The organism is Chitinivorax sp. PXF-14 (genome assembly GCF_040812015.1).
Lineage (GTDB): Bacteria > Pseudomonadota > Gammaproteobacteria > Burkholderiales > SCOH01 > JBFNXJ01.
The window spans coordinates 55,248-112,201 of record NZ_JBFNXJ010000010.1; the positions used below are offsets into that span (position 1 = coordinate 55,248).

General features: G+C 64.9%; 49 protein-coding genes (1 of these 49 only partly in view). 33 read left to right on the top strand and 16 right to left on the bottom strand.

What is annotated here, in order from left to right; genetic code table 11:
- A protein-coding gene (locus tag ABWL39_RS13055) for a prolyl oligopeptidase family protein (RefSeq protein ID WP_367791725.1) crosses the window boundary here: on the top strand, nt 1–1,731 show its 3' portion. 339 nt of this gene lie to the left of the window's left edge; the window shows 1,731 of its 2,070 coding nt (coding positions 340–2,070); its start codon lies beyond the left edge, outside the window; its stop codon occupies nt 1,729–1,731.
- Nucleotides 1,732–1,895: 164 nt separating this feature from the next.
- Complete coding sequence (locus ABWL39_RS13060) at nt 1,896–2,909, top strand: acyltransferase family protein (RefSeq protein WP_367791728.1); 1,014 nt, start codon at nt 1,896–1,898, stop codon at nt 2,907–2,909.
- Nucleotides 2,910–3,287: 378 nt separating this feature from the next.
- Here the strand turns inward: ABWL39_RS13060 and pgi are convergent, their stop codons facing one another.
- From pgi to zwf, 5 genes are all read right to left on the bottom strand, one after another.
- A complete protein-coding gene (gene pgi / locus ABWL39_RS13065; RefSeq protein WP_367791730.1) occupies nt 3,288–4,934 on the bottom strand; it encodes a glucose-6-phosphate isomerase in 1,647 nt (548 codons plus the stop codon).
- Between the two features lie 178 nt (nt 4,935–5,112).
- Nucleotides 5,113–5,955 (bottom strand): transcriptional regulator HexR, encoded by an 843-nt coding sequence (gene hexR / locus ABWL39_RS13070; protein ID WP_367791733.1) that lies wholly within the window; start codon nt 5,953–5,955, stop codon nt 5,113–5,115.
- A gap of 118 nt (nt 5,956–6,073) precedes the next feature.
- Nucleotides 6,074–7,051, bottom strand: a complete 978-nt coding sequence (locus ABWL39_RS13075) for a glucokinase (RefSeq protein ID WP_367791736.1) — start codon at nt 7,049–7,051, stop codon at nt 6,074–6,076.
- Nucleotides 7,032–7,721 (bottom strand): 6-phosphogluconolactonase, encoded by a 690-nt coding sequence (pgl, locus tag ABWL39_RS13080; RefSeq protein WP_367792064.1) that lies wholly within the window; start codon nt 7,719–7,721, stop codon nt 7,032–7,034. Before pgl ends, ABWL39_RS13075 begins: the two co-directional genes overlap by 20 nt.
- Before the next feature lie 2 nt (nt 7,722–7,723).
- Complete coding sequence (gene zwf, locus ABWL39_RS13085) at nt 7,724–9,157, bottom strand: glucose-6-phosphate dehydrogenase (RefSeq protein WP_367791739.1); 1,434 nt, start codon at nt 9,155–9,157, stop codon at nt 7,724–7,726.
- A 348-nt stretch (nt 9,158–9,505) separates the two neighbouring features.
- Between zwf and edd the strand changes: the two genes are divergently transcribed.
- The 12 genes from edd (at nt 9,506) to malE (ABWL39_RS13145) (ending at nt 24,817) form a co-directional block, all read left to right on the top strand.
- Nucleotides 9,506–11,326, top strand: coding sequence for a phosphogluconate dehydratase (gene edd / locus ABWL39_RS13090; RefSeq protein WP_367791742.1), 1,821 nt, complete (start codon nt 9,506–9,508; stop codon nt 11,324–11,326).
- A gap of 69 nt (nt 11,327–11,395) precedes the next feature.
- Nucleotides 11,396–12,025 carry a bifunctional 4-hydroxy-2-oxoglutarate aldolase/2-dehydro-3-deoxy-phosphogluconate aldolase gene (locus ABWL39_RS13095; protein WP_367791745.1) on the top strand — a complete coding sequence of 210 codons (630 nt, stop codon included), beginning with the start codon at nt 11,396–11,398 and terminating at the stop codon, nt 12,023–12,025.
- 171 nt (nt 12,026–12,196) lie between these two features.
- On the top strand, nt 12,197–13,468 hold the full coding sequence (locus ABWL39_RS13100) for a maltoporin (RefSeq protein WP_367791748.1): 1,272 nt from the start codon (nt 12,197–12,199) through the stop codon (nt 13,466–13,468).
- Nucleotides 13,469–13,631: 163 nt separating this feature from the next.
- The gene (locus tag ABWL39_RS13105; RefSeq protein WP_367791751.1) at nt 13,632–15,254 is read left to right on the top strand and encodes an alpha-glucosidase family protein; all 1,623 of its coding nucleotides are present in this window, start codon (nt 13,632–13,634) and stop codon (nt 15,252–15,254) included.
- A gap of 23 nt (nt 15,255–15,277) precedes the next feature.
- Nucleotides 15,278–16,399, top strand: a complete 1,122-nt coding sequence (locus ABWL39_RS13110; RefSeq protein WP_367791754.1) for an ABC transporter ATP-binding protein — start codon at nt 15,278–15,280, stop codon at nt 16,397–16,399.
- 108 nt (nt 16,400–16,507) lie between these two features.
- Nucleotides 16,508–17,710 (top strand): maltose/maltodextrin ABC transporter substrate-binding protein MalE, encoded by a 1,203-nt coding sequence (gene malE / locus ABWL39_RS13115; RefSeq protein ID WP_367791757.1) that lies wholly within the window; start codon nt 16,508–16,510, stop codon nt 17,708–17,710.
- Between the two features lie 202 nt (nt 17,711–17,912).
- Nucleotides 17,913–19,445, top strand: a complete 1,533-nt coding sequence (gene malF / locus ABWL39_RS13120) for a maltose ABC transporter permease MalF (protein WP_367791760.1) — start codon at nt 17,913–17,915, stop codon at nt 19,443–19,445.
- A gap of 176 nt (nt 19,446–19,621) precedes the next feature.
- Complete coding sequence (gene malG / locus ABWL39_RS13125) at nt 19,622–20,512, top strand: maltose ABC transporter permease MalG (RefSeq protein ID WP_367791763.1); 891 nt, start codon at nt 19,622–19,624, stop codon at nt 20,510–20,512.
- 77 nt (nt 20,513–20,589) lie between these two features.
- Nucleotides 20,590–21,033 (top strand): pullulanase-associated domain-containing protein, encoded by a 444-nt coding sequence (locus ABWL39_RS13130; protein WP_367791766.1) that lies wholly within the window; start codon nt 20,590–20,592, stop codon nt 21,031–21,033.
- Between the two features lie 66 nt (nt 21,034–21,099).
- Entirely contained in the window at nt 21,100–21,978 is an 879-nt protein-coding gene (locus ABWL39_RS13135; protein WP_367792067.1) for an aldo/keto reductase family oxidoreductase, read from the top strand.
- A 214-nt stretch (nt 21,979–22,192) separates the two neighbouring features.
- The gene (gene gap / locus ABWL39_RS13140) at nt 22,193–23,239 is read left to right on the top strand and encodes a type I glyceraldehyde-3-phosphate dehydrogenase (protein WP_367791769.1); all 1,047 of its coding nucleotides are present in this window, start codon (nt 22,193–22,195) and stop codon (nt 23,237–23,239) included.
- Nucleotides 23,240–23,602: 363 nt separating this feature from the next.
- Complete coding sequence (gene malE, locus ABWL39_RS13145) at nt 23,603–24,817, top strand: maltose/maltodextrin ABC transporter substrate-binding protein MalE (RefSeq protein ID WP_367791772.1); 1,215 nt, start codon at nt 23,603–23,605, stop codon at nt 24,815–24,817.
- A gap of 78 nt (nt 24,818–24,895) precedes the next feature.
- Here malE (ABWL39_RS13145) and ABWL39_RS13150 read toward each other — a convergent pair whose 3' ends face one another.
- Nucleotides 24,896–27,391 carry an ATP-binding protein gene (locus tag ABWL39_RS13150; RefSeq protein WP_367791775.1) on the bottom strand — a complete coding sequence of 832 codons (2,496 nt, stop codon included), beginning with the start codon at nt 27,389–27,391 and terminating at the stop codon, nt 24,896–24,898.
- A gap of 137 nt (nt 27,392–27,528) precedes the next feature.
- Here ABWL39_RS13150 and purE point away from each other — a divergent pair, with 137 nt between their 5' ends.
- The 9 genes from purE to ABWL39_RS13195 all read left to right on the top strand — a co-directional run bounded on the left by purE (nt 27,529) and on the right by ABWL39_RS13195 (nt 38,417).
- Nucleotides 27,529–28,017: a 5-(carboxyamino)imidazole ribonucleotide mutase gene (purE, locus tag ABWL39_RS13155; RefSeq protein ID WP_367791778.1), complete on the top strand. Its 489-nt coding sequence runs from the start codon at nt 27,529–27,531 to the stop codon at nt 28,015–28,017.
- Nucleotides 28,018–28,027: 10 nt separating this feature from the next.
- Nucleotides 28,028–29,164, top strand: coding sequence for a 5-(carboxyamino)imidazole ribonucleotide synthase (locus ABWL39_RS13160; RefSeq protein ID WP_367791781.1), 1,137 nt, complete (start codon nt 28,028–28,030; stop codon nt 29,162–29,164).
- Nucleotides 29,165–29,263: 99 nt separating this feature from the next.
- Nucleotides 29,264–30,142 (top strand): phosphoribosylaminoimidazolesuccinocarboxamide synthase, encoded by an 879-nt coding sequence (locus ABWL39_RS13165; protein WP_367791784.1) that lies wholly within the window; start codon nt 29,264–29,266, stop codon nt 30,140–30,142.
- A gap of 246 nt (nt 30,143–30,388) precedes the next feature.
- On the top strand, nt 30,389–31,711 hold the full coding sequence (gene argA / locus ABWL39_RS13170) for an amino-acid N-acetyltransferase (RefSeq protein ID WP_367791787.1): 1,323 nt from the start codon (nt 30,389–30,391) through the stop codon (nt 31,709–31,711).
- A gap of 8 nt (nt 31,712–31,719) precedes the next feature.
- A complete protein-coding gene (locus ABWL39_RS13175) occupies nt 31,720–32,556 on the top strand; it encodes a phosphate/phosphite/phosphonate ABC transporter substrate-binding protein (protein WP_367791790.1) in 837 nt (278 codons plus the stop codon).
- A 1-nt stretch (nt 32,557) separates the two neighbouring features.
- Nucleotides 32,558–35,395, top strand: a complete 2,838-nt coding sequence (locus tag ABWL39_RS13180) for an EAL domain-containing protein (RefSeq protein ID WP_367791793.1) — start codon at nt 32,558–32,560, stop codon at nt 35,393–35,395.
- A gap of 103 nt (nt 35,396–35,498) precedes the next feature.
- Nucleotides 35,499–35,771 (top strand): oxidative damage protection protein, encoded by a 273-nt coding sequence (locus ABWL39_RS13185; RefSeq protein WP_367791796.1) that lies wholly within the window; start codon nt 35,499–35,501, stop codon nt 35,769–35,771.
- A gap of 56 nt (nt 35,772–35,827) precedes the next feature.
- Nucleotides 35,828–37,906, top strand: coding sequence for a polyphosphate kinase 1 (ppk1, locus tag ABWL39_RS13190; protein ID WP_367791799.1), 2,079 nt, complete (start codon nt 35,828–35,830; stop codon nt 37,904–37,906).
- Between the two features lie 52 nt (nt 37,907–37,958).
- Nucleotides 37,959–38,417, top strand: a complete 459-nt coding sequence (locus tag ABWL39_RS13195) for a histidine phosphatase family protein (protein WP_367791802.1) — start codon at nt 37,959–37,961, stop codon at nt 38,415–38,417.
- Between the two features lie 10 nt (nt 38,418–38,427).
- On the opposite strand, the gene ABWL39_RS13200 is transcribed toward ABWL39_RS13195, so the two are convergent.
- A complete protein-coding gene (locus ABWL39_RS13200) occupies nt 38,428–38,820 on the bottom strand; it encodes a YkgJ family cysteine cluster protein (RefSeq protein ID WP_367791805.1) in 393 nt (130 codons plus the stop codon).
- Between the two features lie 148 nt (nt 38,821–38,968).
- On the opposite strand from ABWL39_RS13200, the gene ABWL39_RS13205 reads away from it, so the two are divergent.
- The 3 genes from ABWL39_RS13205 to ABWL39_RS13215 all read left to right on the top strand — a co-directional run bounded on the left by ABWL39_RS13205 (nt 38,969) and on the right by ABWL39_RS13215 (nt 40,898).
- Nucleotides 38,969–39,853: a pseudouridine synthase gene (locus ABWL39_RS13205; protein ID WP_367791808.1), complete on the top strand. Its 885-nt coding sequence runs from the start codon at nt 38,969–38,971 to the stop codon at nt 39,851–39,853.
- Nucleotides 39,854–39,897: 44 nt separating this feature from the next.
- Entirely contained in the window at nt 39,898–40,407 is a 510-nt protein-coding gene (locus tag ABWL39_RS13210; protein WP_367791811.1) for a M48 family metallopeptidase, read from the top strand.
- An 83-nt stretch (nt 40,408–40,490) separates the two neighbouring features.
- Nucleotides 40,491–40,898, top strand: a complete 408-nt coding sequence (locus ABWL39_RS13215; RefSeq protein ID WP_367791814.1) for a hypothetical protein — start codon at nt 40,491–40,493, stop codon at nt 40,896–40,898.
- On the opposite strand, the gene ABWL39_RS13220 is transcribed toward ABWL39_RS13215, so the two are convergent.
- Both ABWL39_RS13220 and ABWL39_RS13225 read right to left on the bottom strand, forming a co-directional pair.
- Nucleotides 40,884–41,597 carry a hypothetical protein gene (locus tag ABWL39_RS13220; RefSeq protein ID WP_367791817.1) on the bottom strand — a complete coding sequence of 238 codons (714 nt, stop codon included), beginning with the start codon at nt 41,595–41,597 and terminating at the stop codon, nt 40,884–40,886. The two genes, ABWL39_RS13215 and ABWL39_RS13220, sit on opposite strands and share 15 nt — an antisense overlap.
- Nucleotides 41,598–41,731: 134 nt before the next feature.
- Nucleotides 41,732–42,469, bottom strand: a complete 738-nt coding sequence (locus tag ABWL39_RS13225) for a substrate-binding periplasmic protein (RefSeq protein WP_367791820.1) — start codon at nt 42,467–42,469, stop codon at nt 41,732–41,734.
- A gap of 204 nt (nt 42,470–42,673) precedes the next feature.
- On the opposite strand from ABWL39_RS13225, the gene ABWL39_RS13230 reads away from it, so the two are divergent.
- Complete coding sequence (locus ABWL39_RS13230; RefSeq protein ID WP_367792070.1) at nt 42,674–44,254, top strand: histidine-type phosphatase; 1,581 nt, start codon at nt 42,674–42,676, stop codon at nt 44,252–44,254.
- A gap of 105 nt (nt 44,255–44,359) precedes the next feature.
- Here the strand turns inward: ABWL39_RS13230 and ABWL39_RS13235 are convergent, their stop codons facing one another.
- From ABWL39_RS13235 to polA, 4 genes are all read right to left on the bottom strand, one after another.
- Nucleotides 44,360–45,082 carry a substrate-binding periplasmic protein gene (locus ABWL39_RS13235; protein WP_367791823.1) on the bottom strand — a complete coding sequence of 241 codons (723 nt, stop codon included), beginning with the start codon at nt 45,080–45,082 and terminating at the stop codon, nt 44,360–44,362.
- Nucleotides 45,083–45,340: 258 nt separating this feature from the next.
- Nucleotides 45,341–46,129: a class I SAM-dependent methyltransferase gene (locus ABWL39_RS13240; RefSeq protein ID WP_367791826.1), complete on the bottom strand. Its 789-nt coding sequence runs from the start codon at nt 46,127–46,129 to the stop codon at nt 45,341–45,343.
- Between the two features lie 30 nt (nt 46,130–46,159).
- Complete coding sequence (locus ABWL39_RS13245) at nt 46,160–46,567, bottom strand: SRPBCC family protein (RefSeq protein WP_367791829.1); 408 nt, start codon at nt 46,565–46,567, stop codon at nt 46,160–46,162.
- Between the two features lie 226 nt (nt 46,568–46,793).
- Entirely contained in the window at nt 46,794–49,535 is a 2,742-nt protein-coding gene (gene polA, locus ABWL39_RS13250; protein ID WP_367791832.1) for a DNA polymerase I, read from the bottom strand.
- A gap of 15 nt (nt 49,536–49,550) precedes the next feature.
- On the opposite strand from polA, the gene ABWL39_RS13255 reads away from it, so the two are divergent.
- From ABWL39_RS13255 to ABWL39_RS13275, 5 genes are read left to right on the top strand one after another with little or no spacing between them, the layout of a single operon-like run.
- Complete coding sequence (locus ABWL39_RS13255; RefSeq protein WP_367791835.1) at nt 49,551–50,279, top strand: TIGR00730 family Rossman fold protein; 729 nt, start codon at nt 49,551–49,553, stop codon at nt 50,277–50,279.
- A 33-nt stretch (nt 50,280–50,312) separates the two neighbouring features.
- Nucleotides 50,313–50,654 carry a DUF2782 domain-containing protein gene (locus tag ABWL39_RS13260; RefSeq protein ID WP_367791838.1) on the top strand — a complete coding sequence of 114 codons (342 nt, stop codon included), beginning with the start codon at nt 50,313–50,315 and terminating at the stop codon, nt 50,652–50,654.
- A gap of 15 nt (nt 50,655–50,669) precedes the next feature.
- Nucleotides 50,670–51,614 (top strand): homoserine kinase, encoded by a 945-nt coding sequence (locus ABWL39_RS13265; protein ID WP_367791841.1) that lies wholly within the window; start codon nt 50,670–50,672, stop codon nt 51,612–51,614.
- Nucleotides 51,605–52,177, top strand: a complete 573-nt coding sequence (locus ABWL39_RS13270) for a sigma-70 family RNA polymerase sigma factor (RefSeq protein ID WP_367791844.1) — start codon at nt 51,605–51,607, stop codon at nt 52,175–52,177. Before ABWL39_RS13265 ends, ABWL39_RS13270 begins: the two co-directional genes overlap by 10 nt.
- Nucleotides 52,178–52,195: 18 nt before the next feature.
- The gene (locus ABWL39_RS13275; RefSeq protein ID WP_367791847.1) at nt 52,196–52,396 is read left to right on the top strand and encodes a zf-HC2 domain-containing protein; all 201 of its coding nucleotides are present in this window, start codon (nt 52,196–52,198) and stop codon (nt 52,394–52,396) included.
- Between the two features lie 18 nt (nt 52,397–52,414).
- On the opposite strand, the gene ABWL39_RS13280 is transcribed toward ABWL39_RS13275, so the two are convergent.
- The 3 genes from ABWL39_RS13280 to ABWL39_RS13290 all read right to left on the bottom strand — a co-directional run bounded on the left by ABWL39_RS13280 (nt 52,415) and on the right by ABWL39_RS13290 (nt 55,641).
- The gene (locus ABWL39_RS13280) at nt 52,415–53,128 is read right to left on the bottom strand and encodes a substrate-binding periplasmic protein (RefSeq protein ID WP_367791850.1); all 714 of its coding nucleotides are present in this window, start codon (nt 53,126–53,128) and stop codon (nt 52,415–52,417) included.
- 69 nt (nt 53,129–53,197) lie between these two features.
- Nucleotides 53,198–54,157, bottom strand: coding sequence for an alpha/beta hydrolase (locus ABWL39_RS13285; RefSeq protein WP_367791854.1), 960 nt, complete (start codon nt 54,155–54,157; stop codon nt 53,198–53,200).
- Between the two features lie 2 nt (nt 54,158–54,159).
- Nucleotides 54,160–55,641 carry a flavin-containing monooxygenase gene (locus ABWL39_RS13290; protein WP_367791857.1) on the bottom strand — a complete coding sequence of 494 codons (1,482 nt, stop codon included), beginning with the start codon at nt 55,639–55,641 and terminating at the stop codon, nt 54,160–54,162.
- 141 nt (nt 55,642–55,782) lie between these two features.
- Between ABWL39_RS13290 and ABWL39_RS13295 the strand changes: the two genes are divergently transcribed.
- A complete protein-coding gene (locus ABWL39_RS13295) occupies nt 55,783–56,817 on the top strand; it encodes an AraC family transcriptional regulator (RefSeq protein WP_367791860.1) in 1,035 nt (344 codons plus the stop codon).
- Nucleotides 56,818–56,954: the final 137 nt, after the last annotated feature.

Genomic DNA, 56,954 nt, shown 5'->3' on the forward strand with positions numbered 1-56,954 from the left:
ATGCTCGATCTCGACGCGCTGGCCCATGCCGAGCAGGAAAACTGGGTGTGGCATGGCGTGAAATGCCTGCCGCCGGTGGGGGAGCGCTGCTTGATCGCGTTGTCGCGCGGCGGGGCCGATGCCCAGGTGACGCGCGAATTCGACACGGTTGCCAAGGCGTTTGTCGAGGGCGGCTTCTACCTGCCCGAGGCCAAGGGCGAGGCGAGCTGGATCGACCGCGACCACGTCTTCGTGGCGACCGACTTCGGCCCCGGCAGCCTGACCCGCAGCGGCTATCCGCGCAGCGTGCGGCTATGGCCGCGGAGCACCACGCTGGACGAGGCCAAGACGGTATACGACGGCCAGCCGGAAGACATGGCCGTGCAGGCGGCCAAGGATTTCACGCCGGGCTTCGAGCGTGAATTCGTCATCCGCGCGATGAGCTTCTACAGCGACGAGAGCTATCTGCGCGATGGCCAGGGCCGGCTGCACAAGATAGACAAACCCGACGATGCCAAGGTCTACGCTGTGCGTGACCAGATCCTGCTCGAGCTGCGCTCGGACTGGCAGGCCGGTGGCAAGGCCTACCCGCAGGGTGCGCTGATCGCCATGGATTTCGCGCGCTACCTGCAAGGTGAGCGCGATTTCGAGCTGCTGTACACGCCGGGGCCGCGCAAGTCGCTCGATGGTTTTGCCGTCACCCGTTCCCACGTGCTGATCAACGAGCTCGACAATGTGCGCAACCGCGTCTACGAGCTGACGCGCCAGGACGGACGATGGCAGCGCCGGGCGGTCGACCTGCCGGCATTCGGCACCATCGGCATCAGTGCGGTCGACCCGGTCGAGTCCGACGACTATTTCGTCACGCTGACCGATTTCACCACGCCGACCTCGCTCTACCTGGGCCATGCCGGGCGCGACGAGCGCGAGCTGCTGAAGCAGCTGCCGCCCTTCTTCGATGCCTCGGCGATCCGCGTCGAGCAGCATGAGGCGACGTCGCGCGACGGCACGCGGGTGCCCTACTTCGTCGTGATGCACAAGGATACCCGGCTCGATGGCCGCAACCCGACGCTGCTCTACGGCTATGGTGGCTTCGAGATCTCGATGCAGCCGAGCTACAGCGGCGCAATCGGCAATGGCTGGCTGGCGCAGGGCGGCGTCTATGTGCTGGCGAATATCCGCGGTGGCGGCGAGTTTGGCCCCGCTTGGCATCAGGCGGCGCTGAAAGCGGCGCGCCAGCACGCGTTCGACGATTTTATCGCGGTCGGCGAGGACCTCATCGCGAGCAAGCTGACGAGCCCCGCCCACCTCGGCATCATGGGCGGCAGCAATGGCGGCCTGCTGGTCGGCGCCGTCATGGTGCAGCGGCCCGAGCTGTTCCGTGCGGTGGTGTGCCAGGTGCCGCTGCTCGACATGCAGCGCTATCACAAGCTGCTCGCCGGGGCCTCGTGGATGGGCGAATACGGCGACCCGGACAAGCCCGAGGAATGGGCTTTCCTGTCGGCCTACTCGCCATATCACAACGTCAAGCCTGGGGTGAAATACCCGCGCACGCTGTTCGTGACCTCGACGCGAGACGACCGCGTGCACCCGGCCCACGCGCGCAAGATGGTGGCGCGCATGCAGGCGCAGGGCCACGACGTGCTGTACTTCGAGAACACCGAAGGCGGGCATGCCGGCGCGGCCAACAACGAGCAGCAGGCAAAGATGTCCGCACTCACCTATACCTTCCTGCTCAACGAGCTGCGCTGAGCGCCGCAGGGGCCGTGGCTGCACAGTCTACGCTAGCTGTGAAGGAACGTAACTTATTCTTCTGTAAGAATATTCACGTATCAGAATAATATATTGAATGACGTAGTGCTGGAAGATGTGCTGTCTTTTGGGTGATCATGTGGCTGTCTTTTCGGAGCTCCATCGTGCAGCCCTCCTCTCCCCAGCAACGTATCGACTACCTTGACGGCTGGCGCGGGCTGGCCATCTGTACACTGCTGGTCGGCCATTTCCTGCCTGTGCCGGGCATCAACCTGGGCTCGGTCGGGGTCAACCTGTTCTTCGTGCTGTCCGGCCACCTGATGGCGCGCATCCTGTTCCTGCAGCAGATGCCGCTTGGCCTGTTCTACCGGCGGCGCATCGCGCGCATCTTCCCGGCCAGTTACCTGTTTCTCGCCATCGTGCTGGCGCTCTACCTGCCGCATGCCAACCCCGCCCATTATTGGGATATCGCGGCGGCCTTCGGCTTCGTCTACAACTACATGCCGGTGCATGGCTATGCCGACAGTGGCCTGCCGATCGGCCACCTGTGGTCGCTGTGTGTCGAGGAGCACAGCTACATCCTGCTGTCACTGGTGGCACTGGCGGTGCGGCCACGGCAGACGAACCCGGTTCGCTATCTGGCCGGGTTGCTGGTGCTCAATGTCGGCTTCATGGTGTGCTATGCCAAGGGCCTGGGCTGGCGTGACATCGAGGTGTACATCCGCTCGGAATGCGCGTCGTTCTCGATTCTCGTCTCGGCGCTGTTTACGCTGCTCGCGGCGCGTGGGCAGTTGCCGCGCCTGCCGGCACTGGCCGGGCCGCTGGCGATTGGTGCCGGCATTGTGCTGCACTGGTGGTCGGTACCGGCGCTGGCGAGCCATACCGTCGGCATCGGCCTGATCGCGCTCGGTTTCAACCTGCTGCCACAGGCTCCAGCCTGGGTTCGCACCGTGCTGAGGCTGCGCGGCCTGCGCTGGATGGGGCTGGTGTCGTTCTCGGTCTACCTGTGGCAGCAGCCGTTCTACCACAGCCACCTGCCGGCCTGGCTCGGCCTGCCGCTCGCGGTGCTGGCCGGTGCGGCATCGTTCTACCTGTTCGAAAATCCGCTGCGCGAGTTGCTCAACCGGCGCTGGGGCAAGCCCGCCGCGCTGGTGCTGCTGGAGGGAGCCGCGCGCTGAGCGGCTGAGGTGGCGGCTCGGTGGGCGGCAGATTGGCCATGGCCGCGGCTTGGGCGCTTGTGGGGGCCAAGTCTGTGGCTTGCACCGGGTAAGCGCTCACTGGATTGGCCGGGGGCACGTCTCAGCTGTCCGCCTGTGCCAAACCTGCGGTTTGTCTCAGATAAGAACCAGCTGGGCTTGCCTGCGGCAAATCTCAGCCGTCCACCTGGGTCAAACCTGCGGCTTGCCCCAGATAAGAACTAGCTGGATTTGCCTGTGGCAAATCTCAGCTGTTCTAAACAAAAAGGCGGATGAGGAGTCCGCACCCTCATCCGCCGTGAAATACCCTATCGCCTGCTGACAGCCGCGTGTTGCCTGCTGTCTGTCGGGCAGTCCGGGTCAGGACTTCGCTCGCTGCTTGAAATAGTTGATCAACCTGTTGGTCGAACTATCGTGCTGTTGGGCAGGTAGCGGGGTCATAAGTTCCTTCTGGATCGTCTGCGCGAGCTGCTTGCCCAGCTCGACACCCCACTGGTCGAAGCTGTTGATGCCCCAGATCACGCCCTGGGTGAAGATCTTGTGCTCGTACAACGCGATCAGCGCACCCACCGTCTGCGGGTCGAGGTGATGCAGCAGCAGCGTGTTGGACGGGCGGTTGCCCTCGAAGATCTTGTGCGGCAGCAGTTTCTCGGCTTTGTCGCCCTCGATGCCCTGCGCCAGCAGCTCGGTGCGCACTTCGGCCTCGGTCTTGCCGCGCATGAAGGCCTCGGCCTGCGCGAAGAAGTTGGCGAGCAGGATCTGGTGGTGGTCGGGCAGCGTGCTCGGGTTCTCGATCGAGGCGATGAAGTCGATCGGCGTGATGCGCGTGCCCTGGTGCAGCATCTGGAAGTAGGCGTGCTGGCCATTGATGCCGGTTTCGCCCCAGATCACGCCGCTGGTCTGGTAATCGACGCGCGTGCCATCGAGCCGCACCGATTTGCCGTTCGACTCCATCTCCAGCTGCTGCATATAGGCCGGCAGCCGGTGCAGCGACTGGTTGTAGGGGGCGATCACCTGCGACGCGGCACCGTAGAAATTGGTGTACCAGATGCCGAGCAGCGCCAGGATGACGGGCATGTTCCGCTCCAGCGGCGCATTGCGGAAGTGCTGGTCCATCATGTGCGCGCCGCTCAGGAGGTGGCCGAAATGTTCCTTGCCGAGATAGAGCGCGATTGGCAGGCCGATGGCCGACCACAGCGAATAGCGGCCGCCCACCCAGTTCCAGAATTCGAACATATTGTTGATGTCGATGCCGAACTCGGCCACGGCCTTGGTATTGGTCGACACCGCCACGAAATGCTTGGGAATCGCCGATTCGTCGCGCGACGAGCGCAGGAACCAGTTGCGCGCGCTGTGCGCGTTGGTCAGCGTCTCGGAGGTGGTGAAGGTCTTCGACTCGATCACGAACAGCGTGGTCGCCGTGTGGCAGCGTCGCAGCACGTCGGCGATCTGCGCGCCGTCCACGTTCGACACGAAGTGCATGTTGAGGCGCGGGTGGCCGAAGGGCTTGAGTGCCTCGCACACCATCAGCGGGCCCAGGTCCGAGCCGCCGATGCCGATGTTGACGATGTCGGTGATCGGCTGGCCGGTGTAGCCTAGCCACTCGCCGGTGCGCACGCGGTCACAGAAATGGCCGATGCGCGCCAGCACGGCATTGACGCCCGGCATCACATCCTCGCCGTCGACATACACCGGCGTGTTGGCGCGGTTGCGCAGCGCGGTGTGCAGCACGGCACGGTTCTCGGTGGCGTTGATCTTCTCGCCCGAGAACATCGCGGCGATGCGCTGCGGCACGTTTTCCTGCTTGGCGAGGTTGATCAGCAGCTTGAGCGTTTGATCGGTGACGCGGTTTTTCGAGTAGTCGAGCAGGATGTCGCAGACTTCGATCGACATGCGCTCGGCGCGGCCGGGGTCGTGCTGGAACAGCTCGCGCAGGTGCAGCGCCCGGGTCTGCTCGAAATGGGCCTGCAGCGCTTGCCAGGCGGGGGATTGGGTCAGGCTTGACATGGTCACTTCCTAAATCGTTCACAAGGTCGAATCGCTCACGCCGGGCGCAATGCGGCCTCGGCCCGAGCGAGCGGCTTTCTGTCACCCATTCTTCTGTACCGCGCTTGGCCGGGCGCGCGAGTCTGTGCCGCGTCGCGCCGGTTGCAGGCCACATCGGGCGGAGCCGGCCCGGCGGCGGCTATTCGTAGCCGCGCACCCGTTTTTCCTTGAGGATGCGCTTCACCTGTTCGAGCTGGCGGATCAGCTCCGGGCCGCGCCGCAGCGACACCCCGACGGCCAGCGCATCGATGATGGTGAGATGCACGATACGCGCCACCATCGGCGTGTAGACGTCCGGGTCCTCCGGCGTATCGGCATACAGCGAGACATTGCAGTACTGCGCCAGCGGCGCGTTGGAACGCGTGATGCCGACCACCTTGGCGCCCACCTCGCGCGCGATCTGCACGCTGCGGATCAGGTCCGCCGTACGGCCGGTGTTGGAGATCGCCACCACCGCGTCGCCCGGCTGCAGCATCGTCGCTGCCATGCCGTGGATGTGCGGGTCGGAGTACGACACGGTCGGCACACCCAGGCGGAAGAACTTGTGCTGCGCGTCGGCCGCGATGATGCCGGAGTTGCCGAGGCCGTAGAACTCGATCTTGTTTGCGCTCGCGAGGATGCCGATCGCCTGCTGCAGCGAGTCGGGGTTCATCTCGTTGCGCGCGCGCAGCAGGCTCGATACGCTGTTGTCGAAAACCTTGGCGATCAGGTCGTGCGGGCTGTCGGCCGAGGTCACCGACTGGTGCACATAGGGCACGCCGGACACTAGGCTCTTGGTCAGCCGCAGCTTGAAATCCTGCAGGCCGTTGCAGTCCAGGCTGCGGCAAAAGCGGATCACGGTCGGCTGGCTGACGCCCGCCTGCTCGGCGATGGTGGCGATCGGCGCGCTCGCAACCATATTGGGTTGCGCGAGCACCAGATCAGCCACCTTCCGTTCTGACTTGGACAGGCTGTCCAGCACTTCCTGAATCTTGTTCAGCATCTAATCGCCTTTGTGGGTGAAAGCGGTTGCGGAGCTTAATCTTGTCTTGTGGACTCGGAAAGTCCTGGTTCCGGTTTACGTTGCGGTGATGCCTTGCGGCCGGGCGCCTGACCGGCACTCAGCCGAGTGCCGCCAGTGCCCGCCCGGCGCCGCTCAGCGCGGGGTAGCGGGCCTGGATGACATAGGTCGGAATGCCGCGCAGATAGGCCTCGAAGCGGCCCTTCTGTTCGAAACGGGTACGGAACGGTGAGCTCGTGAAGTAGTCGCCGAGCTTGGGCACGATGCCGCCGCCGATGTAGACGCCGCCGCGCGCGCCGAGTGTCAGCGCCAGGTCTGCCGCAACCGTGCCGAGCATCGCGCAGAAGGTGGCCAGCGTCTCGCCGGAGATGGCGCAGCTGCCGGCGATCGCCTTCTCGGTGATCTGCGCCGGTGTCAGCGCCTCCGCAACGACATCGTGCAGGGTCGCGATCGCTCGGTACAGCGTCGGCAGGCCGACGCCGGACAGCACGCGCTCGGCCGACACGTGCGGGAAATCGCGGCGGATGATGGACAGGATCGCCGCCTCGCGGTCGTTGAACGCCGCCATGGTGACATGGCCGCCCTCGCCTTCGAGCGGCGTGTAGCCGCCCGGATAGGGGATCATGCCCGACACGCCGAGGCCGGTGCCGGCGCCGAGCAGCGCCAGCGGTGCGCGCTCGACCGCGAGGCCGCCGCCGACCTGCACCAGGTCTTCCTTCGACAGCACCGGCAGCGACAGCGCCAGCGCGGTGAAATCATTGATGACCTGCAGTTTCTCCAGGCCCAGCCTGGTGCGCAGCGCCTCGATCGAGAATGACCAGTGATGGTTGGTCATCTTCACGAAGTCGCCGGTGATCGGGTTGGCGATGCCGAACGCCGCCCAGCGGGGGCGCGGCAGCTCGTTCTGCGCGAGATAGGCCTCGATCGCCTCGTAGGGCGACGGGTAATCGGCGCAGGGCAGCGTGCGCACGTGCTCGAACGTGTCGCCGGGCACGAGCTGCAGCGCGAAGCGGGCATTGGTGCCACCGATGTCGCCGAGCAGGCGCGGGTAGGTGGCGTCAGGCTGACCAGTAGACATTGAGCGGGACCTTGTCTTGTTGAATCGTGGCGCGGATCGGCATGGCCTCGACCGCGCCGCCGGTACGGGCTTCCGCCAGTACCTTGCGTTTGTTGTCGCCAGTGATATGCAGGAACAGATGGCGGGCGGCGAGTATCGTCGGGGCGGTCAGCGAGATGCGAGCGTGCGGCGCGTGCTTAGGGTTGACCGCGCAGACGAGCTCGGTCGAGCTCAGGCCATGGGCCAGCTCGTCGGCGCCGGGGAATAGCGAGGCCGTGTGGCCGTCGTCGCCCATGCCGAGCACGATGGCGTCGAACGGCTGCGGCAGTGCCGCCAGCGCGGCGCGGGCCTCGGCGAGGCCGGCCTCGGGCGTGGCCGCGGCGTTCACCATCGGGATGAAGTGCGCCGCCGCGACCGGGCCCTGCAACAGGCCGGCGCGCACCAGCCGCTCATTGCTGTCGGCATGGTCGTTGGGGACCCAGCGGTCGTCGACCAGCGTGATCCATACCGACTCCCACGGCAGCGGCAATGCCGCCAGCGCCTTGAAGAAGCCCTGTGGCGTGCGCCCGCCGGACAAGGCCAGGCTGGCCTGACCGCGTAGCGCGACGGCGTCGCGGATGAGGGTGGCGATGCGCGAGGCCAGCGCGGTGTCGAGTTCGGCCGGCTGGTCGAACAGGTGTTCGGTCAGCATGTTCATGCTTCCTCGTGCCAGGACAGGCCGTCACGCGACAGCAGCGCGCTCGATGCGGCCGGGCCCCAGGTGCCGGCGGTATAGGTCTTGGGCTTGTCGGTGCTTTGCTCCCAGGCCTCGATGATGGGCTCGACCCAGCGCCAGGCGGCCTCCTGCTCGTCGCGGCGGACGAACAGCGTGAGCCGGCCGCGCACGGCATCCATCAGCAGCCGCTCGTAGGCTTCGAGACGGCGTGTCTTGAAGCTCTCTTCGAAATCGAGGTTGAGATTGACCTGGCCCAGGTTCATCGCATCGCCCGGTTGCTTGGCCAGCAGGTAGAGCTTCATCGATTCTTCGGGCTGCATGCGGATCACCAGCCGGTTCAGACCCTGGCCTGCGGGCAGGCCGAAGATCGAGTGCGGCACGTCGCGGAAGTTGATGACGATTTCCGCCAGCTTCTCCTGCATGCGCTTGCCGGTGCGCAGGAAGAACGGTACGCCGGCCCAGCGCCAGGTATCGATCTCGGCCTTGATGGCGACGAAGGTTTCGGTGCCGCTGCTGGCCGGGATACCTTTCTCGTCGAGATAGCCCGGCACCGGCTGGCCACCCGAGGCGCCGGCGCGGTATTGGCCGCGCACGGTCTTGGTGGCGACGTCGTTGGGCGTGAACGGCTTGAGCGCGCGCAGCACCTTGAGCTTCTCGTCGCGCACCGCGTTGGAATCGATGCTCGACGGCGGCTCCATGGCCACGATGCAGAGCAGTTGCAGCAGGTGGTTCTGCACCATGTCGCGCAGCGCGCCGGTCTTGTCGTAGAACTCGCCGCGCGCCTCGACGCCGAGCTGCTCGGCCACGGTGATCTGCACGTCGCGCACCCATTCGCGGCGCCACAGCGGCTCGAACAGCGCATTGCCGAAGCGCAGCGCCAGCAGGTTCTGCACCGCTTCCTTGCCGAGATAATGATCGATACGGTAGATCTGCTGTTCGCCGAAATACTTGCCGACCGCGTCGTTGATCTGCTGCGACGATTCGAGGTCGTGGCCGAGCGGCTTTTCGAGCACCACGCGCGAATTCGGCGTGACCAGCCCGGCGTTGGACAGGTTCTCGCAGGTGATCGTGAACAGGCTGGGCGCGGTGGACAGGTAATAGACGCGCACGCGGCCGGCGTGCTCGTCTAGCAGGCGCGCCAGATCGGCGAAATGGGCCGCGTTTTGGGCATCCACGCGCTGGTAGGCCAGGCGCCGGGCGAAGCCGGCCCACACCTTCTGGTCGAAATCGGCGCCGAGATATTCGGCGCAGTGCTTCTCGGCCGTCGCCACATATTCCTCGCGCGTCACATCGGTGCGTGCCACGCCGACGATGCGGGCGTCGTCGGCCATCTGTCCGTCGCGATGCTGGTGATACAGCGCTGGCAGCAGCTTGCGCATGACCAGATCCCCGGTACCCCCGAATAAAACCATGTCGAAACTCAGTTGCGCTGTCACAGCCAATCCTTTCGATGTCAGCGGCGGGCGGCGGGGCATGTGGGGGCCCGTAATCCCGTAGTCATTGATGCTGTAATATTACTACCGAAAATACGCAAAAAGCAAAGGTAGTGCTCTAAATTTCGTAGTATTGATACATGCCGGCATGAAGTGCGAAAAATAAAATCAAGATAAATCAATATAGTACAAAATTGCTATCCGGAAGAAGGCGTGGATTTGTAACAAAAGTAAAAATAGAGCTTGCATTTAGTTTGTAGCAAAACTACTATGTGTTGGAGCGGGCTGTAAGCCTGGTGAAATAAACGAATAGCAGGACAATCGCGCATGTTGAACCCGAGAGTTGCCGAAATCACCGCACGCATCCAGGCCCGCAGCGCCAGTCTGCGCGCGGACTATCTGCGGCGTGTCGAGGCCGCTGGCCGTGCCGGGCCACTGCGCGGCCATCTGTCGTGCACCAACCTGGCGCACGGCTTTGCTGCCGCCCCGTCGGGCGACAAGATCATGTTGCGCGAAGTACGCCGCGCCAACCTGGGCATCGTCTCCGCCTACAACGACATGCTGTCCGCGCATCAGCCGCTGGAAGCGTTCCCCGCCTGGATCAAGGAAGCCGCGCGCGAAGCCGGCGTCACCGCCCAGTTCGCCGGCGGCGTGCCGGCGATGTGCGACGGCGTCACCCAGGGGCAGCCGGGCATGGAGCTGTCGCTGTTCTCGCGCGACGTGATTGCGATGGCGACGGCCGTGGCGCTGTCTCACAATATGTTCGATGCCGCGCTCTACCTCGGCGTGTGCGACAAGATCGTGCCGGGCCTGCTGATCGGCGCGCTGGCCTTCGGCCACCTGCCTGCCGTGTTCGTGCCGGCCGGGCCGATGACCTCGGGCCTGTCGAACGACGAGAAGGCGCGCATCCGCCAGCTGCACGCGGCCGGCCAGCTGTCGCGCGAAGACCTGCTCGAGGCCGAATCCAAGGCCTACCACGGCCCCGGCACCTGTACCTTCTACGGCACCGCCAACTCGAACCAGATGATGATGGAGGTGATGGGCCTGCACCTGCCCGGCGCCGCCTTTGTCACCCCGAATACCCCGCTGCGCGAAGCGCTGACCCGTGAAGCCGCGCATCGCGGCGCCAAGCTGACCGCGCTCGGCGACAGCTATGTGCCGGTGGCCGCCATCGTCAACGAAAAGGCCATCGTCAACGCCATCGTCGGCCTGCTGGCGACCGGCGGATCGACCAACCACACCATTCACCTGATCGCGATCGCCCGGACAGCCGGCATCGTCATCGACTGGACCGATTTCGACGAGCTCTCGGCCGTGGTGCCGCTGCTGGCGCGCATCTATCCGAACGGCAAGGCCGACGTGAACCATTTCCACGCCGCCGGCGGCATGGGTTTCCTGGTCCGCGAGTTGCTCGATGCCGGCTTGCTCCATGAAGACGTCGAGACCGTGATGGGGCATGGGCTGCGCCGCTACACGCAGGAGCCCCGCCTGATCGAGGGCGAGCTTGCCTGGCTCGATGCGCCGGCCGCGAGCCTCGACCGCGACGTGCTGCGTCCGGCCAGCGATGCATTCTCGCCCGATGGCGGCCTGCGCCTGTTGTCCGGCAACCTGGGGCGCTCGGTGATCAAGGTTTCCGCCGTCAAGCCCGAGAACCGTGTGGTACGCGCGCCGGCCGTAGTGTTCGACGGCCAGGACGAGCTGATCGCCGCCTACAAGCGTGGCGAGCTCGAAAAGGACTTCGTCGCCGTGATCCGCTTCCAGGGCCCGCGCGCCAACGGCATGCCGGAACTGCACAAGCTCACGCCGACGCTCGCCAACCTGCAAGACAAGGGCTTCAAGGTCGCGCTGGTGACCGATGGCCGCATGTCCGGCGCCTCGGGCAAGGTGCCCGCGGCCATCCACATCACCCCGGAAGTGCTGGTGGGCGGCCCGCTCGGCCGCGTGCAGAGCGGCGACATGATCCTGCTCGATGCCGAAACCGGCGTGCTGCGCGTCGAAGTCGACGAGGCGGAATGGCAGGCCCGCGAAGGCGTCACGGCCGACCTGGGCGGCAACGAATTCGGCATGGGGCGCGAACTGTTCGGTGCCTTCCGCCATCTTGCCACCGGCGCCGAGCACGGCGCCATGAGCTTCGGCATGGACCGCTAACGCGCGGCTGCGCACGAATTATCAAGTGATGATCTGCTCGATCACGTATTTATTGGGATTGCTGTGAACATGGATATTCTGGACATCATGCGCGCCTCGCCGGTCATGCCGGTGATCGTCGTCGACAAGGTTGAACAAGCGGTACCGCTTGCCCAGGCGCTGGTCGCCGGCGGCATCCGGGTGCTGGAAGTCACCTTGCGCACCCCGGCTGCGCTGGACGCGATCCGCGCCATGGTCGAGGCGGTGCCCGATGCGATCGTCGGCGCCGGCACGGTTACCCATCCTGCCGAGCTCGAGGCTGCCGTGAACGCCGGCGTGCGCTTCGTGGTGAGCCCAGGACTGACCGACAGCCTGGTGGCGGCCGGCAAGGCATCGCCGGTGCCGCTGCTGCCGGGCGTGATGACACCATCGGACGTGATGCGTGCACGCGACGCGGGTTTCCGTCGGCTCAAGCTGTTTCCCGCACAACAGGCTGGCGGCATCGGCATGTTGAAGGCACTCGGCGGTCCGTTCGCTGATGTGATGTTCTGCCCGACCGGCGGCATTTCGCTGGAAACGGCGCCCGATTTTCTGGCCCTGCCCAATGTGGCGTGCGTAGGCGGTTCATGGCTGACGCCGAAAGCGCTGCTCGACAAGCAAGACTGGGCGGCCATCACCGGCCTCGCGCGGCAGGCTGCCGCGCTGGGCCAGCCACAATAAGAAGAACGATAACCGCGATCCGCGAGAAAGGAGACGCTCCCACCGGGAAGGAGAGGACGCAAAAAAGTGAAGGAAAACGGCAGGGGCGCTAATAAAAAAATCAATGTTCCGTTTTTCTGGATGGCCGACACCACAAACAACGGCCGTCTATTTATCACTTCGGAGGGTGACATGATTCAACGATTCAAACTCGCTACAACGGTTGCTGCTGTGGCAGCTGCGCTGGTAGCTCAGGCTGCTTCGGCGGCACCTGTGGATTTCCATGGCTACATGCGCTCGGGTGTCGGTTCGTCCAACAAGGATGGCAAGCAGACCTGCTTCCAGCTGCCTGGCGCGTATGCCAAATACCGCCTGGGCAACGAATGCGAAACCTACGGTGAACTCGGCTTCGACGTGGATGCCTGGAAGGCGGCATCCGGCGATGGCTACATGAAGCTGCACGTCATGGAAGCCTATGTTGCCAACCAGAATCGTGACTGGGAAGGCACCAAGGACAACACCGCCGATTTCGCGCTGCGCCAGGCCTGGGCAGAAGCGGGCGGCTGGGGCCAGGGCATGCTGGCGACGGCCAAGCTGTGGGCCGGCAAGCGCTTTTATCAACGCCACGACGTCCATATCAATGACTTCTACTACTGGGACAACAGCGGCCCCGGTGCAGGTATCGAAGACATCGACCTTGGCTTCGGCAAGCTCAGCTATGCCTACCGCCGCAATGCCGCACAGAGCGGTGCCGCCGTACCAAGCGCGCCCGCCCAATGGCAGGTGCCGGATGATGGCAAGACCATCACCAGCAACGATATCCGCCTGAGCGGCGTCGGCGTGAACCCTGGCGGCAGCCTCGAATTCGGCGTGGACATCAAGTCGCAGAATAACCGCGACGGCGTGGCACACGGCGACAACGGCTTCATTGCTACGGTAGAACACACCCAGAACGGTTTCCTGGGCGGCTTCAACAAGCTCGCACTGCAATACGGCAAGGGCCCGGGCAGCAACCTGGTCGCGGCCTACCCTGACTTCGACGCCAAGAGCGACAAGAAGTCGTGGCGCGCCGTCGAGCAGTTCGTGTTCGAGTCCGGCAACTGGAACGGCATGGGCACCATGGTCTATCAAGACCAGAAAGACAACTACACTTGGTTCTCCGCCGGTGTACGCCCTGTCTACCACTTTAACGACATGTTCAGCCTGGCGACTGAAGTCGGCTACGACCAAGTGAAGCCTGACGGCGGCAGCAAGCGCAATCTGTGGAAGATGACGATTGCGCCGCAAATTTCGGCTGGCAAGAGCTTCTGGGCTCGCCCGACCCTGCGCATGTTCTACACCTACGCCAAGTGGAACGACGAAGCGCGTGACCAGTGGGGCGGTGTAGCCGGCGGTACCGGCGGTGTCTTCGGCAACGCCACCAGCGGCAGCACCTACGGTGCACAAGTCGAAGCCTGGTGGTAAGCCAGACTTAGCCGTCAAGCAGTTTCCTTCTTAAGCTCCTCCCAGAGGGTTGGCGGGGGCGGGTAACGATCTCCGCCCGCTCCCCGCTTTTTTTCCCCAGCGTGCAATGCACTGGGCCCGACTCTGGCATACCGGTCCCAATGGATTGCATGAAGGTTTTTCGATGAACGTTACATCCCAAAATTGGTGGCGCGGCGGCGTGATCTACCAGATCTACCCGCGCAGTTTTGCCGACAGCAACAACGACGGCATCGGCGATTTGCCCGGCATCATCGGCAAGCTGCCCTACATTGCCTCGCTCGGCGTCGATGCCATCTGGATCTCGCCATTCTTCAAGTCGCCGATGAAGGATTTCGGCTACGACGTATCCGACTATTGCGATGTCGACCCGATGTTCGGTTCGCTCGCCGATTTCGATCGCCTGGTCGCCCGCGCCCACGAGCTCGGCCTCAAGGTGGTGATCGACCAGGTGCTGTCGCATTGCGCTGACCAGCACCCGTGGTTCAAGGAAAGCCGCGCCAGCCGCGACAATCCGAAGGCCGACTGGTATGTGTGGGTGGACGCGAAAGCCGATGGCACGCCGCCCACCAACTGGCTCAGCGTGTTCGGCGGCTCGTCCTGGCAGTGGGATTCACGGCGCAAGCAGTATTACCTGCACAACTTTCTCGTCAGCCAGCCGGACCTGAACTTCCACAATCCGGCAGTGCAGGACGCGATGCTCGACAGCATCCGCTTCTGGCTCGAGCGCGGCGTCGACGGCTTCCGCTTCGACGCGTGCAACTTCCATTTCCACGACAAGCAGCTGCGCGACAACCCGCCGGCCGCCAGCCGTGACACGACGACGGTGTCGGCCGACAACCCCTACGGCTACCAGCGCCATCTGTACGACAAGACCCAGCCCGAAAACCTGGCCTTCCTCAAGCGCGTGCGCGCACTGCTCGACCAGTATGGCGCGGCCAGCGTGGGCGAGGTCGGCGACGACGATTCGCTGTCCGTCATGGCCGCCTATACGGCCGGTGGCGACAAGCTGCACATGGCTTACAGCTTCAATCTGCTGACGCCCGAGTTTTCCGCGGCCCATATCCGCGACCAGGTCGAACAGCTCGAAGCCAAGATCGGCGATGGCTGGGGCTGCTGGTCGATCGGCAATCATGACGTGGCGCGCGTGATGACGCGCTGGGGCAAGGGCGAGACTTCGCCCGAGCTGGCCAAGGTGCTGCTGGCGGTGGAGTGCAGCCTGCGCGGCAGCGTGTGCCTGTACCAGGGCGAAGAGCTGGCGCTGACTGAGGCTGACATCCCGTTCGAGCTGCTGCAGGACCCCTACGGCATTACTTTCTGGCCCGAATTCAAGGGGCGCGATGGTTGCCGCACGCCGATGCCGTGGCAGCACGCTGCCGCGCATGGCGGCTTCAGCACCGTCCAGCCCTGGCTGCCGGTGCCGGCCGAGCATCTGGCGCGTGCCGCCGACGTGCAGGAGTTCGACATGAAGTCCGTGCTCAATTTCTTCCGTGCCTTCCTGCGCTGGCGCAAGACCCAGCCGGCGTTGATCGAGGGCGACATCCGTTTCGTCGATGCCCAGCCCGAGGTGCTCGCGTTCGAGCGCGAGCTCGGTGGGCATACCGTGTTCGCCTGCTTCAACCTGTCGGCGGCGCCGCAGCGCCTGCGCGTGCCGGCGGGTTGCGAAGCCGCACCGATAGCGGGCCATGGCTTCGCCAGCCAGATCGAAAACGGGGAAATCGCATTGCCGGCCCACTCGGCGTTTTACGCAACACTCAAGCGCGCGTGAGCCGCGCCACAAGGTAGACAAACATGGCTGAAGTCATACTAAAAGGTATCCGCAAATCCTACGGCGACATCGAGACGCTGCACGGCATCGATCTCGACATCAAGGACGGTGAATTCGTCGTCTTCGTCGGCCCCTCGGGCTGTGGCAAGTCCACGCTGCTGCGCACCATCGCCGGCCTGGAGGACATCACCGCGGGCGAGCTGTTCATCGACGGCACCGTGTGCAACGATATCCCGCCGGCCAAGCGCGGTATTGCCATGGTGTTCCAGAGCTATGCGCTGTACCCGCACATGAGCGTGGCCGAGAACATGGCGTTCGGCCTCAAGCTGGCCGGCGTCAGCAAGAGCGAGATGCAGGAGGCGGTGCAGCGTGCCGCCAGGATCCTGCAGATCGAGCATCTGCTCGAACGCAAGCCCAAGGCGCTGTCCGGCGGCCAGCGTCAGCGCGTGGCGATCGGCCGCGCCATCGTGCGCAAGCCCAATGTATTCCTGTTCGACGAGCCCCTGTCCAACCTCGACGCGGCGCTGCGCGTGCAGATGCGCATCGAGATCGCCAAGTTGCACCGCGAGCTGGCGACCACCATGATCTACGTGACGCATGACCAGGTCGAGGCGATGACGCTGGCCGACCGCATCGTGGTGCTGAGCGCCGGCAAGGTGGAACAGGTCGGCCACCCGATCGAGCTCTACAACCACCCGGTCAACCTGTTCGTGGCCGGCTTCATCGGCTCGCCCAAGATGAACTTCCTGCCCGGCGAGCTGATCAGCGCGACGCCCGGCACGGCCCGCGTCAAGCTCGAAAACGGCGACGTGGTGCAGGCCGAGGTCGATGCCTCGCACCTGGCGATCGGCAGCCGCGTGACCTTCGGCGTGCGCCCGGAGCACGTGCTGGCGGACGGCCCGCTCGGCGACAACGTGCTGCACGGTACGCTGCAGGTGGCCGAGCACCTGGGCGACGTGACCTATCTGTACATCGATGTCGAGGGCGGGGCCGAGCACATGATCGTGCGCGCCGGCGCCGACAACAAGGCGCGGCGCGGCGAAGCCATCATCGTCGGCCTGCCGGCGCAGCACTGCTACCTGTTCGATGAGCAGGGCGTGGCGTGCAAGCGCGTCGGCGCGGTCGTCTCGCCGCAACTGGCTTGAAGTAATCCCGGCCCGGCAAGTCACCTGGGCCTGTGCATGGCTGAAATTGGCAGTACCCGTGACAACACCAACCCCGTCAGGGGAATAACACGATAGAAGGAGATGTAAATGTCCTCAGCAGGTGACAAGATGAAGTTCGTGGCGGCCGCCGCCGCCGTAGCCGTGGCGGGCGCCTTCGCGCTGCCCGCGCAGGCTGCCGATGCCGGCAAGCTGTTGGTCTGGATCAACGGCGACAAGTGCTATAACGGCCTGTCCAAGGTCGGCGAGGAATTCACCAAGAAGACCGGCATTCCGGTCACCGTGGAGCACCCGGAAGACGCGCCGGGCAAGTTCCAGCAGGCTGCCGCGGCCGGCAAGGGCCCGGACATCTGGATCTGGCCGCACGATCGCATCGGCGAGTGGATCCAGTCCGGCCTGCTGGTGCCGTTGACCCCGTCGAAGAAGGTGCAGAGCGAGATCGACCCGCTGGCCTGGAAGGCCTTCACGGTTGCCGGCAAGGTCTATGGCTACCCGATGTCGCTCGAAGCGGTGTCGCTGGTCTACAACAAGGACCTGGTCAAGACCCCGCCCAAGAGCTTCGACGACGTGCTCAAGCTCGACAAGGAACTGCAGAAGCAGGGCAAGCACGCCATGCTGTGGGACTACACCAACACCTATTTCACCTGGCCGCTGCTGGCTGCGGGTGGCGGCTACGCCTTCAAGCAGAACGCGGATGGCACCTACGATGCCAACGATAGCGGCGTGAACAACGCGGGCTCGGTCAAGGGCGTCGAAGCCATCATGAAGCTGATCAGCAGTGGCGCAATGCCCAAGGGCGCAGCCTATGCTGATATGGAAGCCGGCATGAACCAGGGCAAGGTCGCGATGATGATCAACGGCCCGTGGTCGTGGGACAACCTGAAGAAGTCGAAGATCAACTTCGGCGTGGCTCCGATCCCGACCGTCAACGGCAAGAAGGCCGCGCCGTTCGTGGGCGTGCTGGGCGCCATGATCAACCGCGCCTCGCCGAACAAGGATCTGGCAGTCGAGTTCCTCGAGAACAACATGCTGACCGTGAATGGCCTCAAGACGTGTAACGCCGATGTGCCGCTGGGCACCCCGGCCAACAAGGCGCTGTTCAACGAGCTGAAGACCGACCCGAACATCCAGGCAACCATGGCATCGGCCCAGGCTGGCGCTCCGATGCCGAACAACCCGGAAATGGGCCGCTTCTGGTCGTCGATGGCCTCCGCGCTGCAGAACATCACCCAGGGCCGCGAAGGCGCGAAGGATGGTCTGGACAAGGCGGCCAAGCGCATCCTGAACAAGTAAGCGTCGTACCTGAGCAGCCAGGCCCACGGGCCGCGCCGCTCAGCGGGCACCCTCCGGTGCCCTATCTCCTGGTTGAGTTTCCGCCCGGGTTCCTCCGGCCCGGGCGGCTTTTGGAGTCGGTATGCGCTTGCAGGATATTCCCCCCGGCCAGCAGGGTGAGCTGGAGAGGCCGCAAGGCCCTAGTTTTGGTGGTGTGACAGGCATGAAAGTCAGGTCTTACAGTAAATGGCTGGTACGCGGCGGCTTGCTTGCGCTGCTGTTGGCATCGCTCTACGCCGTGGTGATGGTCTACAGTGCGGGCCAGCCGATGCTGGCGCTGAGCGTGCTGGCGGCGATCGGCGCGGCCGTGTTCGTCTATTCCTCGCCCAGGATGTATGCCTACCGCTACCTGTTCCCGGGTATCGCGGCGGCCATCGTGTTCGTGCTGCTGCCGCTGGTGTATACCGTGGCCATCGGCTTTACCAATTACAGCTCGAAGAACCTGCTGTCCTTCGAGCGTGCAACGCAATACCTGCTCGACGAGACCTACAAGGCCGAGGGCGAGAGCTATGCCTTCTCCCTGCATGCCGACGGCAATGCCTACCGCATCCGTCTCGAAGACAGCCAGAAGGGCAACGTCTTCGTGACCGAAGCGCTGGCGCTGAAGAAGGCCGAGCCGCTGACGATCCCCGCGATTCCGTTCGATACCGCCAGGGTGGTGCTCGGCGAGCCCGTCCAGCTGCGCGAGCTGATCAAGCTGCAGGGCGCGCTCAAGGCGGTCTCGGTGACCTTCCCCGATGGCCGTGGCGCGTCGATGTCCGGCCTGCGCGAGTTCTCGCCTGTGCACAAGCTGTATGAAAAACAGGCCGACGGCTCGCTCAGGAACCAGGAAAGCGGCACCGTGCTCAAGCCCAATTTCAAGACCGGCTTCTACGAAGCGGCCGACGGCACGCAGCAACAGCCCGGCTTCAAGGTCGGCATCGGCGGCGCCAACTTCGTCCACATCTTCACCGACCCGGCCTTCCAGGAGCCGTTCATCCGCATCTTCCTGTGGACGGTGGCGTTCTCCGCGCTGACGGTGCTGTTCGCGCTGACGGTCGGCATCGTGCTGGCCGTGGTGCTGAACTGGGAGGCGTTGCGCTTCCGCATGGTTTACCGCACGCTGCTGTTCCTGCCCTACGCGGTGCCGGGCTTCATCTCGATCCTGGTGTTCAAGGGCCTGTTCAACCAGAGCTTCGGCGAGATCAACCTGATTCTCGACGCGCTGTTCGGCGTCAAGCCGGCGTGGTTCTCCGACCCGTTCCTGGCCAAGGTGATGATCCTGATCGTCAATACCTGGCTCGGCTACCCGTACATGATGGTGCTGTGCATGGGCCTGATCAAGGCGATCCCGGCCGATCTGTACGAAGCCTCGGCGATTGCCGGCGCCGGGCCGCTGACCAACTTCTTCAAGATCACGCTGCCGCTGATCATCAAGCCGCTGACGCCGCTGCTGATCTCGAGCTTCGCCTTCAACTTCAACAACTTCGTGCTGATCAGCCTGTTGACGGCCGGCCGGCCGGACTTTCTCGATACCAAGGTGCCGGCAGGCACCACCGATCTGCTGGTGTCCTACACCTACCGCATCGCGTTCGAGGATTCGGGCCAGAACTTCGGCCTGGCGGCGGCGATCTCGACCGTGATCTTCGTGATCGTGGCGATCCTGTCGCTGGTCAACCTGCGGCTGACCAAGGTAAATCAGGCCGAGCCGCGATAGGCCAATCCAGGCCGGGCCGTGCCCGGCAGAGAGCAACAGACTTCGATTGCGGCGGTGTCATGCCGGCGTGCGAGTCGCCGGCTGTGGGGTGATGCCGTCGCGATCGAAGACCCGGGCCGCGAGCCCAACCGATTGTCACCGCTCGATAGACCGGGCGGTTCTTGTGAGGAGCCATCATGGCCGTAGTTCTCGATAAATCGCATCGCTGGCGCGTGCTGGCTGCCCATGTGGGGGTGATCGCCTTCATCGCGCTGATCATGTTCCCGTTCCTGATGATCCTGTCGATCAGCCTGCGTCCGGGCAACTTTGCCACCGGCAGCATTATCCCCGAGACCATCAGCTTCGAGCACTGGAAGCTGGCACTCGGCATGTCCTACCAGAACGCTGACGGCCTGCTGATCGAGCCGCCCTTCCCGGTGCTGCGCTGGCTGTGGAACTCGATCAAGGTCGCCACCATCTCGGCGTCGGTGATCCTGCTGCTGTCGACCACCAGCGCCTACGCCTTCGCGCGCATGAAGTTCCGCTTCAAGCAGCAGACGATGACCGCGCTGATGCTGATGCAGATGTTCCCGGCGGTGCTGGCGCTGGTGGCGATCTACGCCATCTTCGACCAGATCGGCACCTATGTGCCCTGGCTCGGTATCGACAGCCACGGCTCGCTGGTGCTCGCCTACGCTGGCGGCATCGCCATGCATATCTGGACCATCAAGGGTTACTACGACACGATCCCGGTCGAGATCGAGGAGGCGGCCAAGGTGGACGGCGCCACGCCGTGGCAGGCCTTCCGCTACGTGCTGCTGCCGATGGCGCTGCCCATCCTGATGGTGGTGTTCCTGCTCGCCTTCATCGGCTCGATCATCGAATACCCGGTCGCCTCGGTGCTCCTGCACGAGGAAAAGAATCTCACGCTGGCCGTCGGCTCCAAGCTTTTCCTCTACCCACAGAAGTATATGTGGGGCGATTTCGCCGCCGCCGCCATCCTGTCTGGCCTGCCGATCACCGTGGTGTTCCTGATCGCGCAGAAATGGATGATCGCCGGGCTCACCTCGGGCGGCGTGAAGGGCTGATCGCTAGTTATCCGGCAAGGGCAATAACCACAATAACAATAAGAACATCGATATCGACCATCCTGAGGAGTGATGAAATGCTGAGCAAACGTAACTTCGTGAAACTGATCCTGGGCGCGGTATTGGCGTCGAACGCGGCATTCGGCCTGGCGGCGGACCTGCCGGACGACAGCGTGGCGATCCACTACCACCGTCCCGACGGCAAGTACCAGGATTGGGGCGTCCACCTGTGGCGCCGGGCCGGTGGCTCGCCCGACCTGCCGCTGGAAGGCATCAGCTGGGGCTCGCCGATGATGCCGAGCGGCGAGGACGACTTCGGCGTGTTCTGGCAGCGCAAGGTGGCCGAGTTCGGCAAGGATGGCAGGGTCTACTACATCATCCACAAGGGCGAGCGCAAGGACCAGCTCGGCCGCGACATGGACTTCGACCCGAAGAAGGCGCGCGAGGTGTGGGTGGTGTCCGGTGACAAGAACATCTACTTCTCCAAGGAAGAGGCCCTCAAGGCCATTCCCAAGCAGTAAGCACGGATGGCCGCCCCGCCGGGGCGGCCCGGTTGGAACGACTCTGGCGGCAAGGTTGGTGGTGGCATGGAGCAGCAGTTTTCCCGATTGATCCTTGGTTCGTGGCGCGTACGCGATTGGGGCCGCACACCGGCAGAGCTCGCCGATTTCTTCAGCGCCTGCGCCGATCTCGGGCTGACCAGCATCGATTTTGCCGACATCTATGGCGACTACGAAGCCGAAGCCGCCTGTGGCGCGGCCTTTGCACTGCGGCCCGGCTTGCGTCGGCGCCTGCGCTTCATCGGCAAGTGTGGCATCAAGCTGACCTCGGCCAAGCACCCGGAGCGCAGGCTCAACCATTACGACACGCGGCGCGGCCATCTGATCGCCGCCGCCGAGCAGACCCTGATCAATCTCGGTACCGATCATCTCGATACCCTGTTGATCCATCGCCCCGATCCGCTCATGGATGCCGACGAGGTGGCCGAAGCCTTCACCGTACTGCAGCGTGCGGGCAAGGTGCGCAGTTTCGGGGTGTCGAACTTCACGCCGTCGCGGCTCAAACTGCTGCAGTCGCGGCTACCGTTCCGGCTGGTCGCCAACCAGGTCGAGGTGTCGCTGCTGCATGTCGAGACGCTCTACGACGGCACGCTGGACCAGTGCCAGCGCCTCGGCATCGTGCCGCAGGCCTGGTCGCCGCTCGGTGGCGGCGCGCTGTTCGACGATAGCCCGGCCCGTGCGCCCTTGCGCGCGATGCTGGCGCAGATCGGCGAAGAACTCGGTGGCGCGACGCCGGCCCAGGTGGCGCTGGCCTGGCTGCTTGCCCACCCGGCCCGCATCCACCCGATCATCGGCAGCGGCAAGCTCGACAGCATGCGCCAGGCGGCGCGCGCGCTGGATCTGCGGCTGGATCGCGAACAATGGTTCCTGCTGCTGCGCGCGGCAGTCGGCCATGATGTGCCCTAGCGCAGGAAACCGAAGCGAGCCGCGAGGCTCGAATGAAGTACAGGATTGGACTCGCCGGGCCGCAACGCCACGGCAGGTCGACAGGATTGCTCTCGCCCCCCACGGAGCGATGTGAGCCGCAACAAGCGGCAATGTAGAGCCCATCTCAGCAGGATGCACAGGCTGTTTCCTGCTGAGATGGGCGCTAAACCCAAATATGCAGGAGCAAAAATTCATGACGATCCGTTTGGCAATCAACGGCTATGGCCGCATCGGCCGCAATACGCTGCGCGCGCTGTATGAAGCGAAGCGTAACAACGAACTGCAGATCGTCGCCGTCAACACGCTCGGCGATACCAACATCAATGCGCACCTGACGCAGTTCGACAGCGTGCACGGCCCGTTCAACGCCGAGGTGAAGGTCGACGGCAGCGACATCCTGGTCAACGGCGACCGTATCCACTTCCTGTCCGAGCGCGATCCGGCCAAGCTGCCCTGGGGCGCCATGCATGTCGACGTGGTGCTCGAATGCACCGGCCTGTTCACCAGCAAGCACACCGCTTCGGCGCACCTGGTGGCCGGCGCGAAGAAGGTGGTGATCTCGGCGCCTGGCGGCACCGACGTCGATGCCACCGTGGTCTACGGCGTCAACCATCAAACGCTGAAGCCCGAGCACACGGTGATCTCCAACGCCTCGTGCACCACCAACTGTCTGGCGCCCGTGGCCAAGGCGCTCAACGACAAGCTGGGCATCGTTTCCGGCTTGATGACGACGATCCACTCCTACACCAACGATCAGGTGCTGACCGACGTCTACCACAGCGACCTGCGCCGCGCCCGCTCGGCCACGCAGTCGATGATCCCGACCAAGACCGGCGCCGCCTCGGCCCTGGGGCTGGTGCTACCGGAGCTCGCCGGCAGGCTCGACGGCATGGCGGTGCGCGTACCGACGATCAATGTGTCGCTGGTCGACCTGGTGTTCCAGGCTTCGCGCCCGACCACCAAGGAAGAGGTCAACGCCATCGTGCAGGAAGCCGCCGCGGGCGCGCTCAAGGACGTGCTCAAGGTGAACACGCTGCCGCTGGTGTCGGTCGATTTCAACCACAACGCCGCCTCCAGCATCTTCGACGCGACCCAGACCAAGGTCGTCAACGGCACCCAGGTCAAGATCATGGCCTGGTACGACAACGAATGGGGCTATTCGAACCGCATGCTCGATGCCGCCAAGGCGTTGATGACCGCCTCGCATCAGGGTCACACCAGTAGCGCCGTGACCGCGTGAGGCCGAGGCCGCCGCCGGGCAAGCCTGCCGGCGGCCTTGAGAGGGCCGTCTGGTGTGCCGGCGGGCGGTGCTGCCAGCATGTGCCCGTTTTCTTGCCGCATGGGCCCCGCCATGCGCCGCGAAGACGGGCAACCCATTCCGGCCCACCACCTGGCTCGCGCCGGGTGTCCAAGCCCTGCGTCTGAGCGGCAGCAGGCAAGCAGTATTAAGACAAGCAATATAAGAAATGACCATGGCCTGTGAGCCACGGACAGAAGGCGCCGGCATTGGCTGGCCCGGCGGCGGTGCTCACCCTCGCATGGCTCACCGTATGGCGGCGTATGCCCCCGTCAGGGGAACCAAAGAGTGAGGGTGACAATACCAATGAAAACCGTAGCAAACGGTCGCGTCCGGCTCCTGGCCGGCGCAATGTGTTGTGTGCTGGCGCAAGGCGCGCAGGCCTGGGACAACGGCAAGCTGCTGATCTGGATCAACGGCGACAAGGGCTACCGTGGCCTGCAGAAGGTCGGCGACGATTTCACCAGGAAAACCGGCATCCCGGTCAAGGTCGAACATCCGGACGACGCCACCGGCAAGTTCACGCAGTTCGGCGGCACCAAACAGGGCCCCGATATCTGGATCTGGCCGCATGACCGGCTCGGCGAATGGGTCGGCAAGGGCTTGCTGTCTCCGGTGAAGGTGCCCGACAGCCTGCGCGACAGCGTGGTCAGCGTCGGCTGGGAGGCATTCGCGGTCGATGGCAAGACCTGGGGCTACCCCATCGCGGTCGAGGCCATCAGCCTGATCTACAACAAGGACCTGCTGCCCAACCCGCCCAAGAGCTTCGAAGAGCTGCCCGAGCTCGACAAGAAGCTCAAGGCCCGCGGTATCCGCGCCATCGGCTGGGAATACACCAGCCCTTACTTCTCATGGCCCTTGCTGGCCGCCAACGGTGGCTTCATCTTCCCGCGCGACATCAACGGCAACTACCTGTCGGGTGAGACCGGGGTCAACAAGCCGGGGGCGATTGCCGGCCTGGAAGTGTTGGCCAGCCTGGTCGACAAGGGTGTGCTTCCGGCCAACGGCATGCCCTACGCCGATGCCGAGCGCGCCATGCAGGACGGCAAGCAGGCCATGTTCATCTCCGGCCCCTGGGCCTGGGATGGGCTGCGCGACGCCAAGGTCAACTTTGGCATTGCCCCGCTGCCGACGGTGAAGGGCAAGCCGGCCAGGCCCTTCGTCGGTGTGCTGGGGGCGATGGTCGCCGCCCACAGCCCGAACCAGAAGGCCGCGACCCAGTTCATCGAGGGCTTTCTCGAACAGCCCGCCGGCCTGCGCAAGATGAACGAAGACGTGCCGATCGGCGTGCCCGCCCACAAGGCATTCTTTGGCGAGCTGTACAACGACGCCAATATCCGCGCCTCGATGGAGGCGGTCAGCGCGGGCAAGCCGATGCCGCACAATCCCGAGATGAACCGCTTCTGGGGCGCGATGGCGATGGCCCTGCAGCAGACGACGACCGACGCACCCGATCGCAAGAAGCCCAAGGAGGCGCTCGATCTGGTCGCCAAGGCCGTGGTCGGCAAGGACAAGCGCTGAGCCTGCCCCTGCAGCAGACCAGACAAAGGCCCTCAGCGGGCCTTTGTCTGGTCCTGCGGGTTTGACCCCGTGCCGGCATCAACCGGCGGCCGCACCGACGGCCTGGGTGTCGTCGCCGAGCGGTAGCCAGAAGGTGATGGTGGTGCCGCCACCGACCCGGTGCTCCGCATGGATCTCGCCTCCGTGCCCGCGCACTATCTCGCGGCAGATCGGCAAGCCCAGGCCGGTGCCGCCGACTTCGCGCGCCGTCAGGCTGCTCTGCACGAACTTGTCGAAAATGCTCTCCAGCTCGCCCGCGGGAATGCCGATGCCGCGGTCCATCACCTTGACCACGAGGCGCGGCGATGGCGTGGCGTGGACCGTCAGCTCGATCTCGATGCTGGAGTGTTCGCCGCTGAACTTGATGGCATTGGACAGCAGATTGCGCAGCACCTGGCCGATGCGCAGGGAGTCGAAAGGGAAGCTCAGGTCGAAATCGGCCGGCTCGACCCGCACCTGCAACGCCTTGCTGCCGACCAGCTCGTCGAGCTCGGCGATGGTCTGGTCGATCACCGGACGTATCGGCTGCAGCGCCACGGTGTAGGCCATCTTGCCCGATTCGAGGCGGGCGATGTCGAGCAGATCGTTGACCAGCGCCAGCATGCGTTCGCCCGAGTCGCTGATGTTGGTGAAGTAGCGCTGCAGCTTGTCGGGCGGCACCTGCCCGGATTTTTCCAGGCCCAGCCGTGCGAAGCTCAGGATGGCATGCATGGGTGTGCGCAGCTCATGCGACATATTGGAGAGGAACTGCGTCTTGGCCTGATTCGCCGCATCGGCCCGGTCGCGGGCGGCGGTCAGGTCGGCGGTCTGCGCCGCGACGCGCTGTTCGAGGTTGTCGCGCGCCTGGCGCAGCTCGATCTCCGCCACCTTGCGCTCGGTTACGTCACGCGCCAGCCACACCACCGCATCGCGCTCGTTCGGCAAGGACAGACGGGCAATGCGCCCCTCGAACCAGCGCGGCTGCTCATTGATGTTCAAAGGGTATTCGTAGATCTGCGTCTGGCCGGTGTCGAGGCAACGCTCGACGATGCGCATCACCTCGCCCGCCAGGTCAGCCGGGAGGATATCGCGGACATACTTGCCGCGCGGTGTCGGGTGATAGAACAGCGTCGGGTTGCCGGTCGCCTCGAGAATCTGGCCGTGCCGGTCGACCACGAAGAAGGCGTCGGGCATCGCCTGGCTGATCGCATGCAGGCGCGCCTCGTTGGCCTTGGCGATCTGCACCTGTTCGGCCAGGTCCTGGGCCGAGCGCAGCAGCTGGCGGTCGCGCTCGCCGAGCGACTGGGCCATGGCCGAGAACGAGTGCCCCAAGCGGCCGACCTCGTCGGGATTGGGGGTCTCGATGCGCACGTTCCAGTCGCCGGAGCGGATGCGCTCGGTTGCGCTGATCAGGCTCTGCAGCGGTTGGGCCACATGGCGGCGCAGCACCAGGTTGAGCAGGATCAGCTCGATCAGCAGCGACAGGGCCCCCAGGCCGAGCACGAAGGACGCGTTGTCGAACGCCAGCTTGCGCAGCAGCGACTTCGGGTAGACGGTCACGAAATACCAGTTCGGGCCACGAATCTGGCTGATGCCGAGAAAGGCACTGCCATCGGCCGATTCGGTGATGGCGGGGACTTGCGCGGTCTTCAGCACCGAGCTGACGATGGCGCTGAGCGCGGGCTCGTTGAGCTTGTCGACGCTGAGATTGCCGCCAGCCTTCTGGATCTGCGCGGTCAGGCGCGGGTGGGCGATCAGCTGGCCATCCTGGCGCAGGATGATGTTGTAGGTGCCCGCCAGCTGCTGGTTGGCCGTGCGCTTGACCAGGTCGTCGATCACGATGTCGTGCCCGGACGAGATCACCCAGCGGCCACGCAAGTCCCCGGGCGTGACGTGCGACACCATCCACTTCTTGGCACCTTCGTCGAAATACACGCTGGTCCAGAATGGCTTGCGCTCGGGATTCTTTTTCTTGGTCGAGCGCCACACCGTCTCGTAGGTGTAGATATCGGTGTCGCGCTTGGCCTCCATGCTCCAGTCGACGAAGGGCGCGAAGTTGACCGACAGCTGTTCCGGCATGTTCATGAAGCTGTCGAGGAAGCGGTTGGTGGTCAGCATGCCCCACTCCGACAGCAGGTGGTAGGCCGTGACCAGGCGCCGGCGCAGATCCGGCGTGATCTCGACATCGTGGCGTACGAAAATCGTGGCCTTGGTGTGGAAGTCGTTGATATCCGGGCGTACGCGCCACAGGCCATCGGGGTAGCGGCTGAAAATCGCGTCGAATTCGGCTTTCGGATCGCTGTCGTCAAGCAGGATCAGGCGCTTCATGAACTCGTCGGTGAGCATCCTGGTCTGCGTCTCGGCCAGCAGGAACTGCTCGCTCTCGCCGCGCCCGCGGGCATCGACGTAATCGCGCAGGCCGTTGAGCAGGCTGCCCTGTAGTGCATCGTAGAGGTGCCAATAGGTCAGCACCGTGGCGACCACGATGACGATGGCGATGCGTATCCCCATGCGGGAGAGGGTGCGCGTGGCAAGCGAGGTCTGGGCAAAGGGCATGTCGATGGCCGTGAGGGAATCCTCCTTGGTTATATATGATGAATCCCGCGCCCGGCAACGTCGCTCGGCAAAGACATGTCGCAGGCTGGCGGAGTGCGCTAAAATTACAAACTTTTCACTCGCTTATGAGCAGCAAGATGATTCAAGTCGGCATCGTGATGGGCAGCAACAGCGACTGGGAAGTAATGCAGAACGCTGCCAAGGTACTCAAGGAATTCGGCGTCGAGTTCGAGGCGCGCGTCGTTTCGGCCCACCGCACCCCCGATCTGCTGTACCAGTACGCAGAAACCGCGCAGGATCGCGGCATCAAGGCGATCATCGCCGGTGCCGGTGGTGCGGCTCACCTGCCGGGCATGCTGGCGGCCAAGACCATCGTGCCGGTGCTCGGTGTGCCGGTACCGTCCAAATACCTCAAGGGACAGGATTCGCTGTACTCCATCGTGCAGATGCCCAAGGGCATTCCGGTCGCCACCTTTGCGATCGGCGAGGCCGGTGCGGCCAACGCAGCGCTGTTCGCCGTGGCGCAGCTGGCCACCCAGGACGCACGGCTGCGCCTGGCGCTGGAGGCATTCCGCGAGAAGCAGAAACAGACCGTGCTGGCGATGACCCTGCCCGACATCGAGTAAGGAGCGAGTGATGACCCCCCATATTCTTCCCAATGCGATGCTCGGCATCCTTGGCGGCGGCCAGTTGGGCCGCATGTTCACCATGGCCGCGCGCGCCATGGGCTACCGCGTCACCGTGCTCGATCCGGACCCGGACAGCCCGGCCGGCGGCCTGGCCGACGTGCATATCTGTTCCAAATACGACGACCCGGGCGCGTTGCAGATGCTGGTCGATACCTGTGCCGCCGTGACCACCGAATTCGAGAACGTGCCGGCTGAGAGCATGCGCTTCCTGCAGGCACGCATGCCGGTGTCGCCGAAAGCCGAATGCGTGTCGATCGCGCAGGACCGCATCAAGGAAAAGCGCTACATCAGCGGTGCCGGCCTGTCGGTCGCGCCCTTCCTCGCCATCGAGCGGGCTGCAGACCTGGAGCAGGCGCTGTCCGGCCACCTGCCCGGCATCCTGAAGATTGCCCGCCTGGGGTATGACGGCAAGGGCCAGGTCCGCGTCAAGACGGCCGAGGAGGCCAAACAGGCATTTGCGCAGATGGGCAGCCGCCCCTGCGTGCTGGAAAAGATGCTGAACCTCAAGACCGAGGTCTCGGTCATTGTCACACGCACCTCGGCAGACGAAGTCACCACCTTCCCGGTCGCCGAAAACCAGCATGAATCGGGCATTCTCGACATCAGCATCGTGCCGGCGCGCGTGCCCGAGCCGATCGCCGCCCGTGCTCGCGAGATGGCGCTCACGCTGGCGCAGGCACTCGACTATGTCGGCGTGCTGGCGGTCGAATTCTTCGTGCTTGACGACGATAGCCTGCTGATCAACGAGATCGCGCCACGCCCGCACAACAGCGGCCACTACACGATCTCGGCCTGTGCGACGAGCCAGTTCGAGCAGCAGGTGCGCGCGATGTGCGGCCTGCCGCCCGGCGACACGCGCCTGTTGAGCCCGGTCGCGATGGTGAATCTGCTCGGAGACATCTGGCGCGACGACGAGCCGGCCTGGGACAAGCTGCTGTCCGAGCCGGCGGTGAAGCTGCACCTCTACGGCAAGAAAGAGGCGCGCATCGGCCGCAAGATGGGGCATTTCGACGTGCTTGCCGCCGATGCCGACAGCGCCTACAAGCTGGCGGCCGAACTGAAGCAGATGCTGAAGGGCGCCTGAGCGCAGTCAATTGCCATGCCGTGCCCGGCTTTGTGACCACCATGGCGCGCCCGCCGCTATCGCAGCGGGCGCGCGCAAGAACCTGACCAAGGAAAAGCGATGAACGGCTTGACCCAAACCAATCTCAAGAGCCTCAAGAAGATCTACTCGGGCAAGGTACGCGATCTGTACGAGATCGACGGCCAGCGCATGCTGATGATCGCGACGGACCGCCTGTCGGCCTTCGACGTGATCCTGGCCGAGCCGATCCCCGACAAGGGCAAGATCCTCACGGCGATCTCCAACTTCTGGTTCGACAAGCTCAAGGGCCTGGTGCCCAGCCACTTCACCGGCGATCAGCCCGAAGACGTGGTGAGCGCCGAAGATCGTCCGCAGGTCGAGGGCCGTGCCGTCGTGTGCAAGCGCCTCAAGCCCGTGGCGGTCGAGGCCATCGTGCGCGGCTACCTGGCCGGCACCGGCTGGAAGGAATACAAGCAATCCGGCACCGTGTGCGGCATCAAGCTGCCGGCTGGCCTGCAGGAGGCATCGAAGCTGCCCGAGCCGATCTTCACGCCGTCCACCAAGGCCGCCGTTGGCGACCACGATGAAAACATCAGTTTCGACGAGCTTAGTGGCAGGATCGGCGCCGAGCTGGCCGGCCAGGTACGCGATACCGCCATCAGGCTGTACAAGGCCGCGGCCGAGTTTGCCGCGACGCGCGGCATCATCATCGCCGATACCAAGTTCGAGTTCGGCCTCGACGAGCACGGTGTGCTGACGCTGATGGACGAGGCACTGACACCGGATTCGTCGCGCTTCTGGCCGGCCGACAGCTACCAGGAAGGCAGCAACCCACCGAGCTTCGACAAACAGTTCGTGCGCGACTGGCTCGAATCGACCGGCTGGAACAAACAACCGCCGGCGCCGGAACTTCCTGTGGAGGTCGCGGTCAGAACCGCTGAGAAGTATCGCGAAGCGTTGGACAAGCTTGCGCGTTAAGTCTCCCTCCCTTGTGTTGACTGCAGCCTTCCGGTAAAAACCGGAAGGCTTTTTTTTGCCTCGCGGCAGTGCCGCCCAGGGGTGACCCGTACGGCTTGTCCGCTCATCCCGGCCGGTGCCGGCCACATCGGCGCGAAGCGCCGCCAGGCTTGTCCCGTACAGCTAAAAACATGACGCAATCCCGCCTCGTTTACACCAGGGTTTTCTGTTAGTCTTCCGACGTTTAACGCCACTTTTTCACCCGCGATGCTCGATGTCACCCACCTGTCAGGCTTTGTCGATTGGTTTCGTTCCTCCGCGCCCTATATTCATGCCTTCCGCGGCAAGACCTTCGTCGTCGCCTTTGGCGGCGAAGTGGTGCAGGACGGCAGCTTCTATTCGCTGACGCATGACCTGAATCTGCTGGTCAGCCTCGGCGTGCGGCTGGTGCTGGTGCACGGCACGCGGCCGCAGATCGAGGCCGAGATGAAGGAAAAGGGCCTCGAATCAACCTACCACAACGGCATCCGCCTGACCGACGCCGATGCGCTCGAATGCGCCAAGCAGGCCGTTGGCCAGGTGCGGGTGGAGATCGAGGCCGCGCTGTCCATGGGCCTGCCCAATTCGCCGATGGCGGGGGCCGACATCCGTGTCGCCAGCGGCAACTATGTCACCGCCCAGCCGATGGGCGTGCGCCACGGCATCGATTTCGCCTACACCGGCCAGGTGCGCAAGATCAACACGATGATGATCAACGGCAGCCTCGACGATGGCGAAATCGTGCTGCTGTCGCCGCTGGGCTATTCGCCAACGGGCGAGGTGTTCAACCTGACCGTGGAGAACGTCGCGGCCGAAGCGGCCGTGTCGCTCAAGGCCGACAAGCTGATCTATCTGATCGATACGCCCGGCGTGATCAACCTGCACGGCGAGCTGCTGCCCGAGCTGACCGCGCAGAAGGCGCAGAAGATACTCGATATCGCGACCGATCTTGCCGAGGACATCCGTTTCTACCTGCCCGGCGCGATCAAGGCTGCCCGCAATGGCGTGCCGCGCGCGCACCTGATCAGCCGCCATGTCGACGGCGGCCTGCTGATGGAGCTGTTCACGCGCGAAGGTATCGGTACGATGGTGACGGCCGAGCCGCAGGAGCAGATCCGGGTGGCGACCATCGACGACGTCGGCGGTATCATCGCGCTGATCGAGCCGCTGGAGGAGGAGGGGATTCTGGTCAAGCGCAGCCGCGAGCTGCTGGAGATGGAAATCAGCCAGTTCACGGTGCTCAAGCGCTACGACATGGTGATCGGCTGCGTCGCGCTGTACCGCTACCCCGAGAACAATATGGCGGAACTCGCCTGTCTGGCCGTATCGCCCGATTATCGGGACCGTGGCCTCGGCGACAAGCTGTTGCAGGATGTCGAGCGCCAGGCACGGCGCCTCGGCATCGAACGGCTGTTCGTGCTGACCACGCGCACCACGCACTGGTTCATCGAGCGTGGATTCGAACATGCGAATGTCGATGTGCTCCCACAGGAGCGGCAACGTTTCTATAATTACCAGAGAAGGTCCAAGGTTTTTATAAAAACATTGTAGGGGACGGCATGAGTCGTGTGCTGAAGTTGAGCCTGGTGTGGTGCCTGTCCTGTCTGTCGAGTGCGGTGTTACAGGCGCGCGAGCTGTCGTTCGCGGTCGAGCCTTTCCTTACGCCGCGCTCGCTGATCAGCGCGTTTCAGCCGATGCGCGACTATGTGGGTGCGCAGACCGGCAACAAGGTGGTGCTGGTCACCGCGAAGAATTACGACGACTATCTCGATCGCCTGTTCAAGGGCGAATTCGATCTCGCCATCATCGGCCCGCATTCGGCTCTGCTGGCCGCCCAGCGGGCCGGCTACGTGCCGCTGCTGAAGGCGGAAGGCGCGCTGCACGCGGTGGTGCTGGTGCGCAAGGATTCGCCCTATCAGCGCCTGACGGACCTCAAGGGCCAGCTGGTCGCCTTTCCCGACGAGCTGACCGTCACCTCGATGCTCGGCGGCGAGCTGTTCAAGCAGGCCGGGCTGGTGCAGGGGCGCGACATCACCTTTCGCCATAACGACTACCACAATACGGCCGCCATGATGCTGCTGCGCGATGAGGCTGCGGCGGCCGTGGTGGCCGATTCCGCGCTGCTGCCGATGTCGCCGGAAATCCGTGCCGGCATTCGCGTGCTGGCGGAGAGCAAGGGGGTGCCGCAGATGGTGCTGCTGGCGCACCCCTCCCTCAGCGCCGACGAGCGCCGTGGCGTTGCCGAGGCCGTTGCGGGCTTCGATCAGTCGCGCCCGCCGGCACACAATTTCCTTGCCCTGATCGGCATCAGCATGACACGCCCGCTGTCCGATGCCGACATCAAGCAGGTCACCCCCTATGTCGAGGCGCTCAAGCGCCATCTGGAGCTCAAATAAGGTGACCCGTCGCTTCACGCCGTTGCGTACCAAGCTGATCACGGTCACCCTGATCGTCCAGCTGAGCCTGCTGGGCCTGCTCGCCGCCAATATGTCGCGCGTGTGGGACCGTGTGGCGCAAGAATCGGTTGGCCGGCGTGTTGCCGAGCTCAACGTGCTGCTCAACGCGGCGCTGGCGCCGGCGCTGGCGGCGCAGGATTTTGCCGCCGGCTTCGACCTGATGGAAGAGATGCGCGAAGGGCGCCAGATCGAGTACCTGGTGCTGTCAGACCGCCGCGGCAAGGTCGTCGCCGCCAGCGGCTGGAACACGCGCCAGGCGCTGCCGCCGGTGTCGACGCTGACGGATATCGGCCGCAGCGGCGAGCTGTTCCATGTCTCGGCCCCGGTCATGCTCGCCGGCCAGCGCTATGGCGAACTGCGCTACGGCTTCTCCACCGGCTACCTGGCTGAGTCGATGGGCCGGTTGTTCTGGCAGACCGTGATCATCGCGCTGATCAGCATCATCGTCTCGTCGACGGTGCTGATCCTGTTCGGGCTCAAGCTCACGCGCGCGCTGACCAAGCTCATGCACGCCACCGACGTGGTGGCCGCAGGCGAGGCCGAGCTCGAGCTCGACTACGACCGCAACGATGAAATCGGCCAGCTCGTCGATCACTTCAACGGCATGGCCGGCGCCCTGCGCGAGCGTATCGCCGCACTCAAGCGCAGCGAACAGCGCCTCAACGCGATCGCCAACTACACCTACGGCTGCGAGCTGTGGGTGAGCCAGCGTGGCCGGCTCAAATGGGTCAATCCGGCGGTCGAGCGGCTGACCGGCTACTCCCCCGATGAATGCATGACCATGCCCGATTTTCCTGCGCCGCTGATCATGGAGTGCGACCGTGCCGATGTGTTGAGGCGTCTGCGCAACGGGCTCGACTCATCCGGGCAGGACATGGAATTCCGCGGCTTGCGCAAGGACGGCAGCGAGTACTGGGGCGCCGTGTCGTGGCACCCGATCTACAGTTCCAGCGGGGAGAATCTCGGCATTCGCGCCAGCGTGCGCGATGCAACCGAAATCAAGGATACGCAGCTCGTGCTGTCCGAGGCCGTGATCGAGCTCCAGCATGCGCAGGCCCTGCAACAGCGCTACCTGGACAAGGCCGAGGCGGAGAAGGCGCGCTTGAGCGCATTGCTCGGCGCCATGTCGATCGGCATCCTGTTCGTCGATCACGACGAGCGCGTGGTCTACCACAATTCGAGCTTCTCCGAGCTGTGGGGCATGCCCGCAGGCCGGCTGCTGATCGGCATGCACTTCGTCGATGCCATGCGGCAGTCGGGCAACCAGCCCGAGGTATGTTTCCTCGGCTCGGAACACGATGTGGGACGGGCGCTCGAAGGCGGCCATGCGCCGCTCGAACTCGACATGCAGGATGGGCGCGTGATCCGTCATTCCTACCAGTCGGTGACGGGCGAGCAGGGCGCCGCGCTGGGCCGGGTGTGGGTGTTCGAGGATGTGACCGAGCGCCATCGCACGGCCGAGCGCCTGGTCTACCTTGCCGAACGCGATTCGCTGACCGGCCTCTACAATCGCTATCGCTTCCAGGAGGACCTGGCGCGGCTGCTGGCCGATGCCGAGCGCAACAAGCGCTGCGTCGGGCTGATGTTCTTCGACCTTGATGAATTCAAGTACGTCAACGACACCTTTGGTCACGGTGCCGGCGACAGCATGTTGATCCGTGTGGCCCAAGCGATCTCGGGCCACGTGCGGCGCAACGAAACGCTCTACCGGCTGGGGGGCGACGAGTTCGCGCTGCTGGTGCCCGAGCTCGATGAGCAGAGCCTCGCGCCGCTGGCCGAGCGGCTGGTCGAGTCCGTTGGCCGCATCACGGTCGCCTACGAAGGGCAGAACCTGCGCATGGGGACCAGCGTCGGCGTGGCGCTGTTCCCGCAGCACGCGAGCAGCGGCGAGGAGCTGGTCGCCAACGCCGATATGGCGATGTATCAGGCCAAGGCCGCCGGCAAGAATACCTGGCGCCGCTTCAGCCCGGACCAGAACATCGCACGCGAGGTGGTGGACCGCTGGAGCTGGTCCGAGCGCATCCAGCACGCGCTCGATCAAGGTCTGTTCGAGCTGCATTTCCAGGGCATCTACGAGGTCAGCGGGCCACGCCTGACCCATCTTGAGGCGCTGTTGCGCATGCGCGACCAGCACGACAGCAACAAGCTCATCTCGCCCGTGCAGTTCATCCCGGTGGCCGAGAAGACCGGCAAGATACTGGCGATCGATCGCTGGGTGATCCGCAGCGTGGTCGAGCGCCTCGCCGACAACCCGAGCCTGCCGCCGGTGTCGGTCAACATCTCCGGACGCTCCTTCGATGATCCTACCCTGCCCGGCTATATCGCCGAGCTGCTGGTGAGCCACGGCGTGCGGCCCGAGCGGCTGTATGTCGAGGTGACGGAGACCGCCGCGGTGTCCGACCTGCACGACGCCCAGCAATTCATCGATGCCTTGCGCGAGACCGGCTGCCACGTCTGCCTGGACGACTTCGGCGCCGGTTTCGCCTCGTTTGCCTATCTCAAGCACCTCAAGGCCGATGTGCTCAAGATCGACGGTGCTTTCGTGCGCGACATCACGCACGACAACGATTCGCAGATCTTCGTGCAGGGCATCGTCGCCATGGCGCATGGCATGGGCAAGCTGACCGTGGCCGAATTCGTCGAGAATCGCGAGACGCTCGACATGCTGAGGAACTTCGGCGTGGACATGGTACAGGGCTTTTTCCTTGACAAGCCTCAAGCTGACCACCCCGCATTGGCCAGCCCCGCGCCGGCCGCACCCGCCCAGCCGGCGCTATAATAGTCATCAGTTTCGACGAGAAGGCGCCCGGCGTGGTTTGCCGACTTGTCATCTTTTTGTAATCAAAGGGCGATAACATCTGCCCGCCGCAAAGGAAGTCGACATGGCAAGAATGGTTAACTGCGTGAAGCTGGGCCGCGAGGCTGAGGGCCTGGATTTTCCGCCGCTACCCGGTGAGCTGGGCAAGCGTGTGTACGAAAACGTCTCCAAGGAGGCCTGGCAGGGTTGGGTCAAGCACCAGACCATGTTGATCAACGAGAACCGTTTGAGCCTGGCCGACGCGCGCGCGCGCAAGTACCTGCAAGACCAGCTCGAAGCCTATTTCTTCGGCCCGGGCGCGGACATGCCGCAAGGCTTTGTGCCGCCCAGCCACTAAAAAACACAAGTGGGACGCGGCTGTTCGCCGCCGTCCCGCACAGACCGGCAGACCCGATGAACGCGATTGCTCCCGTCACGACACCCAGCGACCTTTTCCTCAACCGCGAACTCAGCCTGCTGGCCTTCAACCGCCGCGTGCTCGCACAGGCGGAAGATGCAAGCGTGCCGTTGCTCGAGCGTCTCAAGTTCCTCTGCATCGTATCCAGCAACCTCGATGAATTCTTCGAGGTACGCGTCTCCTGGCTGAAGGAAAGTATCCGCCTGCATGCCAATGTGGCCGGGCCCGACGGGCTATCCGCCAACCAGCAGCTGCAGCTTGTGGCGCAGCAGACCCACGACATCGTCGAACGCCAGTACCGGCTGCTGCGCGAAACGCTGATTCCCCAGCTGGCCGATCACGGCGTGCACTTTCTGCGCCGCACCAGCTGGAGCGATGAACAGCGCGCCTGGGTGCGCGAGTTCTTCTTCCGCGAGCTGGCGCCGATTCTCACGCCGATCGGGCTCGATCCGTCGCACCCCTTCCCGCGCGTGCTCAACAAGAGCCTCAACTTCGCCGTCGAGCTCGAGGGCAAGGATGCCTTCGGCCGCGAGTCGCGCATCGCCATCGTGCAGGCGCCGCGCGTGCTGCCACGCGTGATCAAGATGCCGGCGGCCATTGCCGGCGTCGAGCATGGCTTCGTGTTCCTGTCGTCCATCCTGCATGCCCACGTGGACGAGCTGTTCCGCGGCATGCACGTGGTTGGCTGCTACCAGTTCCGCGTCACGCGCGACACCGATCTGTCGGTCGACGAGGAAGATCTGAAAGACCTGCGCACGGCGCTGCAGGGCGAGCTCATGCACCGCCAGTTTGGCATGGCCGTGCGGCTCGAGGTGTCGGACGGCTGCCCGCAGCATGTCATCGATTTCCTGCTCGAACAGTTCGAGCTCGAACGCACCGATCTCTACCGCGTCGATGGCCCGGTCAACCTGGTGCGCCTGATGCATGTGCCCGACAAGGTCGACCTGCCCGAGCTCAAGTACGCGCCCTTCTTCGCCACCACGCCGGCCGCGCTGGTCAAGGCTCCGGACATGTTCAGCGCGATCCGCAAGGGTGACGTGCTGTTGCACCACCCGTTCCAGAGTTTCACGCCGGTCATCGAGTTCCTGCAGGAGGCGGCGGCCGACCCGGCCGTGGTCGCGCTCAAGATGACGGTGTACCGCACCGGCACCGATTCGGCGCTGATGGAGGCGCTGATCGCCGCTGCCCGCGCCGGCAAGGAGGTGACGGTGGTGGTCGAGCTGATGGCGCGCTTCGACGAAGAGGCCAACATCAACTGGGCGGCGCGGCTCGAAGATGCCGGCGCCCACGTGGTGTACGGCGTGGTCGGCTACAAGACCCACGCCAAGATGCTGATGGCGGTGCGCCGCGAGGATGGCGGCCTGCGCCGCTATGTGCACCTCGGCACGGGCAACTACCACCAGCGCACCGCCAAGCTGTATACCGATTTTGGCCTGTTCACCTGTAACGAAGAGATCTGCGCCGACGTCAACGACGTGTTCGTGCAGCTGACCGGGCTCGGCCACGCGAGCCAGCTCAAGCGGCTGTGGCAGTCGCCGTTCTCGATGTTCGAACAGCTGGAGCGCGCCATCCGCAACGAGATCAACGTCGCACGCGCCGGCCGTCATGCCGCGATCACCGCCAAGATGAACTCGTTGCTCGAACCCAAGGTGATTAACCTGCTGTACGAGGCGTCGCAGGCCGGCGTCAAGGTGCAGCTGATCATCCGCGGCGTGTGTGCGCTGAAGCCCGGCATCCCCGGTGTGTCCGAGAATATCCAGGTGCGCTCGCTGGTCGGGCGCTTTCTTGAGCACACGCGCATCTTCTATTTCCTCAACGACCATGCCGAGGATGTCTACCTGTCGAGTGCCGACTGGATGACGCGCAATGTGTTCCGCCGCATCGAGATTGCCTTCCCCATTCTCGACCCCAAGATCAAGAAGCGCGTGATCCGCGAGGGCCTGCGCCCTTATCTGGTGGACAACGTGCAGGCCTGGGAGATGAACGCCGACGGCGTGTACCGGCGCAAGACCTCGCGCAGCGGCATTCCACGCTTTGCCCAGCAATACCTGATGGAAGAGCTGGCCAAGGGCTGAGCGGCCCGGCTGCGCGCCATCGCGCCCGATTTCCACTACCGAGACCCCGACCATGGATCTGATTCTGTGGCGTCATGCCGACGCCGAGGATGGCAATCGCGAGAACGATCTGGCCCGTGTGCTGACCCCAAAGGGCGTGAAGCAGGCCGAGAAGATGGCGTCGTGGCTGCGCGAGCGCCTGCCCGACCGCTACACCGTGATCTGCAGCCAGGCGGCACGGGCGCAGCTGACGGCACGCGCGCTGACCGAACGCTTTCAGGTGATGCCCGAGCTCAACCCCGGTGCCGGCTTTGCCTCGGTGCTCGCGGCGGCTGACTGGCCCGAGTCGCCCAAGGCGGTCGTCGTTGTCGGGCACCAGCCCTCGCTCGGCGAGGTGGCGGCCTTCCTGCTGGCGGGCGAGGCGTCGAGCTGGCCGCTGCGCAAAGGCGCGGTGTGGTGGATCAGCAACCGCGTGCGGCAGGAGGCGGCGCAGAACGTGCTGCGCGTCGCCATTTCGCCCGAACTGCTCTAGGCCTGCACCGTCATTTCATGCGATAGGCGCAATAACCTGGCCGTGGGCCGACCTGCGGATGATTGCGGCAGGTGTTCGGCCGCTTGTCGTAGATCGTGCAACGGCGGCTTTTCGCATCGAGGAACACACAGTCGCCGTTGGCGCGGCGCGCCAGCGTGAAGGTGCTGGTCTTGAAGTTGAAATGCTCGATCACGCCGGCCTTGTCGAGCCGCCTGGCGATCTGCTTGGCTGGTTCGGCCTCGGCTTCGAATGCATCCACCACCTCCATGCGCACCAGGTCGGCGAGCTTGACCTCGGCCGGCATCGTGCAGCAGGTCGCGATGCAGCCCTCGCACAGGCCGGCGCGGTATTTGAGCCAGGTGTCGGTGCGGTCGAGGTTGGAGAGATGGACGACTTTCTTCATGGCTTACGGCCCCGGGTACGGCGACAAAGCGCGCGATTATCCAGCAAATTGAGGGACTTGGCAGCGCCATTCGTCTGCGCTGCGGGTCGAAATCGCGGGCCCGGCCGGTTACAATGGCCTCCTTTCCCGCAGGCCAGGCCACGCACTCATGCAAGCACCGTTACCGATCCGCGATGGCGTGGCGCCGAGCTACCTGTGGTTGCCCGATGAGCCCTGGCCGATGCTGCTGCCGTTTCTGCGCGCGCGCTTTCCCGATGTCGCCGAGGCCAGCTGGCTGTCGCGCATGGCACGCGGCGAGGTGGCGGATGACCGTGGTGTGCGCCTCGCGCCCGACAGCGCCTACCCGCGCGGCCGCTGCATCTACTATTACCGCGAGCTCGACGACGAGACGCCGATCCCGTTCGAGGCAACCATCGTCTATCAGGACGAGCACCTGCTGGTCGCCGACAAGCCGCACTTCCTGCCGGTGATCCCGACCGGCCGCTTCCTGCACGAAACGCTGCTGGTGCGGCTGAAGAAGCAGACCGGGCTCGCCGACCTGACGCCGATCCATCGCATCGATCGCGAGACGGCCGGCATCGTCGTCTTCTCGCGCCGGCGCGAGAGCCGTGGTCGTTACCAGTCGCTGTTCCAGCAGCGCGCGATCGACAAGGTGTACGAGGCGCTGGCACCGAGCCTGCCCGATGCCCGGCTGCCGCTGGTGTACCGCAGCCGTATGGTGGACGGCACGCCGTTCTTCCGCATGCAGGAGGTCGCGGGCGAACCCAATTCGGAAACCGCGATCGAGGTGATCGAGCGGCGCGGCGAGCTGACACTGTACCGGCTGCGGCCCTTGACCGGGCGCAAGCACCAGTTGCGCGTGCATCTGGCCGGGCTTGGCATCCCCATCGTCAACGATGCGTTCTACCCGGCCGCACTGCCCTGCAAGGGCGACGACCTGTCGGCGCCACTCAAGCTGCTGGCGCGCTCGCTGCGCTTTACCGACCCGCTGAGCGGCGCCGAGCGCGTGTTCGAGAGTTCGCGCGAGTTATGATGGCTTTCTGCTAAGCTGTGCGCCCGATGAATACCCAGCCCGCCATGCCTGACCTCCTTTATCTGCGTGCCTATCCCGAGCGCCTGCAGCAACAGGCTCGCGCCCTGCTCGCGGAAGGGCGGCTGGGCGCGATGATCGAGGCCAAATACCCGCAGCGGCACGCGGTACAGACCGATCGCGCGCTGTACGATTACGCGGTCGAGCTCAAGAACGAGTTCCTGCGCAACGCGCCGCCGCTGAGCAAGGTCGCCTACGACAGCAAGCTCAGCGTGCTGCACAATGCGCTCGGCCTGAACACGGCGATCTCGCGCGTGCAGGGCGGCAAACTCAAGGCGAAGAAGGAAATCCGCATCGCCGGCCTGTTCCGTGACGGGCCGCCCGAGTTCCTCAGGATGATCGTCGTGCACGAGCTGGCGCATCTCAAGGTAAGGGACCATGACAAGGCCTTTTACCAGCTGTGCAGCCACATGGAACCCGCCTACCATCAACTCGAATTCGATCTGCGGCTCTACCTGACGCACCGCGAGGCGTGCGGTCGGAGTCAGGACAGCTGACCCCTGCCCTGCAAGCCAATCCCCGCGCAGCCTGCAGCCTGCCTGCAGGGAGCGCTGCCATTGGCCCGCCGGGCAAACCATGAATGAAGGAAACACCGTCGATGAAGTGCTACCACTCCGCCACCGTCGGGCCCAACAAGGCCGCGCTCCAGATTGCGCTGCGCAAGGCCTATTCGATCAATACCGATACCTGCATCGCACTGCCCGAACTGCGCCTGCTCGAAGGCGTGTTGGGCGAGATACTCGGCGAGCGTGCGGTGAAGTTCCTGAAGAAGGACCACAAGGCGCAGTATTTCGGCAAGCCACTGCGCATCACCACCCCCAAGATCGACGTCGGCGTACTGTATGGCGCGATCATCGCGGCCTATGTCGACATGGCGCAGCTCGACGCGCTGGCCGCCAAGTACCCGAAGCAGACCTTCATCTACCTGGCGCCCGATGACGAGGCCCTGGCGGCGTATCTGGCAAAGCACGCGTCAATGGCCATCTGAGCCGCGTTCCCGCAGGCCTGCGAGCACCGCACGATTGACGGTGGCGGCAGCAGCCTGGGCACTGGCGTAGTTCGGATGCAGGCCGTCCGGCCCCGGTACGAACTGCTCCCATGCCGGCACCACGGTCGCGCCGCGCTCCGCCATGGCTTGCGCATAGCGAGCACGCATCGTCTCGTAGGCCGCCGCCGGGGTCAGCTGCAGCACATGGTGCAACGCCGGCTCGTGCAGCCGGGCAAACGGCGGGTAGGCCAGCACGAAGGGCGTGATCTGCCTCGCCCGCGCGGCTGACACCAACGCGGCGACCTGCTCGCCGACGCGTTCTGGATGATCGAAAAACTCGGCACTGAGCCCGATCACCAGGCAAGCCGGGGGATGCTCGCGCAGCAGGCCCAGCAGCGCCTCGGCCTGGAGCTGGAAGTCCGTGCTCGGTGCCCCGCCGCTGGCGGCGCTGAACCAGCTGATGCCGCTCTCGCCGCTGCTGGCGTAGAGCGCGTAGGCCAGGCCCCGCGCCAGCGGATCGACAGCGGCAGGCGGGTGCTGCCCGTGCTGGGCGCCGTGGTCCGGCCGTAGCTGGTCGGATTCGAACGAGGCACCGACCAGCATGCACACCTGTGCCAAGGGCGCGGCCTGGGCCGGCGTTGCGGCCAGCGCCACCGCCGCGAGCATCCACATCGTCACCAACAGCGGTTTTTTGGGCACGGCATGACTCCATCTAGGGGCGTGGAATGGCCTGCCGCGTGCTGCGGCCGGCCGATGGTATGCCCGATGATTGTAGCCAATCCGGCCCGGCCTGGCCTGGCTAGGTCCAGTGTTGAGGCGGGGACCCGTTCCGCTCAGGGCTTGGGCGAGGTGTATTGGGCGACGATGCGGGCGAGCTGGCCGGACTTGCGCAGTTTTTCGAGCGCATCCTGCAGCTTGGTGGCGATTGCGGGGTCGGATTTGAGGTTCAGTGCGTAGTAATAGGCGCCCTGATCCGAGAGCGGCAGCAGCTTCACCGCGCGGTCGGGCGATGCGCCTGCCTTGTAGAGCTCCCAGGCCATGCCGACCTCGGTGTTGACCACGGCCTGCACCACGCCGCGCAGCAGCAGCAGGGTGATGGCGGCGTCCGAGCTGTCCTGCAGCATCGCATCGGCCTGGACATCCTTGCCGAGCAGGTCGCTGATCGAGGCCTCGCTGCGCACGACGCCGATGCGGTAGTGGTTCAGGTCCTCGTAGTGCTTGATGCCCAGATCGCTCTCGCGCAGGCCGAATACCCAGGTGGCGCGCGGCAGGATCGGGCCGATCCAGGTGAAGCTCTGCTCGCGCTCGGGCTTGCGCGCGGTGGTGTAGACCAGCGTGTTGGGCCGGTTCAGCGCCATGGCGTAAGCGCGTGCCCAGGGCACCAGCTCGAAACGGCAGTCGAGCGCGGCCTCGCTGCACATGGCGCGCAGCAGATCGGTCGAGATACCGCGCACCTTGCCCTGATCGAGGTAGTTGTAGGGTGGCCATTCCTCGGTGTAGGCGACCAGATCGGCGGCAGAGGCTGAGCCGATCCAGAGCAGGGAGGCAGCGAGGAGGGCGGACTTATTCATATCCGTCAATTCGAATATATCAAACTAAATGTGATGATAAATCGTCCTAGCTAGGACTACAAGAACGCCGGCGCTGGCGTATCCGCCAATGGCTGGGTGACGTGGCTGGGAACGGCCATGGGCATGGCATTGATTCAAATCGACGTAACAATGTATTGGTATGGTGCGTCGTTCTTCTTTGTGTGCCTCGATCACCCCCCCATGATGAAATTTCTGACCTGCTCCGCCGCGCTTGCTTGCACCGCGCTGCTGTCCGCCTGCAACAACGACACCGCAGGCGACAGCGCCACCCCCACCTATTACCAGACCAAGACCCCCTATGCGCCGCAGCAGGCCATGGGCAGCTACGAAGCTGCGCCGGCCGGCTTCACGCCGATCTACACCGAGATGATGGCGCGCCACGGCTCGCGCGGCCTGTCCAGCCTCAAGTACGACCTGGCGGTCTATAACATGTGGCAAAAGGCCTCGGCGGATGGCGCGCTGACCGAGCTCGGCGCCAGGCTCGGGCCCGACGTGCTCAAGCTGATGAAGGCCAATTTCCTGCTCGGCTATGGTGTCGCGGGCATTGCCAAGCCCGGCTACGGCAACGAGACCCAGCTCGGCATCGACGAACACCGCCAGCTGGCCGTGCGCCTGCTGCAACGCCTGCCCACGCTGTTCAAGGCTGTCGGTGACAGTGCCGCAACCACGCCACGGCAGATCGTCACTGTGACGTCGGGGGTCGATCGCGCGGTTGACAGCGGCGGTTTCTTCGTCGATTCGCTCAAGACGAGCCAGCCTAATCTCGCTGCGTTGATCACACTGTCGCCCGCCCCGGCGCCCTACTCCGCGGCCGTGCCGGTGGCCCAGCCAGCCGGCACCAACCGCTTCCTGCTGTATTTCCACAAGCTGGTGCCGGCAACCGACCTCGTCACCGACACGGCCGACCCGTTCTACAAGACTTACCAGGACAGCCAGGCCTTCCAGGCCTATGGCAAGGATGCGGACCAGGCCGCCAAGCAAGCCGCGATTCTCGCTGACCCCACTGCCAAGGCGGCCGGCCGTGCGGTGCTCGAGCGCCTGTTCAGCAAGGCTTTCGTTGACAAGATCGACAGCGGCGCCTACAGCTTCGCCAATACCGGCGCCATGACCTTCGCCAGCGACGACGGCAAGTTCACCAGCACGCTGAACGGCGATGGCAAGACCGCGATCAAGAGCCTGGCCGACGCCGGCTCGCTGATCTACGAGCTGTATTCGATTGCGCCGGCGCTGAAGCACGAGGCGCCTGTCGATTTCCTGCCCTACCTGCCGGCGGAGCAGGCGCGCTATTTCGCCGCCGTCAACGATGCATCGGACTTCTACAGCAAGGGCCCGGGCATCAGCGAGAAGGGCGACGTTACCTACCGCATGGCGCAGATACTCGAAGACGATTTCTTCAACGAGGTCGATGCCATCGCGCAAGGTGACCTGCGCCACGCCGCCAAGCTGCGCTTCGCCCATGCCGAGATCGTCATCCCGTTCGCCTCGAAGATGGGGCTCAAGGGTGTGCAGCAGCAGGCGCCGCTGGCCAGCCTGTACAGCTACGACAACAACCCGTGGCGTGGCGAATACGTGTCACCGATGGCCGCCAATATGCAGTGGGATGTTTACCGCGATGCGCGCGGCACGCTGCTGGTGAAGATGCTCTACAACGAGAAGGAAACCGACTTCAAGGCCGCCTGCGACGGCGCCAGATACGCGCCGGCCAGCCATTTCTACGACTATGGCAAGCTTAAGCAATGCTACGGCCACACGCCCAAGGCGTGATGCTTAAGGCGTAACAGGCTGCAGCAGGCAAAACACCAGCCACGACGGCTGGTGTTTGTTTTTCCGTGACGACTGCCGTGTCGGCACAAGGTGTTGGCGGGCCCATCAGGGTGAGTATTGATGCTGGATGCGGGCGATCTCGCCGCTGTCCTGCAGCTTGGTCACGGCAGCGCCGAGCGCGTTGATGGTCTCCGGTGTGGCCGTCTTGCGCGACAGGTGCAGCCAGAAATATTGCTTCTCCAGCGGGATCGGCGGCGCCAGCTCGGCCGGTGAATGGCCCAGCGCCAGGGCCGCGCCACGGATGCCGTAGTCGGTGCTGAGCACCGCATCCACCCGGCCCGCCAGCAGCATCTTCAGGCTGTGCTCGTGGTTGTCGGTGGTATAGCGGATGATGTTTTTTCGCGCCGTCACACGCGCATCGATCGGGAAGCTCCTGACCACCGCCAGCACCGCGCCGTCGAGCGCCTGCAGCGATCGATAGGGGCGTTGGGCCAGGCTATAGATGCCTGTCGGCATGCCGATCACCGGCGCTACCTGGATCGCAACCTGGCGGAGCTCGTCGTTGGTGAAGCGCAGGGTCATGTCCGCCGTGCCGGTCCTCAGGCTCAGCACGGTGCGCGCATAGGGCACGACCTGGTTGTCGTGCTCCAGGCCGGCGGTATCGGCAATCAGATTGCCGATCTCGTACATCATGCCGCCCTTGCCGCGCCTATCCTCGTAACCGAACGGCTCGCTCTTGATGGTCTCGATCCGCAACCTGCCCGCCTCCACGGCGGTTGAAGTGGCGAGCAACAGCGTCAGCAGCAGGGTCGAGAGGGTTCGCGTCATTCAATGGCAACGGAAGAAGGCTCGCCTTCCAGTGTAAACCATGGTACGAAGGCGACGAAGCCCAATGGATGAGGCGGCGAGGCCGACGCGGCTCCCGCCTTGCATGAAGAAGGTGGGCTGGGACGGCCCACCCGGAGTGCGATCAGGGTGCAGGGCCTGGCTGATCGGCACCATCAGGTGCTGATACGGCGCCGCCGGTTCCACGAGGTAGCGGCCAGCGGCATCGGCCTGCTTCGGTACTGGCCGTGGAACGCCGGATCAGCCCGGCACCCGGCCCTTTACCGCGTGGGCGCGGGCGCTGTAGGTGATGCTGCCGTCACCCGCCGTCGGAAGGCTGGTGCGCAGCTGTGCCTTCAGCTTGTCGGTATCGGCCGGCGCCATGGCGGCCAGCGTGGCGCCGACACTCGGCCCGCCGAGCACGATGCGCCAGAAATCGTCAAAGCTGGCGTAGCTGCGCTCCACCTCGATCGCCGTCGTCTGCACCTCGGTCAGCCCGGCCGCCTGCCACAAGGTCTGCAGCACCTCGATGCGCGATGCCTCGGGGCTCGGCGGCGCCGGCACGCTGTAGCCGAGCCCGGTGATCGCCAGCCGCAGCGCGTTGTAAGGGAAGCCGCCGCCATGCATGTCCCAGGCATAGGCCGCCGCCGTGCCGCCGGGCGCCAGCACCCGCGCCATCTCCGCCACACCCCTGGCGGGCTCCGGCACAAAGAAGATCACCAGCGGCATCACCGCGACATCGAATGCGTCGTCGGCAAATGGCAGCGCCATCGCATCACCCGTCTGCAATTGTGCCGCCGCCAGCGCCGGCCGCTGCCGCGCGAATACCAGCTGCTCGGCCGACGGATCGACCCCATGCACGACCGCCGGTGCACACCGCGTCACCAGCATCTCGGTAAATGCACCGTTGCCGCAACCCACATCCAGCCAGCGCGCCTCGCTGGCCGGCGCCAGCCAGTCGATAAAACGCTCGCCAGCCAGCTGGCTCCATTTGCCCATGTAGTCTTCATAGGCCGCACCGTTGTCAAAGCGGATCTGGATGTCGCTCATGCATAGTCTCCGGGGTGAGGTTGGGGGGATTCATTGGCGTGCCGCCACGTAACGGCCGAAACTGTCGAGGATTGCCTGCCAGCCGGCGCGCTGCTGCTCGACGGGAAAGGTGTTTTCGCTGTCAAAGGTGACCGTCACCCGCACACCCTCCACGCCGTTGGCAAACTCAACTTGCGCCATGCGGTCGCCAAAACGGTATTCGATCAACTGCAACGGCTCGATACGCGTATACGTGCCGGCAAAATCAAAACCCATACTGCCATCCTTCGCCTCCATCCGCGACGAAAACGCGCCGCCAACGCGCAAATCGACGCTGGCGCGGGTGGTGTGCCAATCTTCCGAGGCCGCATTCCAGAGCGTGATGTCGTCTGGTGTGGTATAGGCGCGCCAGGCTTGCTCGATCGGGGCGCGGACGGTGGTGCTGACGGTGATTTTCATGGCAGTTCTCCGGTCGTCTTGTTTGCTGGAGAGTGTGGCATGAATCAGCAGGGGAGGGGGCAATGGATCGTACATCGATGGCAGCTTGCAGGGCACGCTGTACGGCCTTGATGCTTAGCCTGCAGCCCGCGTGGTAATTGGCTTACAGCGCTACCTATAGCAGGGGGGAAACGGCATCTACCTGGCTTACCATATCGCCGCGGAGCAGCCGAAGCGGCCGCCCCCCTCAGTGCGCCTCCTCCCAATTCCCCCCCACACCGGCTTCGGCCACCAGCGGCACCTTCAGCTCGGCGACGCCGGCCATCAGTTCGGGGAGCCGGGTTTTCACCCGGTCCATCTCGGCATCGGGCACTTCGAGTACCAGTTCGTCGTGTACCTGCATGATGATGCGGGTGGCGAGGCGGTCGGTTTCGAGCCAGCCTTGCACGGCGATCATGGCGAGCTTGATCAGGTCGGCGGCGGTGCCTTGCATCGGGGCGTTGATGGCGGCGCGCTCGGCGCCCTGGCGGCGCATCGGCTGGGCGGCGTTGATCTCGGGCAGCCACAGGCGGCGGCCGAACACGGTTTCGACGTAGCCGTGCTGCTTGGCCATCTCGCGCGTGCGGTCCATATAGGCCTTGACGCCGGGGTAGCGGGCGAAATAGCGGTCGATGTACATCTGCGCGGCGCTGCGCTCGATTTCGAGCTGGGCGGCGAGGCCGAAGGCGGACATGCCGTAGATCAGGCCGAAGTTGATGGCCTTGGCGTAGCGGCGCTGCTCGCTGGTGACGGCGGCGGGCTCGAGGCCGAACACTTCGGCGGCGGTGGCGCGGTGGATGTCCTCGCCGCGCGCGAAGGCGGCCAGCAGGTTTTCGTCGCCCGACAGGTGGGCCATGATGCGCAGCTCGATCTGCGAATAGTCGGCCGAGATCAGCTTGTGGCCGGGGGCGGCGACGAAGGCCTCGCGGATGCGGCGGCCCTCGCCGGTGCGCACCGGGATGTTCTGCAGATTGGGGTCGTTGCTCGCCAGCCGGCCGGTGATCGCCACGGCCTGCGCGTAGTTGGTGTGCACGCGGCCGGTGGCGGGGTTGATCATCAGCGGCAGCTTGTCGGTGTAGGTGGACTTGAGCTTGGCCATGCCGCGGTATTCGAGGATGAGCTTGGGTAGCGGGTAGTCGTGCGCGAGCTTTTCGAGCACGTCCTCGTCGGTGCTCGGCGCGCCCTTGGGCGTCTTCTTGATCACCGGCAGCTGCAGCCGCTCGAACAGGATCTCGCCGATCTGCTTGGGCGAGCCGAGGTTGAACGGCTGGCCCGCGGCATCGTAGGTGCGCTGCTCGATCTCCAGCATGCGCTGGCCGAGCTCGTGGCTTTGCTGGTTGAGCCGGTGCGGGTCGATCAGCACGCCGTTGCGCTCGATCTTGAACAGCACCTCGCGCACCGGCATCTCGATCGCCTCGTAGATGTGGCGGATCTTGTCGTCGAGCTGCGGGTAGAGCGCCTGGTGCAGCTGCAGCGTGATGTCGGCATCCTCGGCGCTGTAGTCGGTGGCGCGCTGCACGTCGACGGCGTCGAAGCCGATCTGCTTCGCGCCCTTGCCGCATACGTCCTCGTAGCTGATCGTGGTGGCGCCGAGGTGGCGCAGCGCGAGGTCGTCCATATTGTGCGTCTTGTGGCTTTCGAGCACGTAGGATTGCAGCAGCGTGTCGTGCGCGACGCCGGCGAGGTGGATGCCGTGGTTGGCCAGCACGTGCTGATCGTACTTGAGGTTCTGGCCGAGCTTGGGCTTGGCCGGGTTCTCGAACCAGGGCTTGAGCGCGGCCAGCGTGGCATCGAGATCGAGCTGATCGGGCACGCCGGCATAGCGGTGCGCGAGCGGGATGTAGGCCGCCTCGTGCGGCGTGACAGCGAGGCTGATGCCGACGATGCGCGCCAGCATCGGGTCGAGGCTGGTGGTTTCGGTGTCGACGCAGGTGAGTGCCGCCGCGTCGATCTTCCTGAGCCAGGCGTCGAGCTGCGCCTCGGTGGTGATGCACTCATAGTGGCGCGCGGCCTGTGCGGCAAAATCGAAGCCGGCCTGGGCCCCGCTCTGGGCGGGGCTCGCAGCCGGGCTGGGGGCTGCGACTGGCGCGGCTTGCGGGGCTGCGCCGGCCTGCAGCTCCTTGAGCCAGGTCTTGAATTCGTAACGGGTGAACAGCGCGAGCAGCGTGTCGCGGTCCTGCGGCAGCCAGCCTAGCTCGCCCGGCGCCGGGATGTCGCCGACGTCGCACTTGATGGTGACGAGCTTCCGGCCCATCGGCAGCCAGTCGAGCTTGTTGCGCAGGTTCTGGCCGACCACACCGCCGATCTTGTCGGCATTGGCGACGATATTGTCGAGCGAGCCGTATTCGGTGAGCCATTTCACCGCCGTCTTGGGGCCGCACTTGTCGACGCCGGGCACGTTGTCCACGGTGTCGCCGATCAGCGTCAGGTAATCGACGATCTGCCCCGGCGCCACGCCGAACTTGCCCTTCACGCCATCGATGTCGAGCGTCTCGCTGGTCATGGTGTTGACCAGCGTCACGTGCTCGTTGACGAGCTGGGCCATGTCCTTGTCGCCAGTCGAGACAATGGTCTTGATACCGTTGCGCCAGGCCTGCTCGGCCAGCGTGCCGATGACGTCGTCGGCCTCGACGCCGTCGACCATCAGCAGCGGAAAACCGAGCGCCCTGACCGCCGCGTGCACCGGCTCGATCTGGCTGCGCAGGTCGTCGGGCATCGGCGGGCGGTTGGCTTTGTAGTCGGGATACCAGTCGTCGCGGAAGGTCTTGCCTTTTGCGTCGAAAACGCAGGCGCTATAATCAGCCTGTACTTCCTTTTGCAGCTTGCGCAGCATATTGATCACGCCGTACAGGGCGTTTGTGGGCTCTCCAGCGGAATTCTTGAGATTCTGGATCGCGTGGAATGCGCGATACAGGTAGGACGAGCCATCTATCAGCAGTAGCGTTTTCATAGAAAAAGAATATTTATGAGCCTGAGTGAGAAGCTGCCCAAGATCCTGGACCCTGGCGTCCTGGCGCAGTCGTACCGTGCACGTGAATCGTGGCGGGTGTTTGAAATCATGGCGGAATTCGTCGAGGCCACCGAGCGCCTGCAGGCCATCCAGCCTGCCGTGAGCCTGTTCGGCAGTGCCCGCACGCCGCGCGACCATCCGTATTATAAGCTGACAGAGGAAATCTCAAGGCTGTTGTCCGACTCGGGCTTCTCGGTCATCTCGGGCGGCGGCCCGGGCATCATGGAGGCGGCCAACAAGGGCGCCTACTATGGCAAGAGCCCGTCGGTCGGCCTCAACATCCAGCTGCCGCACGAACAGCACGGCAACCCGTATCAGGACGTGAGCCAGACCTTCCGCCATTTCTTCGCGCGCAAGGTGATGTTCGTCAAGAACGCGACCGCCTACGTCGTCATGCCCGGCGGCTTCGGCACGCTGGACGAGCTCAGCGAGGCGCTGACGCTGATCCAGACCGGCAAGTCGCGCAAGATGCCGATCATTCTGGTCGGCTCGAGCTTCTGGGCCGGCATGGTGGACTGGTTCCGCCAGACGCTGGTGAGCGAGGGCATGATCGGCGCCGACGATCTGGACCTGATCCAGGTGATCGACGAGCCGAAGGCCGTCGTCGACGCCATCTTCAAATTTTACGAGACACGCGGCTTCGAAATGTCGCCGACCGAGCGCGAGATGCAGTTCAGCCTGTAAGGCTGACGCCGCGCTCCCAACCAGGATACCCACATGCTACGTACCATCGTTGCCGCCCTGCTTGCGGCGTTTGCCCTGACCGTCCGTGCGGAGACCCCGCCCAAGGCCCAGGTTCCCCCGCCTCCGCCGCTGCCCGACAAGAGCCAGGAGGAGGAGCAGAGCGGCTTTCAACCCGAGCCGCAGGTATCGATCATCCAGAAGGGTGACGAGACGATCACCGAGTACCGCCTCAACGGCAAGCTCTACATGGTCAAGGTACAGCCCAAGGTCGGCCCCGCCTATTTCCTGCTCGACGAGGCCGGCAACGGCCAGATGAAGCGGTTCGAAGGCGAGCCCAACCTGAAGCCGCCGATGTGGGTGTTGTTCAAGTTCTGATAGGCCAACCCCGACATGTCTGTTTTCACCCCCGTCACGCCGGCGCAGATGCAAGCCCGGCTGAAAAATTACTCGATCGGCACGCTGGTCGAGCTCAAGGGTATTCTCGCCGGTATCGAGAACACCAATTTCTTCCTGACCACCAGCCACGGCCGCTATGTGCTGACGCTGTTCGAAGTGCTGAAAATGCACGAGCTGCCGTTCTATATCAATCTGATGTCGCACCTGTCGCGCCACGGCGTGGCCTGCCCGGCACCGATCGCGGACGTCAACAACGAGTTCCTGTCCGAATTCAACGGCAAGCCCTCGGTCATCGTCACCTGCCTCAAGGGCGAGGCGGTGATGGCGCCCGAAGCGCATCACTGCGCGCAGATCGGCGAGGTACTGGCCGAGATGCACCTGGCGGGCCAGACCTACCAGGGCCGCATGCCCAATCCGCGCGGCCCCGAGTGGTGGACGGCGACGGCGCCTCAGGTCTATGAATTCATGGCGCCCGAGGCGGCCGAGCTGCTGCGCCGCGAGGTTCAGCACCAGGCCGAGCACCGCTTCGACAGGCTGCCCTCGGGCGCGATCCACGCCGACCTGTTCCGCGACAATGTGCTGTTCGATGGCGACCGCGTCGGCGGACTGATCGACTTCTACTTCGCCTGCAACGACGTGCTGCTGTACGACGTGGCGATCACCGTCAACGACTGGTGCGTGAGCGACGACGGCGATATCGATGCGGCCAAGGCCAGCGCGCTGCTCAATGCCTACAACAAGGTACGCCCGTTCAAGCCGGAGGAGGTCGAGGCCTGGGGTACCATGCTACGTGCCGGCGCGCTGCGCTTCTGGGTGTCGCGCCTGTTCGACTTCCACCGCCCGCGCCCGTCCGAGCTCAACAAGCCGAAGGACCCGGGGCACTTCCAGCGCGTACTGGAACACCACATCGCACGCGACCCCGCCAGCCTATGGCTCTAGACCACGGCCAGCTCTCCGAGCACCGCAACTACCTGTTCCGCTACGCGATGCTGCAGCTGCGCGACGAGTCGCAGGCTGAGGACGTGGTGCAGGAGACGCTGCTGGCCGCGCTGCAGGCCAGTTTCAGCGGGCAATCGTCGCTCAGGACCTGGCTTACCGGCATCCTCAAGCACAAGATCATCGACCTGATCCGCAAGAAGAGTCGCGAGCCGGGCCTGCCCGACGATTTTTCGGATGTCGCCGATAGCGGCGACTTCGACGGCCTGTTCGAAGCCAACGGCCACTGGACCGAGGCCGATTTTCCCGGCGCCTGGGATCACACGGCGCAAGCCATCGAGGACAAGCAGTTCTGGGCCACCTTCGAGCGCTGCCAGCAGCTCATGCCCAAGCGCGTAGCGCTGGTGTTCTCGCTGCGCGAGGTGATGGGGCTCGAGATCGACGATATCTGTAAGCGACTCGAGATCAGCGCGACCAATTGTTCGGTGATCCTCTATCGCGCACGCATGGCGCTCAGGCTATGCCTCGAAAAAAACTGGTTCGGAACCGCCGGAGAAGCCCGTTAAATGGGAGAAGCTCGTTAAATGCTGGTCTGCAAGGAAGCCACCCGCCTCGTCTCGCTGGGCATGGACCGCCCGCTCACGCTGTCGGAGCAGGTACAGCTGCGCGTTCACCTGGCGATCTGCAGCGGCTGCCGTAATTTCTCGCGCCAGGTTCACCTGCTGCGCAAGCTGTCGCGCCAACTCGTCGATCGCGACGACCAGCCGCCGCAGGATGGCGACTGAGCCCGCCGCCACGCCCGGCTACTTCCCCGCCCGCGCATCGAGCGCGGCATTGATCAAGGCCAGCGTCAGCGGATCAACCCGCTTGCTGCACATCAGGTAACGCGCCTCGCCCGCCGGCGCATCGGGGAAATTCAGTATGCGTAACGATGGGTCGACATGGGATACGAGGTAGCGGGCCTCTTCCTGCGGCCCGAACATCATGTCGGCGCGGCCGGCGGCGATCATGCGCACCATCTGCACCTGTTCCACCGTCACCACCTGCACCTGCGCCCGGTAGCTGGCCATCAGGCCGCGCATGTAGGCGCCGTAGGTCAGGCCATCCTTCATCAGGAGGCGCAGCCGCGGGTCGTCGAACACCTGCCGCAAGGTGGTGCCGGGTGCCAGCCCGAAGCTTGGGCGCACGATGGCGACGGCGGGGTGATCGATATACACCGGCTTGCTGAATTGCGCGATGAGTTCGCGCTCGGGCGTCTTGTACCAGCCCACGCCGCAGTCGCGGCCCCGGTTGCTCTCGATCAGCGCGAGCAGGCGCTTGGCGGGCGTCTGGCGCCAGCTGAACGGGACCGTGGTGCGGGTCATGGCCTGCGTCACCCGGTCGGCGATCAGGCCGCCGACATCGCCTTCGAGGCCCGGCATCGCATAAGGGGGGCGTTCGTAGTAATGCAGCGTGACGCTTTCCTGTGCCTGGGCGGCAGCTGCGAGGCCTGCCAGGGCGAGCCAGAACAATCGCAATGAGGGCTCCTGCCAGTAGGGTGACACCCCGGCCATCGGGGCGTTTGCACTACTGTAGCACAGGGGGCATCACCCCCTCACGGAGGCGGCCAGCGCCACCAGTGCGGCGTCCGCCGTCGCCAGCAGGCCGGCGTGAAGCTGGAACACATGCCACATGCCGTCGTAGATCTCCAGCTCCACCGCGCCGCCGACGCTGCCCACACGCTGCGCTAGCCGCCGTGCGTCATCGAGCAGCACCTCGTCCGAGCCGACCTGGATCAGCATCGGCGGCAGGCCGGCGAGGTTCGCCAGCAGCGGCGAGCAGCCCGGATCGCTGGCCGGACGCCGGCCACGGTAGAGCTCGGCGCCATGCCGTATCCAGTCGATCGCGAGCATCGGGTCGCGGTCGCGCAACTGGCGGATGCTGTCACCACCGAAGGTGAGGTCGACCCACGGCGAGAGCAGCAGCAGGCGCGCCGGTTGCGGCAGGGCCAGCTCGCGCAGCCGCAGCGCCAGGGCCAGGGCCAGGCCGCCGCCAGCCGAATCGCCGGCAAGGATGATGCTGGCTGGATCGTAGCCGCGCGACAGCAGCCAGCGGTAGGTGGCCAGCGCGTCGTCGAGCGCCGCGGGATAGGGGTGTTCCGGCGCCAGGCGATAATCGGGCACCACCACGTCCGCGCAGCCCTGCAGGGCCAGCCGCGAGGTGAGGCTGCGGTGGGTGCGCGGCGAGCCGAGGCAATAGGCCCCGCCATGCAGATAGAGCACCACCGAGGCCGTCGGCGCCGGACCCGCGCGGACGATTTCGAGCGGCACGCCGTTGCCATGCTCGGCCACAAAGCGCACGCTGGACGCCGGCCGATTGCTCTGGGCCAGCCCGGCGACGATGCGGCGCTGCCACGCAAGCGACACGGGCGGCCTCACCAGCCGCTTGAACAAGAGACGCAGCGTGCCGCGCAGCACGGCCCGCAGCAGCCGCTGCAGCAGGCCGGGGCGCGGCTGCAGGTGGCGTATGACGGCCGCCTTGGCCAGTCGGGAATCGGCAGCACCCATGTTCATTCTTCCTTCTCGAAGTGATAGTCGGCGGTATCGAGATGCCGCGTCAGCTGGCGGTAGCTCAGCGTAAAGGTCGGCCAGTTGACGGTGTGGCGGCCGTTGGCGTCGATATACCAGCTGCTGCAGCCCTTGTTCCACACCGTGTGCTTGACCTGGCGCTGGATGCCGTCGTTGTAGCGGCGGTTGATCTCGGGCCGGACGTCGATGGTGTGCAACCCGTGCGCCTCGACATGGCGGATGCACTGCAGCACGTGCGCGAACTGGCTCTCCAGCATGTAGACGATCGAGTTGTGGCCCAGATTGGTGTTGGGGCCATAGAGCAGGAACAGGTTGGGAAAGCCCGGCACGGTGATGCCGAGGTAGGCCTCGGCGCCGTCGCGCCAGGCGCCGTTCAGGTCGCGCCCGTCACGGCCGGTGACGCGCATCGGCGCCAGGAACTCGGTAGCCTGGAAGCCGGTGCCGTAGATGATGGCATCGACGCGCCGCTTGCTGCCGTCGCACGTGACCACGGTCTGCGCCTCGACATGGTCGATGTCGTCGGTCACCAGCTCGACATTCGGCCGGTTCAGCGCGTCGTAATAGTTGTTGGAGATCAGGATGCGTTTGCAGCCCATCGGGTAATCGGGCGTCAGCCGTGCGCGCAGCTCGGGGTCCTTGATCTGCTTGCGCAGGTGGCGGTGGAACTGCAGCTCGAACAGCTCCATGGCGCGGGTGATCTTGGCGAAGGCTATCGCGCGTGCCTCGTGCTGCAGGTAGATGCCGGCCCGGCTGGCCGTCTGCAACAGCGGAAAGCGCCTGAGCAGGCCGATCTCGGCGGCGCGATAGGCGCGGTCGGGCTTCGGGATCACATAGGGCGGGGTGCGCTGGAACAGGTAGAGCTGCCTCACCTTGCGCGCGATCTCAGGCACGAACTGGATCGCGCTCGCGCCGGTGCCCACCACCGCCACCGTCTTGCCCGCGAGGTCGTAGCCGTGATCCCAGCGCGCCGAGTGAAAGCGCGTGCCGGCGAACTGCTCGACGCCCGGCAGGCGCGGATAGGCCGGGCGGCTCAGCTGGCCGCAGGCGGTGATCAGGTAGCGCGCACGGAACACCCGCCCGTCCGTGGTCTCGACCTGCCACTGCCGCGCCGCCTCGTCGTAGCTCGCGGCGGCCACCTCGGTATTGAAACGCACGTGGGGCAGGATGTTGTACTTGCGCGCGCAGTGCTGCAGGTAGGCGAGAATCTCGGGCTGCGGCGCAAATTTGCGCGACCAGTCCGCCTTCGGCTCGAAGGAAAACGAGTACAGGTGCGACGGCACATCGCAGGCCGCGCCGGGGTAGGTATTGTCACGCCAGCAGCCGCCCACGTCGGCCGCCTTCTCCAGCAACAGCAGCGGGCCGATGCCGGCGCGTTGCAGATTGATCGCCATGCCGAGCCCGCCGAAGCCGGTGCCGATGATGAGCACGCAGGCGTCGAGCGGCGGCGTGTGTGCGCTGTCCATGGTCTTGCTCCTTGTGTTCTCCGCGCCGTCTGGCCAGCGCTTGTGATTGTCGGACAAGGCTACCGGCAGCCGCGGCAAATGTGGATGGCGCAGCCGGAAAGCTAATCTATAATTTCGGACATCTTCTCCTCGGGAACCACCGTGCCTTACTGGGACTTTCGCCGCAGCGCCAATAGCATCCAGATCCTGGCCGACCTGGCGCGCGACAAGGGCATGGCGCTCGACGCCGTGCTCGCCGGCACCGGCCTCGACGCCGAACAGCTGCAGCTGTCGACGACCGAGGTCGAAGCCACGCAGGAGCTGCAGGTGGTGCGCAACCTGCTGCGCGGCTGCGGCCACGTACCGGCGCTGGGGCTCGAAGCCGGCTCGCGCTACCACCTGACCGCCTACGGCCTGTGGGGCTTCGCGCTGATCAGCAGAGCGACCCTGCGGCTGGCGGCCCGGCTGGCGCTGCGCTATCTCAAGCTGACCTTTGCCTTCAACCGCATCGAGCTGCTCGAGCATGGCGACGAAACCACGCTGCTGCTCGACGACAGCGAGGTGCCGCCCGATGTGCGCCAGTTCCTGGTAGAGCGCGACACGGCGGCGCTGCGCACGATACTCGATGATGTCTTTACGCTTCCCATGCCGCTGAGGCGCGCCTATTTCCGCTTTGCCCGGCCCGACTATGCGGAGCGCTTCGAGGCCCTGCTCGGCATCGTCCCCGCGTTCGGGCAACCGTTCAACGGTGCCACGCTCGATACCGCGCTGCTCGAACTGCCACTGCCGCAGGCTAACGAGCACACCGCCCGGATGTGCGAGGCGATGTGTCAGCAACTGCTCGACCGCCGCCAGCGCCGGGCCGGTGTGGCGGCACGCGTGCGCGAGCGGCTGTACCAACCCGCCGACCCGTTTCCCGACATGGAACGGACCGCGCGCGAGTTCTGCATGACCTCGCGCAGCCTGCGCCGCCACCTGCAGGCAGAAGGCACCTCGTATCGCGCGCTGCTCGACGAGGTGCGCGAAGTGGTCGCAGAACAGCTGCTGAGCCACGACGGCATGACGGTGGACGAGGTCGCGGCACGGCTCGGCTTCGCTGAGGCCTCCAGCTTCATCCTCGCCTTCAAGCGCTGGAAAGGCATGTCGCCGCGCCAGTTCCGGCAGCGCATCGACGTGCCGGCGCGGGCCCGGCGGTAGCACAACTACACGCGCCAGACGCCGGACCCGCGCGGCCAATGCCGCCGATGGCCGCGTGAATAGTCGCCAGCCAGCGGTGTTGGCGATGTCGCACGAAATATCAATTCGCCCATTTAGAGCAAAAGTACAATCCTTCG

What these genes read in the sequence shown, in the direction of transcription:
- malF (WP_367791760.1), top strand. Translation starts at nt 17,913, where the DNA reads ATGAAAGTCAGGTCTTACAGTAAATGGCTGGTACGCGGCGGCTTGCTT.
- ABWL39_RS13230 (WP_367792070.1), top strand. Translation starts at nt 42,674, where the DNA reads ATGAAATTTCTGACCTGCTCCGCCGCGCTTGCTTGCACCGCGCTGCTG.
- ABWL39_RS13235 (WP_367791823.1), bottom strand. Translation starts at nt 45,082, where the DNA reads ATGACGCGAACCCTCTCGACCCTGCTGCTGACGCTGTTGCTCGCCACT.
- ABWL39_RS13245 (WP_367791829.1), bottom strand. Translation starts at nt 46,567, where the DNA reads ATGAAAATCACCGTCAGCACCACCGTCCGCGCCCCGATCGAGCAAGCC.
- ABWL39_RS13105 (WP_367791751.1), top strand. Translation starts at nt 13,632, where the DNA reads ATGAACGTTACATCCCAAAATTGGTGGCGCGGCGGCGTGATCTACCAG.
- ABWL39_RS13100 (WP_367791748.1), top strand. Translation starts at nt 12,197, where the DNA reads ATGATTCAACGATTCAAACTCGCTACAACGGTTGCTGCTGTGGCAGCT.
- ABWL39_RS13130 (WP_367791766.1), top strand. Translation starts at nt 20,590, where the DNA reads ATGCTGAGCAAACGTAACTTCGTGAAACTGATCCTGGGCGCGGTATTG.
- hexR (WP_367791733.1), bottom strand. Translation starts at nt 5,955, where the DNA reads ATGCTGAACAAGATTCAGGAAGTGCTGGACAGCCTGTCCAAGTCAGAA.
- ABWL39_RS13215 (WP_367791814.1), top strand. Translation starts at nt 40,491, where the DNA reads ATGAAGGAAACACCGTCGATGAAGTGCTACCACTCCGCCACCGTCGGG.
- malE (WP_367791772.1), top strand. Translation starts at nt 23,603, where the DNA reads ATGAAAACCGTAGCAAACGGTCGCGTCCGGCTCCTGGCCGGCGCAATG.
- ABWL39_RS13200 (WP_367791805.1), bottom strand. Translation starts at nt 38,820, where the DNA reads ATGAAGAAAGTCGTCCATCTCTCCAACCTCGACCGCACCGACACCTGG.
- ABWL39_RS13185 (WP_367791796.1), top strand. Translation starts at nt 35,499, where the DNA reads ATGGCAAGAATGGTTAACTGCGTGAAGCTGGGCCGCGAGGCTGAGGGC.
- ABWL39_RS13135 (WP_367792067.1), top strand. Translation starts at nt 21,100, where the DNA reads ATGGAGCAGCAGTTTTCCCGATTGATCCTTGGTTCGTGGCGCGTACGC.
- ABWL39_RS13095 (WP_367791745.1), top strand. Translation starts at nt 11,396, where the DNA reads ATGGATATTCTGGACATCATGCGCGCCTCGCCGGTCATGCCGGTGATC.
- ABWL39_RS13160 (WP_367791781.1), top strand. Translation starts at nt 28,028, where the DNA reads ATGACCCCCCATATTCTTCCCAATGCGATGCTCGGCATCCTTGGCGGC.
- ABWL39_RS13265 (WP_367791841.1), top strand. Translation starts at nt 50,670, where the DNA reads ATGTCTGTTTTCACCCCCGTCACGCCGGCGCAGATGCAAGCCCGGCTG.
- ABWL39_RS13165 (WP_367791784.1), top strand. Translation starts at nt 29,264, where the DNA reads ATGAACGGCTTGACCCAAACCAATCTCAAGAGCCTCAAGAAGATCTAC.
- ABWL39_RS13260 (WP_367791838.1), top strand. Translation starts at nt 50,313, where the DNA reads ATGCTACGTACCATCGTTGCCGCCCTGCTTGCGGCGTTTGCCCTGACC.
- malE (WP_367791757.1), top strand. Translation starts at nt 16,508, where the DNA reads ATGTCCTCAGCAGGTGACAAGATGAAGTTCGTGGCGGCCGCCGCCGCC.
- ABWL39_RS13225 (WP_367791820.1), bottom strand. Translation starts at nt 42,469, where the DNA reads ATGAATAAGTCCGCCCTCCTCGCTGCCTCCCTGCTCTGGATCGGCTCA.
- ABWL39_RS13210 (WP_367791811.1), top strand. Translation starts at nt 39,898, where the DNA reads ATGCCTGACCTCCTTTATCTGCGTGCCTATCCCGAGCGCCTGCAGCAA.
- pgi (WP_367791730.1), bottom strand. Translation starts at nt 4,934, where the DNA reads ATGTCAAGCCTGACCCAATCCCCCGCCTGGCAAGCGCTGCAGGCCCAT.
- zwf (WP_367791739.1), bottom strand. Translation starts at nt 9,157, where the DNA reads ATGGTTTTATTCGGGGGTACCGGGGATCTGGTCATGCGCAAGCTGCTG.
- ABWL39_RS13205 (WP_367791808.1), top strand. Translation starts at nt 38,969, where the DNA reads ATGCAAGCACCGTTACCGATCCGCGATGGCGTGGCGCCGAGCTACCTG.
- ABWL39_RS13195 (WP_367791802.1), top strand. Translation starts at nt 37,959, where the DNA reads ATGGATCTGATTCTGTGGCGTCATGCCGACGCCGAGGATGGCAATCGC.
- argA (WP_367791787.1), top strand. Translation starts at nt 30,389, where the DNA reads ATGCTCGATGTCACCCACCTGTCAGGCTTTGTCGATTGGTTTCGTTCC.
- ABWL39_RS13150 (WP_367791775.1), bottom strand. Translation starts at nt 27,391, where the DNA reads ATGCCCTTTGCCCAGACCTCGCTTGCCACGCGCACCCTCTCCCGCATG.
- ABWL39_RS13255 (WP_367791835.1), top strand. Translation starts at nt 49,551, where the DNA reads ATGAGCCTGAGTGAGAAGCTGCCCAAGATCCTGGACCCTGGCGTCCTG.
- ABWL39_RS13285 (WP_367791854.1), bottom strand. Translation starts at nt 54,157, where the DNA reads ATGGGTGCTGCCGATTCCCGACTGGCCAAGGCGGCCGTCATACGCCAC.
- malG (WP_367791763.1), top strand. Translation starts at nt 19,622, where the DNA reads ATGGCCGTAGTTCTCGATAAATCGCATCGCTGGCGCGTGCTGGCTGCC.
- purE (WP_367791778.1), top strand. Translation starts at nt 27,529, where the DNA reads ATGATTCAAGTCGGCATCGTGATGGGCAGCAACAGCGACTGGGAAGTA.
- ABWL39_RS13110 (WP_367791754.1), top strand. Translation starts at nt 15,278, where the DNA reads ATGGCTGAAGTCATACTAAAAGGTATCCGCAAATCCTACGGCGACATC.
- ABWL39_RS13240 (WP_367791826.1), bottom strand. Translation starts at nt 46,129, where the DNA reads ATGAGCGACATCCAGATCCGCTTTGACAACGGTGCGGCCTATGAAGAC.
- ABWL39_RS13175 (WP_367791790.1), top strand. Translation starts at nt 31,720, where the DNA reads ATGAGTCGTGTGCTGAAGTTGAGCCTGGTGTGGTGCCTGTCCTGTCTG.
- ABWL39_RS13270 (WP_367791844.1), top strand. Translation starts at nt 51,605, where the DNA reads ATGGCTCTAGACCACGGCCAGCTCTCCGAGCACCGCAACTACCTGTTC.
- gap (WP_367791769.1), top strand. Translation starts at nt 22,193, where the DNA reads ATGACGATCCGTTTGGCAATCAACGGCTATGGCCGCATCGGCCGCAAT.
- ABWL39_RS13075 (WP_367791736.1), bottom strand. Translation starts at nt 7,051, where the DNA reads ATGTCTACTGGTCAGCCTGACGCCACCTACCCGCGCCTGCTCGGCGAC.
- ppk1 (WP_367791799.1), top strand. Translation starts at nt 35,828, where the DNA reads ATGAACGCGATTGCTCCCGTCACGACACCCAGCGACCTTTTCCTCAAC.
- ABWL39_RS13290 (WP_367791857.1), bottom strand. Translation starts at nt 55,641, where the DNA reads ATGGACAGCGCACACACGCCGCCGCTCGACGCCTGCGTGCTCATCATC.
- edd (WP_367791742.1), top strand. Translation starts at nt 9,506, where the DNA reads ATGTTGAACCCGAGAGTTGCCGAAATCACCGCACGCATCCAGGCCCGC.
- pgl (WP_367792064.1), bottom strand. Translation starts at nt 7,721, where the DNA reads ATGCTGACCGAACACCTGTTCGACCAGCCGGCCGAACTCGACACCGCG.
- polA (WP_367791832.1), bottom strand. Translation starts at nt 49,535, where the DNA reads ATGAAAACGCTACTGCTGATAGATGGCTCGTCCTACCTGTATCGCGCA.
- ABWL39_RS13275 (WP_367791847.1), top strand. Translation starts at nt 52,196, where the DNA reads ATGCTGGTCTGCAAGGAAGCCACCCGCCTCGTCTCGCTGGGCATGGAC.